Source organism: Cupriavidus sp. 05N40, from assembly GCF_056397305.1.
The window spans coordinates 1-56455 of record NZ_JBFTND010000033.1 but is presented as its reverse complement, the minus strand read 5'-3'; the positions used below and the strand labels follow the sequence as shown (position 1 = coordinate 56455).

Here is a 56455-nt window from a genome sequence, read left to right as displayed (position 1 = left end):
GCCCCGCGAGCCATGCCCGCACGCGTGGCGCATCGAGGAAATAGTGGCACAACTCCTCGCCGGCACCGGCGGGCACGCCGGTCATCAACACCGGCACCAGTTCGCCGAACCGTGCCTCGGTGGCGGCGTCGCCATCCACGTCCACCTCATGCAGGACAAAGGAAAAATCGCGCCGGAGCGGCTCCAGCGCGACCTTCATGTCCTCGCACAGATGGCAGTAGGTCCTGCCATACAGCGTGAGATCCGCCATCGGGGCGATGCCTAGCGCGAAGACACCGTGCTCGGGCGCAGCGTGAGCACCTGGGTGGCGTCGCCGCGCCTGACGAACACCGCGGCGATCTTGCCCTTGTCCAGGGCCTTGACCAGTTCGTTGAACTGGCGCGGGCTGGTCACGTCGCTGTCGCCCAGCCGCAGGATGATGTCGCCCGGGCGGATGCCGGCGCGCTGGGCCGGGCCATCGGCCTGCTCGACTTCCACCCCGGACTTGATCTTGAGCTCCTTGAGCTTGGTGTCGGGAATCTCGTTGACGATCAGGCCCAGCGCATTGGGCTTGGCCACCGGCGCATTGCTCTCGTCGCGCGGCGCATTGCCGCCGCGCGTCTTGACCTTGTTGTCGGCGTCCAGCTCGGCCACGGTGATGCTGACCTCGCGCGTCGCGCCCTTGCGCCACAACTGCAGCGGCACGCGCGTGCCCGGCTTGATATCGCCGACCATGCGCGGCAGGTCCGAAGCCTTCTCGATATCGCGGCCGTTGAACTTCAGGATGATGTCGCCGGCTTCGATCCCCGCCTTCTCGGCCGGGCCGCCGGGCTCCACGCTGCCCACCAGCGCGCCCCGGGCACGGCCCAGGCCGAGCGAGTCGGCGACTTCCTTGGTCACGCCCCCGATCGCCACCGCGATGCGCCCGCGCGTGACTTTGCCGTTCGCCTTGAGCTGCTCGGTCACGCGCATCGCTTCGTCGATGGGAATCGCGAAGGAAATGCCCATGTAGCCACCGCTGCGGCTGTAGATCTGCGAATTGATGCCGATCACTTCACCACGCAGGTTGATCAGCGGGCCGCCAGAATTGCCCGGATTGACCGCGACATCCGTCTGGATGAACGGCAGGTAATCCCCCGTATCGCGGCCCTTGGCGGAGACGATGCCGGCGGTCACGCTGTTGTCCAGGCCGAACGGCGAACCGATCGCCAGCACCCATTCACCCGCGCGCACCTTGTCGGAATCGCCCAGCATCAGCTTGGGCAGGCCGGTGGCATCCACCTTCAGCAACGCCACATCGGTGCGCTTGTCCGAGCCGATCAGCTTGGCCTTGAACTCGCGCTTGTCGGGCAGGGTGACGTAGATGGTTTCCGCATCCGCCACCACGTGGGCGTTGGTCATCACATAGCCGTCCTGGCTGATGACGAAGCCGGACCMCACCCCGCGGCTCTGCTCCTCGCCCTGGGGCGGCTGGCTGCGGCGCGGCGTGCCCGGCGGCGTGGGCGTGCCGGGCATCGGCACGCCGAAGAAGCGGCGGAAGAACTCCGCCATCTCGTCGTCCTCGGGGCTGGAGTTGTTGCCACGCGCGCGCACCCGCTCCGTGGTGCGGATATTGACGACGGCCGGACCCGCCTTTTCGACCAGGTCGGTGAAATCGGGCAGGCCATAGGATGGCGCGGCGGCCTGGGCGTGGCTCAGTTCTGCGACCAGCGGCACAAAGGCGAGAATGGCAGCCATGAGCACGGTCCGAGCCAAGGCTGGAGATCTTGGTGACATCATCGACTCCCGGAAATCAGCGAAAAGGAAGGAAGCAAGGCATTGGAGGGGCCAGATCGCGGCGCGCCAGCGACGAGCAAACGCCGCTGGTGCCTTGTTCGCAAACCGGCTCAGTGCGCCTTCGGCGGTTTATATTCTACTGCCGAGGCAAACTGGCGGACTGTGGCGGGGGGGACCTCGCCCACCACGGTAATCCAGAAATCGGCAACCCGGCGCACCACCACCTGGGTGGCGCCGAGCGAGGCGACGCCTTCGCGGCGTACGCGCTGCTCGGAAACGGGCTCGATGAAGACCGACAAACCGGTCAGCCCGTCGCTGTAGACGATCTGGAGCACCTCGAAAACCTGGCCGCGCGGGTTCGCCTGCGGCGAGCGCAGCTCGCCGAGCGGGCGACGGACCTCGCGGATCTTCAGGAAGCCCTTGACCGGAATCCCAATGGTCCAGCCTTCGTCGGCAATATTGGCCGGCTGGTTGGTGACTTCGTAATGATTCCAGGCCCCGGAATTCTTGATGGCGGTGAGGATGCGCTGCTTCTCGGAGGGCACGCCKATCTCGACCTGCGAGAACGCAACCTGCTCCAGCACCTTGCCGCCCTCTCCCACGGTCTGGGCGCGCATCAGCAGGCCGGAGTTTTTCTCCGCCCACAAGCGTACGCCGTAGCGCGCGGAATCGTGCGGATCGAGCGAGAACACTTCGCACTCGACGCCAGCCACGCGCTCGCCGGGAAGCTTGCGCATCTCGTAGATATCGAGAACGTCGCTTTTATTGGTGGCGAGCAAGGCCGGGAAGCGATCCTTCGCCTCCTGCTTCTCCACCACCACCAGCTTGGCTTCGGGGATCAGGCTGTGGACGACATCGTTCTGGCGCAGCACTTCGCGCGGCTTGCCATCGAGCGTTTCCAGCCGTTCGTACTCGTTGTTCACGAGATCGCTGTAGTGCTGGATGCGCGAGGCATGCATCACGCTGCCGCGCTGATAGATCAGCGTACCGACATAGTTCTCGCGCTGGGCGGCGCGGTGGATCTTGTTGAGCCAGGCCGTCGCATCGCGGCGGGCCAGCGTATTGTCCGGCGGCTGCGCGCTTGCCGCGGCCGCAGTCAGACACAAGGCCAGAAAAAAGGACCTGCGAAGGGCCCTTATTCTGTGTGCGCCCGCTACATTGGCGGGCGACCATCCTTTATGCATGTCCGGCATTATTCCTGCGAGTTGTCCTGAGAAAAGTTTGCGCTGTTGGCAACAGTGCGCATGGTCGGCACGACTGCGTCGGTGGCGACCGATACCCGATGGGCACGCAGGTACTCGTCGAGGCGCGGATCGCGGATCATCTGCGCACTGTCGGCGGCAACCGTCACGATACCGCCAGTCTTGGGCACTGCAGGCTGCTCGACGCGCGCGACCACGGCGTCCGGCGTGCCGAGATCGGTGACACCGCGCATCTGCGGCACCACCACCCAGCTCACGGCAGCCACCGCGGCGGCGATGGCCGTACCCGGCATCACCCTGCGAACCCAGGACGGCTTGAACAGCATGCGGTGCGCCGACGCCTGCGCCACCGCCGGCACCAGCACATGCGGTTCGCTATCGAGGCGCGCGGAAAAACGGGCGAGAAAATCTTCGGTGGAGCCGGCATGCGTCAGTTCTTCCGAACGCAGCGCGTCGCCGATCAGCTGATATGTCGTCCAGCTCGCCATGCCCGGCTCGCTCTTGGCGAGATCCAGTACGGCATTGATTTCGTGCGGCGCCAGCTCGCCATCCATCAGCACGGAGATCTGCTCCGCTGCTTCCACTACATGAACCGACTGCTTATGAGCCTGACCCATTTCCCGCCCCTAGAAAAACCATTGAACACCGACAATCCCGTCTACTGCTTTGTCGTTTATCGATGCAGGAATAGGCTGCAACGCTGGCCGCACGACATTTCTTGCTACTTTTTCTTGCTACTTACCACTTACCACCGCTTGCCCTCTGCCGTTCCCAGCAGCGGACGCAATTTCTCGGCAATCGCCTCACGTGCCCGGAAGATGCGCGAGCGGACGGTTCCGATCGGGCATCCCATGGCTTCGGAGATCTCCTCGTAACTGAGGCCCTCGATTTCACGAAGAGTGATGGCAGTGCGCAATTCCTCCGGTAGTGCCTCCATGGCCCGGTTGACCGTTTCTGCGACCTGGCGGGTATGGAGCATCGACTCCGGCGTATTGATATCTCTTAGTTGCTCGCCGTCCGCAAAAGTTTCAGCCTCTTCGGCATCGATATCGCTGGAGGCTTCGGGCCGGCGTCCCTGGGTGGCCAGGTAGTTCTTCGCCGTGTTCACCGCAATCCGGTACAACCAGGTGTAGAACGCCGACTCGCCACGGAACTGCGGCAAGGCACGATACGCCTTGATGAAAGCGTCTTGTGCCACATCCTCCACTTCCGCCGAATCCCGGACCAAACGCGAAATGAGCCTGATGATCTTGCGGTGGTATTTGGCCACCAACAATTCAAAGGCTCGCTTGTCGCCCTTCTGGACGCGTTCAACGAGGAGCTGATCGGCTTCGCGTTCGCTCACGAATGGGTCACCTGCAGTGTATCTCTTGGTATCGTCTTCACGACAAACGTTGTATTTTACCTACGTTGCCCACTGCACAGTCAGTGCGGTGCAACGCATTTTGTGAAGAATGCCCGCGGCCATTGCCCATCAGGCGACGCCACCGGCCGCGGCCTGCTCGCGCCGGGCGACGCCCAGGGCACGTTTCAGCGCTCTCAATGAGGAGGGTGCCGCCGAACCCCGGCTGATGACGAGGATCCCGGGCGGCTTGCCGCTGACAGGCTCCATGGCCAGCAAAAGAGCCAGTCTGCCCAGCTCCCAGCTGGAGCGCACGCGCGCCACCGCGTGGGCGCCATCCGGCAGGCGAACCAGAATGGCCGCGCGGCCGGTGGCGTCGCGGCCTTGCACCAGTCCCGCATAGGTACAAGCCGCGCCGCGCCACAGCGCGGGCCAGTGGCTCAGCATCCACGCGCAGGACGCCGCCAGTGTGGACACCGACAGCCATTGCGCCAGATTCCAGCCATGTGCCGAGCGGCCAAAGCCCCATATCGCCTCGCGCGCAAGCAGCGCAAGGGCCGCCATCTCGCAAGACAGGAACAGCGCCAAGACCCACCGCAAGCGATGGGTCCTGAGCGAAGTCCGGAGGAGCGATAACCGGCAGCCGCCGGATTCAGGCGCGACGGAAGACAAGCGTGCCGTTAGTGCCGCCGAAACCGAAATTGTTCTTCACCGCCACATCGATCTTCAGGTCGCGTGCCGTGTTGGCCACGTAGTCCAGGTCGCACTCGGGATCCTGGTTGAAGATATTGATGGTCGGAGGCGAGACCTGATGGTGTAGAGCCAGCACCGTGAACACGGATTCGAGGCCGCCGGCGCCGCCCAGCAAGTGGCCGGTCATCGACTTGGTGGAATTGACGGCCAGCTTGTAGGCATGGTCGCCAAAAGCCAGCTTGATGGCTTCGCTTTCGTTCTTGTCGCCCAGCGGCGTCGAGGTGCCGTGCGCGTTCAGGTAGCCGACTTCGTCGGCGTTGACGCCGGCGTTCTTCAGCGCGCTGACCATGCAGCGGCGCGGACCATCCATATTCGGGGCGGTCATATGGAACGCGGGACGCGGCAGCGGGATCGTCGTTGCGGGTCGACAGCGCGCGCGCGGCGGCGAAACCGCCAATGCCGAGCGGCGAAACCGTAGATTCCGCACCGCCGGCCAGCATGGCGTCCGCGTCGCCGGCCTGGATCAGGCGGGCGGCCAGGCCGATGCTGTGCAGGCCGGTGGTGCAGGCCGTCACGGCGGCCAGGTTCGGGCCCTTGAGTCCATGGTAGATGGACAGGTGACCCGCGATCATATTGATGATCGAGCCCGGCACGAAGAACGGCGAGATCCGGCGAGGACCCCGATTGGTCAGCTCGGCGTGGGTATCCTCGATCATCGGCAACCCGCCGATGCCCGAACCGACCAGCACACCGATGCGCTCGGCATTGTCCTCGGTCACTTCGTAGCCGCTGTCCTTCAGCGCCTGCGAACCCGCCGCGATGCCATAGTGGATGAACGTATCCATGTGGCGGGCTTCCTTGGCAGGGATGTAGTCCTCTGCCTTGAAACCCTTCACCTCGCCGGCGAAATGCACGGCAAGCGCGGAATGATCGAATTTGGTGATGGTGGCGATGCCAGACTGACCTGCAACCAGGTTGGCCCAGCCTTCGGCAACCGTGTTTCCGACCGGAGACACAAGGCCAAGCCCAGTGACGACGACGCGACGACGGCTCACTATGATTTCCTACGGGTACGTGAAGCAGAACCGGAACGATTGCCGGGGCTGGCCATGGGCCGGCGCCGGGCCACGCCGATCGCGGCGCGGACTATCCGATTGTGCTTCTTCGAACAGACGAAAGCCACAGAAAACAGCGCGGACGACCCAACGGCCCGTCCGCCTGCCTTCTGTGGCTCGGAATCCAGATACGACAGGCTTAGGCCTTGACGTGTGCGGTGGCGTAATCGATAGCCTGTTGCACGGTCGTGATCTTTTCGGCTTCCTCATCGGGAATTTCCATGCCGAATTCATCTTCCAACGCCATCACCAGCTCAACCGTGTCGAGCGAATCCGCACCAAGGTCGTTCACGAACGAGGATTCGTTCTTGATGTCTGCCTCGGCCACGCCGAGTTGCTCTGCCACGATTTTCTTGACGCGTTGTTCGATATTGTCCATGTAACCCTCCAGGGAAGTTCGACAAAAAGTGGGCGCATTTTAGCAGGTTTGGGCCATAAAAATCCCACCCGCCTTCTATTGCAAGAACGGCGCCCGTTTAGTTCAAAAAACAACCACTTCACGCGGCTTCTGCCGGCTTCTCCCTCGAAACCGGCCGCCGCGAAAGGTGATCAATTCATGTACATGCCACCATTTACATGGAGCGTCGTACCGGTGATGTAGGCCGCCTGGGGACCGGCCAGAAAAGCCACCGCGTGTGCGATGTCCTCCGGCTGGCCCAGCCGACCCAGCGGAATCTGGGTCTTCAGTGCTGCGTGCTGCTCATCCGACAGGACCTTGGTCATGTCGGTGTCGATGAAACCGGGCGCCACGCAATTCACGGTCACGTTGCGGCTGCCGATCTCGCGGGCCAGCGCCCGGCTCATGCCTTCCACGCCGGCCTTGGCGGCGGCGTAGTTCATCTGGCCGGGATTGCCGGTGGAGCCGACCACCGACGTGATATTGATGATACGGCCACCGCGCGCTTTCATCATCGGGCGCAGCACCGCGCGCGACAGGCGGAACACCGCGGTCATATTGGTCTCGACCACCGCGCCCCAGTCCTCGTCCTTCATGCGCATGGCAAGCTGGTCCTGCGTGATGCCGGCGTTGTTGACCAGGATGCCGAGGCCGCCATGGGCCTTGACCAGCTCGTCGATGAGCGCCTCGGATGCCGCGGCATCGTTGACGTTGAGCACGGCGCCGCGGCCCTTGCCGCCGGCCGCCGCCAGGTATTCGCTGATGGCAGCCGCACCCGCTTCGCTGGTGGCGGTGCCGACTACCGTGGCGCCCTGCGCGGCCAGCTCGAGGGCGATGGCCCGGCCGATGCCGCGCGATGCGCCGGTTACCAGTGCGACCTGGTTTTCCAGAAATTTCGTCATTGCGTGGGTCCTAGTCTTACTTCAGCAGCGCCAGCGTGTCCTGCAGCGAGGCCGGATCGAAGATCGCGGCGCCGGTCAGGTTGCCGTCGATGCGCTTGGTCATGCCCGCCAGCACCTTGCCGGGGCCGCATTCGATCACATGGGTGACGCCCTCGGCAGCCATCTTCTGCACGCACTCCACCCAGCGCACGGGCGCCGCCGCCTGGCGTACCAGCGCATCCTTGATCGACTGCGGATCGCTGACGATGGCCACGTCCACATTGTTGACCAGCGGAATGGCCGGCGCGGCGAAGGTCATGCCCGCCATGCGCTCGCGCAGGCGGTCCGACGCCGGCTTGAGCAGCGAGGAATGGAACGGGGCCGACACCGGCAGCGGCAGCGCGCGCTTGGCGCCGCGCGCCTTGGCCATTTCGCAGGCCTTCTCGACCGCCGCCTTGTGGCCGGCGATCACCACCTGCGACGGCGCATTGAAGTTCACGGCTTCCACCACGCCGGCGCCCGCGGCCACAGCCTCGGCGCACGCGGCGCGCACATCGTCGTCGGACAGCCCGAGGATCGCCGCCATGCCGCCCTCGCCCACCGGAACGGCTTCCTGCATGGCTTGCGCACGGAAGCGCACCAGCGGCACCGCTTCGGCGAACGGAATCACCCCGGCCGCCACCAGGGCGGAATACTCGCCGAGGCTGTGGCCCGCGACCATGGCAGGCGCCGCGCCGCCGGCATCGATCCAGGCGCGGTAGACCGCTACCGCGGCGGTCAGCATCACCGGCTGGGTATTGGTGGTGAGGTTCAGTTCCTCGGCCGGGCCTTCGGCGATCAGGCGGCCCAGGTCTTGCCCGAGCGCGGCGGAAGCTTCGTCCAGCGTGGCACGGACCACGGCGTTGTCGGCGAAGGCGTTGAGCATGCCGACGGCCTGCGAGCCCTGGCCCGGGAATACAAAGGAAAATTTCATCGCAATCGAATCTAGAAGATGAATACGCAAAACCGACGCGGCGTGCGGGACGGCATGCCGCCCCGCACGCCCGGATGTCACATGCGCGCCAGCACCGCACCCCAGGTGAAGCCACCGCCCACGCCTTCCATCAGCACGTGGTGACCGGCGCGGATACGGCCGTCGCGCACCGCGACGTCCAGGGCCAGCGGGATCGAGGCAGCCGACGTGTTGCCGTGCTCGTGTACGGTCGCCACCATGCGCTCGGCAGTCAGGCCGAGTTTCTTCGCCGTGCTCWGCATGATGCGGATATTGGCCTGGTGCGGCACCAGCCAGTCGACCTTCTCGGCCGGGAACTGCGCGCCGGCAAGTGCCTCGCGCGCAACCCTGTCCAGCACGGTCACCGCCAGCTTGAAAACGGCCTGGCCGTCCATGTGCAGGAACGCGTTGCCGGTGATATTGCCGCCGGCGACATTGCCCGGCACGCACAGGATCTCGACGTGGCTGCCGTCCGAGTGCATCGCCGAAGACAGGATGCCGGGTTCCTCGGACGCCGACAGCACCACCGCGCCGGCGCCGTCGCCGAACAGCACGCAGGTAGTGCGGTCATTGAAATCGAGGATACGCGAGAACACTTCCGAGCCAATCACCAGCACATTGCGATGCGAGCCGCTACGGATGAACTTCTCGGCCGTGGCCAGCGCGTAGACGAAACCGGAACACACGGCCTGCATGTCGAATGCGGCACAGTGATTGGTAATGCCGAGTTTCTGCTGCACCAGGCAGGCGGCGCTCGGAAAGACGAAATCGGGAGTCGACGTGGCGACGATGATCAGGTCGATGCTCTGGCGGTCGATGCCGGCCGCTTCCAGCGCGCGCTCCGCGGCCTTCACCGCCAGGTCGCTGCAGGTGACATCCGGCTCGGCCCAGTGGCGCGCCGAGATGCCGCTGCGCGAGAAGATCCACTCGTCGCTGGTCTCGATGCCCTTCTCAGCCAGTTGCGCCGCAAGCTCCTGATTGGTGACACGCCGGGGAGGCAGATAGCTCCCGGTCCCGATGATTTTTGCGTAGCTGGTCATGTAATGTCGGATCGATCGTGTGGCCACGGGTCGTCGCCCGCGGCATCTGCATCAGAACCTCAGGCGGCGTGCGGGCTTGGACTGGGATCCTGGGCGCCTGACTGCGGGCCGGAAGCCGGGGTGCCGGTACCTGACTTGTTGGCGAAAGCCTGAATGGTGCGAGCGATCACACCATTACTGGCCGCATCATACCCGCGTTTGATAGCCCACTCAAAAGCGTGCGCGTCGGCCGAACCGTGACTCTTGATCACGAGCCCGCGCAGGCCCAGCAGCGATGCGCCGTTGTAGCGCGCGGGGTCGAGGCGACGGGACAGGCGCTTGAGCACAGGCATGGCCAGCCCCGCCAGGAGCTTGGTGAACCACGAGCGCGTAAACTCTTCCTTGATCATGTTGCCGATCATCTTGGCCAGGCCTTCGCTGCTCTTGAGCGCGACGTTGCCGACGAAACCGTCGCAAACGACGATGTCGGTGGTGCCCTTGAAGATATCGTTGCCTTCCACGTTGCCGTAGAAGTTGAGCTCGGATGCGCGCAGGAGCTCGCCGGCCCGCTTGACCACGTCGTTGCCCTTGATCACTTCCTCGCCGATATTCAGCAGGCCGACGCTGGGGCGGTCCTTGTGGTCCACCACGGCGACCATGGCTTCGGCCATGCGCGCGAATTGCAGCAGATGTTCGGGCTCGCAATCAGCATTGGCGCCGAGGTCGAGCACGGTGGTGCCCCAGCCCTGTTCGTTGGGGATGGAAGTGGCGATCGCCGGGCGCTCGATCCCGTCGAGCGTCTTGAGCACGTAGCGCGACACTGCCATCAGCGCGCCGGTGTTGCCCGCCGAGATACAGGCATCGGCCAGCCCCTCTTTCACCTGGGTCACCGCCACGCGCATCGAAGAATCCTTCTTCCTGCGCAGCGCCACCTCGACCGGATCGTCCATGGTAATGACTTCGGTCGCGGCCACGACGCGCACGCGCGGATGATCGAGCGCGTGCAGCTTCCTCAGCTGCGCCTCGATGCTGTCGCGCAAGCCGACCAGCACCACTTCGGCGTCGTTATGGCTGGAGAGAAAACTGATCGCCGCAGGGATTGTCACGGAGACACCGTGATCGCCACCCATGCAGTCGATAGCTAGTTTGATCGTCATTGTTTCCTGGTGCAGAAGCGCATGTCGGCATGACTTATGGCCGGAAGCCTGCACTACGGTTGCGCGGCGAGCGCGCAACAAAAAAGCGGCAACGATTTTGCCGCTTTCTTGTTTTTGACCTACCAACGTGCGCGTACGAGACGCAAAGTCACGCCGAACGATCTGTCAGTCGTTCTTGGTCTTGATGACCTTGCGGCCACGATAGTAGCCGTTCGGGCTCACGTGGTGACGCAGGTGGGTCTCGCCCGTGGTCGGTTCGACTGCCAGCGGCGCTGCCGACAGGTGATCGTGCGAACGGTGCATGCCGCGCTTGGACGGCGACTTCTTGTTCTGTTGAACTGCCATGATGACTCCTTCGAGAATTTTTCAATGGTAACACACGCATCCCGCACGAGGCGTAGCCGGGCCCGGCCGGATGCTGATCCTGGTGCCTTGCGGACGTTGCCTGAAACCGGTGAACCGGCCTCAGTGCTTCGTCTTCAGGCCGGCCAGCGCCGCAAAGGGCGAAGGCCGTTTTTCTTCTTCCGGCGGTTCCTCTGCTTCGGGTTCCACCAGCCCGTCGGCCCCGGTCACGAGGCTTTCGTGCACCTCCGGGCAAACGTCATGCTTGGGCGCCACCGGCAAGGCCAGCAGCACTTCATCTTCAATCAGCGACAGCAGGTCGAAGCGCTTGGAGCCGACGATCACGTCGACCTCATCGTCGTCCATGGCCGCCGCATCGGCCTCTTCCTCGCTGGCCATCACCTCGAAGCACATGTCCGTGGCAATGGTCTCGGCAAAAACGCGCAGGCAGCGCTGGCAGTCCAGCCACACTCGCCCGTTCACGGTCAGATCGACGAACTGGCGCTGCGTCGCCGGCGCGCCGGGTTCGCCCTCTTCTTCCTCGACAAAGCCGGAAAGCACATAGGCGAACACTTCGTCGGGCGCCGATGCTGGCGCTTGCGCGGCGGTCTCGGCTATGATGCGCGGCAAATCGCGCACCGGAACTTCGCCGGCAGCATGGCCACCGGCGCGGCAAAATGCGAAGAGATCGAGCGCGCGCAGATCAATCGGCTGAATCGGCTGGGTCATGTCTTCTCGTGCCGTCTGTCGTGCCTTGCCGGAAGCACCCCGCTGGCCGGTTTCATCGCCAGGGCGACCCGAAACGTGGCCCGGGAGCCGCAAACGCCGGTATACACACAGCAATGCGCCGGACTTGCTTGGCTAAACAGACGATTATACGTCTATTTTTCTACTGCGGTCAAAATTTTGGATGACGACCATAGGTCGCTTTCCCTTTCCACTCAATTACTTATGTCGCAATCATCCCGTCCCGTGCTGATCCTCGGCTCCAGCTCGCCCTACCGCCGCGAATTGCTGGAGCGCCTGCGCATCCCGTTCGAGGTGGCAGTGCCGGATATCGACGAAACCCCGCTGGCGGGCGAAAGCCCGGAAGCCACCGCGCTGCGGCTGTCCCGCGCCAAGGCGCAGGCGATTGCAGACCGCCACCCGGGCACCCTGGTGATCGGCTCGGACCAGGTCGCCACGCTGGACGGCAGGCAGATCGGCAAGCCGGGCACCCATGAAAAGGCCCTCGCGCAACTGCAATGGATGCGTGGGCGTACCGTCACTTTCCACTCTGCCCTGTGCCTGTTCGACGGCCGCACCGGCGCGGCGCAACTGGCCGATGTACAGACACGCGCGACCTTCCGCGAACTGTCCGATCAGGAGCTGGAAGCCTACCTGCGCATCGAACGCCCCTACGACGTGGCGGGCAGCGCCAAATCGGAAGGCCTCGGCATCGCCCTGCTGTCGCACATGGAGTCCGACGACCCCACCGCCCTGGTGGGCCTGCCGCTGATCGCGCTGACCACCATGCTGCGCCACGCCGGCTACCCGCTCTTCCAGGCCTGAGCGCGCCGGCAAGGACAGCACCGATAACACTGACAGGAAACAAGCATGAGCGGCATCCTTTACCTGATCCCCAACACCCTGGGCAAGCGCGACGAGACCGACCCGCTGCCGGACGTCATCCCGGCTGGCGTGCAGCAGATCGCCGCCGGGCTGGATTACCTGGTGGCGGAGAATGCCAAGACCGCACGGGCCTTCCTGAAGAAGCTCGGCGAGACCTGCCCACTGGCCAGGCCGGTCCAGCAGATCGAAATCCGCGAACTCAACGTCAACACGCGCGACGATGCCCTCGCCGCCCTGCTCGCCCCGATCCGCGAAGGCCGCGACGGCGGCCTGCTGTCCGAAGCCGGCGTGCCGGCCGTGGCCGACCCCGGCGCCAACCTGGTGCGCCTGGCACATGCCAGGGGCGTGCGGGTGCGCCCGCTGGTCGGGCCCAGCTCCATCCTGCTGGCGGTCATGGGGTCCGGCCTGAATGGCCAGAGCTTTGCCTTCAACGGCTATCTGCCGGTCGATGCGGGCGAGCGCGCCCAGCGCCTGCGAGAGCTGGAGCAATTGTCGCGCAAGGCGCACCAGACCCAGGTCTGGATCGAGACGCCCTATCGCAATGGCCAACTGCTCGATGCCCTGCGCCAGCACTGCGCAGGCAATACCATGCTGTCCATCGCGGTGGACCTGACCTTGCCGAGCGAGACCATCGTGACGCTGCCCGTTTCCGAGTGGCGTCCCGAGCGGCTTGCGCTGCATAAACGCCCGGCCATCTTTTCACTGCTGGCCACCTGAACCGGCTCCCGCATAGCCCGGGAGCGAAAACGAAAAAACGGGGCGCTTGCGCCCCGTTCTGCATTTCCGCGCGTCAGCGCCCGGCTCAGTGGATTGCCTGCAGCCGCGTACCGAACAACATGGTCTTCATCGCCGCTGTACCCATCGCCGCGCCGAAGCGCTTGGCAACCCGCTCCGCGATGTTTTCCTTCACCGTGTAGTCGACGATGTCCTCGGCCTTGAACAGGTCGCGCGCGACATAGTCCGCATTGCCCAGCCCGTCGGCCAGGCCCAGCTCCACGCTGCGCTGGCCGGACCAGAACAGGCCGGAGAACAGGTCCGGATCGTCCTTGAGGCGGTCGCCACGGCCTTCCTTGACCACGTCGATGAACTGCTGGTGGATCTGCTTGAGCATGGTTTCCGCGTACTGCTTCTGCCGCGGTACCTGCGGCGAGAACGGATCGAGCATGCCCTTGTTGGCGCCCGAGGTATAGAGCCGGCGCTCCACGCCGAGCTTGTCCATCAGCCCGGTGAAGCCGAAACCATCCATCAGCACGCCGATGGAGCCGACGATGCTGGCCTTGTCGACGTAGATCTTGTCGGCGGCCGCCGCCACATAGTACCCACCCGAGGCGCAGATCTCCTCCACCACCACGTAGAACGGCTTGTTCGGGTACAGCGTGCGCAGGCGGTGGATCTCATCGTTGATCATGCCGGCCTGGACGGGCGAACCGCCGGGCGAATTGATCTTGAGGATGATGCCGGCGGCGCTGGAATCGGCGAACGCGGCCTGCAGTGCCGCGTTGATCGATTCGGCGCTGGCCGGCGTACCGGCCGCAATCTCGCCGTCGAGCGACACCATTGCCGTGTGCCGGCCGGACGTCGTGATGCCGCCGTCGCCCTTGAAATCGAAGATGGCGAAGAAGATCAAGGCAAGCAGGGCCAGCCCGGCGAAACGGAAGAAGATGCGCCAGCGGCGCGCGGCGCGCTGCTCGCGCAGGGTCGCCATCAGCACTTTTTCCAGCACATCGCGCTCCCAGCCAGCTCCGGTTGGCACCGGCCCGGCACCGCTGCCGGCCAGGCGCGCCTTGCGCTCGCTGGCTTCGCGCTGCGCGGCGGCGTCGCCCGCCCGCAGGTCCTGCTCCAGCGGAAAATCGGCGGCGGCGGCGGTTTCCAACCGGTCGTCCGATGCGGCGGACACCCCGGTGCTGGCAGGAGTGGCCGGATCCTTCGGCTTGCCAGTTTCGTCCTGGGGCGGTTTTTGCTCTTCAGTCATGCAGTTGGCTCTTGGTTCGCTCTTGGTTATCGACGGGCGCGCTCGACGGGAATGCGGGGCCGGGGCTAGGCCGGCTGGGCCGCGGGCGCCTCGTACGGGCTTTCCGGCATCCAGTACACGCTGCCGCCGCGCTCTTCCACGCGCAGCCTGGACAGCGAAGCGCCCCGACACGGACCGCCCACGCACAACCCGCTATCTGGCGCATAAATCGCGCCATGTGTCGCGCACATCAAGTATAGGCCCGAGGACTCGAAAAACTGGCCTTCTTGCCAGTCGAGCTCCATCGGCACATGGGCGCACTGGTTCAGGTAGCCGTGCACCGCCCCCTCGAAGCGCACCACGAACGCACCCACCTGACGCCCGCCGATCTCGACCACGAAACGCACACCAGCGCCGCCCTCCGCCAGGTCATCGGCGGCGCACAGGCGCCGGCCGTCCGGCGGGCCGGAGACCGCACTCTCGCTCGTCTCAGGCATGCGTCAGCAACCAGTCTTTCAGGTCGGCGATCGACGCCGCGCAGTGCACCGGCGCCATCGCGCGCAAGGCATCGGCGGGATGGGCGCCGTAGCCCACGCCAATGCCGGCGGCGCCCGCGTTGGCAGCCATCTGCAGGTCATGGGTGGTATCGCCGATCATCACCGTACGCTCCATTTCCTGGCCCAGCTCCCGCGTCAGTTCATGCAGCATGGCCGGGTGCGGCTTGGAGAAGGTTTCGTCGGCGCAGCGGGTGCCGTCGAACAGGGGTCCGAGCCCCGTCGCTTCCAGCGCCCGCTGCAGCCCTGCGCGCGTCTTCCCGGTCGCCACGCCGAGGAAGTAATGCTGGGCATGCAGTGCCTCCAGCATCTCACGCGCGCCGTCGAACAGCACCAGTTCCGCGTCGCGGGTGAGGAAATGGAAGCGGTAGCGCTCTGCCAGCTTGGGATAGTCGGCCGGGTCCAGCGTTGGCACGGCATAGGACAGCGCATCCTTGAGGCCTAGCCCGATCACGTGGCTGGCCGCACTGTCATCCGGCACCGGCAGGCCGAGATCGCGGCTCGCCAGTTGTATGCACTTGGCAATGGTCGGGGTGGAATCCATCAAGGTGCCATCCCAGTCGAACACGATCAGGTCGAAACGTTGCCTGGCCATTGATATCCTTGTCGGCGCCTCAGTCGTGGGCGCGCTGGTTACGGGCTTGCTGCAGGAAGGCTTCGCATTCCGGCGGCATGGGAGCAGCGACCGTGACGCTTTCGCCACTGGCCGGATGCGTGAAGGTCAGGCTGTGCGCATGCAAGAACATGCGCTTGAGGCCAGGGTTGGCGCCGCTGCGGGCCAGCGCCTTGTTCAGGCCGTAGTCGCCATATTTCTCGTCGCCGAGGATCGGGAAGCCCGAATGCGCCAGGTGGACGCGGATCTGGTGGGTGCGGCCGGTCTTCAGTTCGGCCTCGAGCAAGGTAAATCCATGCAGCACTTCCAGCCGGTTGAAGACGGTGTGCGAGGGCAAGCCGTCTTCCTGGACCCGCACCCGGCGCTCGCCGTCCGCCGTGGTGTACTTATATAGAGGCAGCTTGACGTGCTGGCGGGCATTCTCGAACTGGCCGGCCACGCAGGCAAAGTATCGCTTGTCCAGTGCGTTGCCGCGGATCTGCTCATGCAGGTTGACCAAGGCAGTGCGCTTCTTCGCCAGCATCAGCAGCCCCGAGGTTTCGCGGTCCAGCCGGTGCACCAGCTCGAGGAACCTGGCCTGCGGCCGCGCGCGGCGCAACTGCTCGATGACGCCGAAGGCCACGCCCGAGCCGCCATGCACGGCCACGCCGGCAGGCTTGTCGATCACCAGCAGGTGATCGTCTTCGAACACCACGGGAAAACTCGCCGCCGGCACGAAACGGGCGTTATCGGACGCTTTCTCCGCCACGCGCATGGGCGGAATGCGTACCACGTCGCCCACCTTCAGGCGGTAGGTGGCGTCGATCCTGCCCTTGTTGACGCGCACTTCCCCCGACCGCAGGATGCGGTACACATGGCTCTTGGGCACCCCTTTCGACAGCTTCAGCAGGAAGTTGTCGATGCGCTGCCCTTCGGCCTCTTCGCCAATTGTTACGTACGCCACCTGGGGCGTGGCCGCGGCGGGCCGCACCTCTTTTTCAATTTGATGGCGTAACTCATTCATTTTCAATATAATTTCCTCGCTGTCCCGGCCAAAGACCGGCAGCGCAAGTCAGGTGTAGGCGATTCGTCGTATTTTACACTTTGGGTTGCCGCCAGCCCTGCCAGCCTCCCGCTTCTTTGCGTACCCCGCGAGCCCGCGGCTGGTGAATGGCAGCAAAAACGCAGCACGCACGGTATCGCCCGCGCAGGAAGTCGCCCAAAGGCAACTTCGGCGCTGACGGCGGTCACGTGGGAAGAGTGTTCAGGTAGAACAGAATTTGATCGCGGATGCCCTGTTGGCATCCGCTCTGGTGAGAGAAGTCCCGCCCGCACCGGGAAACGGTGCCGCCGGCATGCTTCAGACGCCACCTGACTGGTTTATACCGGCGCCCGGTCGCAGAACTCCAAGAAGTAGTAGGTGCGCCCGCCAGGAGATGTCAGGTAGCGAAGCAGCATTGCCGTGACGACAAACTTGCTCTTTGACGCGTCTAGGCCTTCCGCGGCCGGCCGCGATGCGACCGGCGCCTTTTGCGCCCGCATCGCCGCCAATGCCAGTCGGAAACCCGCCGGAAACGCTGCGCAGAGCAGCACACCGGCGTTCTCTCTGACCATGCGGACGGCGCTTCGACGTCGTTACCTCTCTTTCACCCGCGCCCAGCCGGGCCGCGCCTGCCGGCGCGCCGGCGCTTTCGGCAATTCTCGCGCCCTCACTCGCTCCCTCGCGTGCTCCACGGAACGCCGCGGGCACCGCATGCCGGTGCAATCCACGGCATTGGAGTGAGGTAATGCGATGAAACGCATGTTGTTCAACGCGACGCAGCAGGAAGAATTGCGCGTCGCCATTGTCGACGGTCAGAAACTGATCGACATCGACATCGAAGCTGCCGGTCGCGAACAGCGCAAGGGCAATATCTACAAGGGCGTCATCACCCGCATCGAGCCGTCGCTGGAGGCCTGCTTCGTCAACTACGGCGAAGAGCGCCACGGCTTCCTGCCGTTCAAGGAAGTGGCGCGCGCCTTCTTCAAGGAAGGCGTGGACGTGCGCAACGCGCGCATCCAGGACGCGCTGCACGAAGGCCAGGAACTGATCGTCCAGGTCGAAAAGGAAGAGCGCGGCAACAAGGGCGCCGCGCTGACCACCTTTATCTCGCTGGCCGGCCGCTACCTGGTGCTGATGCCCAACAACCCGCGCGGCGGCGGCGTGTCGCGCCGCATCGAGGGCGAGGACCGCCAGGAACTGCGCGAAACCATGGGCCAGCTGACCGTGCCCGATGGCATGAGCATCATCGCCCGCACCGCCGGCATYGGCCGCTCGGCGGAAGAACTGCAGTGGGACCTGAACTACCTGCTGCAACTGTGGAAGGCCATCGACGGCGCCGCCGGCGACAACAAGGCCCCGCTGCTGATCTATCTCGAATCCAGCCTGGTGATCCGCGCCATCCGCGATTACTTCCAGCCGGACATCGGCGAGATCCTGATCGACACCGACGAAATCTACGAGCAGGCGCGCGCCTTCATGAGCGTGGTCATGCCCGACAACATGAACCGCGTGAAGAAGTACCGGGACGACGTCCCCCTCTTCTCGCGTTTCCAGATCGAACACCAGATCGAATCGGCCTACTCGCGCATGGTGATGTTGCCCTCGGGCGGCGCCATCGTGATCGACCACACCGAGGCCCTGGTCTCGGTGGACGTGAACTCGGCCCGCGCCACCAAGGGCGCCGACATCGAGGAAACGGCGCTGCGCACCAACCTCGAAGCCGCCGACGAGATCGCCCGCCAGCTGCGCCTGCGCGACCTGGGCGGCCTGATCGTGATCGACTTCATCGACATGGAAGCCAGCAAGGCCCAGAAGGACGTGGAAACGCGCCTGAAGGACGCCCTGCGCCATGACCGCGCCCGCGTGCAGATGGGCAAGATCAGCCGCTTCGGCCTGATGGAGCTGTCGCGCCAGCGCCTGCGCCCGTCGCTGTCGGAAGGCTCGCACATCACCTGCCCGCGCTGCAACGGCACCGGCCATATCCGCGATACCGAATCCTCCGCCCTGCAGGTCCTGCGCATCATCCAGGAAGAAGGGATGAAGGAAAACACGGCCGCCATCCACTGCCAGGTGCCGGTGGAAGTGGCCGCGTTCCTGCTCAACGAGAAGCGCCAGGACATCAACCTGATCGAGATGCGCTTCAAGGTCAACGTCCTGCTGATCCCGAACAAGCACCTCGAGACCCCGCACTACAAGCTCGAGCGCCTGCGCCACGACGATCCGCGCCTGGAAGACAGCACCGCCAGCTACAAGATGGCCGAGGCTGCCGCCAAGGAACTGGAAGCCGACACCAGCTACAGCAGCCGCAAGAAGGAAGACGCCAAGCCGCGCCAGGAAGCCGCCGTCAAGGGCATCACGCCGGAACAGCCGGCGCCCGTGTCGGTGCCGCGCGCCGAACGCACCCCGCGCCCCGAAGCGCCGGTTGCCCGCCCGGTGCCGGCCACCCAGCCGGTCGCCAGCGGTGGCTTCATCGGCTGGCTCAAGAGCCTGTTCGGCGCCAAGCCGGCGGCACCTGCCATCGAGCCGGCCAAGCCGGCTGAGGCGGAACAGCGCAACGGCGAAAACCGCCGGGAACGCGGCCAGCGCGGCGAACGCGGCGAAGGCCGTGGCCAGCGTACCGAGCGTGGCGAACGCGGTGAACGTGGCGACCGCCAGGGCCGCGGCCAGCGCGGCGAGCGCGCGCCGCAGGAGCGTGGCGAACGTGCTGAACGTGCCGAGCGCGGTGAACGCGTCGAGGCCCGTGGCGAACGTGGCGAGCGCACCGAGCGTGGCGAACGCACGGAACGCGGCGAGCGCGGTGAGCGCAATGGCCGCGCCCCGCGCCAGGCCGCGCTGGAAGCCCAGCCGGCCCGCCAGCCGGAAGGTGCGGCAGCCGAGCGCACCGAGGGCCGCGGGGAAGGCCGCCGCGACCGCAACCAGGAGCGCCGCGAGCGCCAGCGCGAACGCCAGCGCGGCGACGCGCCGCGTGAAGACGAAGCCGGCGAAGGCCTGGCTGCTGAAGCCGCTGGCGTCGCCATCGTGGCCGCAAGCGCGGTTTCCGTGGCTGCACCTGCCGCAGCCGCGCCGGTAGCCCAGCGCGACGAAGCTGACAACGCACGCACGGATCTGCCGGAAGCGCCGGAAGGTGCCGAGAACGGCGAAGGCGAAGAACGCCGTCGCCGCAACCGCCGCGGCCGCAACCGCTATCGCCGCGAACGCGACGATGGCGTGCAGGCCGGCGAAGGCACCGAAGGCGCCGAGGGCGCGGACGGCGAGCAGGCAGTGGAAGCGCGTGAAGTGGCAGCCGATGCCGCCGCGCCCGTTGCCGCAGTCCAGACCGTCGAGGCTGTCGAGACCGTCGAAGCCGTGGTGACCGAGTCGGTCGCCGCCGTGATCGCCGAGCCCGCGGCCAGCGTCCCGGCCTATCAGCCGGCCGAAGCCGCCGTGGCAGCGCCCGCGCCGACGGTACTGCCAGCCGAAACGCTGGCCGCACCGGCAGCCGAGCCCGTCGAGGCAGTCCCGGCAGCGCAAGCCCCGGTGGCAGAGGCCCCGGTAGCACAAGCCCCGGTGACGCAAGCCGTCATCGCCAGCCCCGCCGCCTATGCGCCGGCGCCCGCCCCCGTCGTGGAAGCCGCTGTGCAGGCTCCCGCGCCGGTGGAAGCGCCCGTGGCAGCACCTGCGACCGTGACCCCGGCGGCTCCTGCGCCGGTGGGAAAGGGACGGCGATGCCGTCCCTTTTTTCATATCTGCACGCCGCGTTCGCACCCGTGCGGCCTGGCAGCGACGGTACAGGCACAGGCTCGGCTAGAATGACAGCATGATGGCGCCCCGATAAGGTGCCCGAGGACAGCCCCCGGAACGGGCCCTGCCTGCCCGTCACAGATTCGCCCCCCAACCCCAGGCCATGACCGAATCCGTCATTCCCATCTTCGACCTGCGCGACCACCGCTACCGCTCGATGACGCCCGTCATCCCGGACTTGCTCGCCCCGCCGTCGGGACTGGTTGCCGACAGGCGCGGCAGGCCGCTGCATGACCTGCGCATCTCGGTCACGGACCGCTGCAACTTCCGCTGCGTGTATTGCATGCCCAAGGAGGTGTTCGACAAGGACTACACCTTCCTGCCCCATTCCGAATTGCTCAGCTTCGAGGAAATCGAGCGCGCCGCCCGCCTCTTCGTCGCGCACGGCGTGGAGAAGATCCGCCTGACCGGCGGCGAGCCGCTGCTGCGCAAGAACATCGAGAAGCTGGTGGAAATGCTGGCCCGCATCGAGACGCCCGCGGGCAAGCCGCTCGACCTGACGCTCACCACCAATGCTTCGCTGCTGGCGCGCAAGGCGCGCTCCCTGCGCGATGCGGGCCTGACGCGCGTGAGCGTGAGCCTGGATGCCATCGACGACGACACCTTCCGCCGCATGAACGATGTCGATTTCGCGGTGGCCGACGTGCTGGACGGCATCGAGACCGCCCAGGCGGTGGGCCTGGCGCCGATCAAGGTCAATATGGTGGTCAAGCGCGGCACCAACGATGCCGAGATCGTGCCGATGGCGACGCATTTTCGCGGCAGCGGCATCATCGTGCGCTTCATCGAGTTCATGGACGTGGGCGCCAGCAACCACTGGCAAATGGACGAGGTGCTGCCCTCCGCCGATGTGGTGCAAYGCATCCACGAAGTGTTTGCGCTCGAAGCCATCGCCGCCAACTACAGCGGCGAGACCGCCGAACGCTGGCGCTACCGCGACGGTGCCGGCGAGATCGGCGTGATCTCCAGCGTGACCCACGCCTTCTGCGGCGACTGCAGCCGCATCCGCCTCTCGACCGAAGGCCGCCTCTACCTCTGCCTGTTCGCCACCGAGGGCTACGACCTGCGCGCGCTGCTGCGCGGCCCGCACAGCGACCTGGAAATCGCCAACGCCATCGCGCAGGTCTGGCAGGCCCGCACCGATCGTTACTCCGAACAGCGCAGTGATCCGGCGGTGCGGCAGGCGCGCGCCGAAAGCAAGATAGAGATGTCCTACATCGGCGGCTGAGGGCGCACCTTCGCACTGCGTTCCGCAACCTTTCCGCACCTTTCCGCACCTTCCCGGACCTTCCGTCAACGTGCCGCCCGCGCCGCAACCCAACTTCCACCCGATGATTTCACGCGACGACATTACCGGCCTGATCCTCGCCGGCGGCAGGGGCAGCCGCATGGGCGGGACCGACAAGGGCCTGCAGCCATTCCGGGGCGCCCCCATGGCCATGCATACGCTGATGCGCCTGGCGCCCCAGACCGGCGGCTTGCTGATCAATGCCAACCGCAACCTGGCGGCCTATGAGTCGTTCGGGGTACCCGTGGCGACCGACTCGGTGCCCGATTTCGCCGGGCCGCTGGCCGGCATGCTCGCCGGGCTCGAACAGTGCCAGACCGCCTGGCTGCTCACCGCGCCCTGCGACTCGCCGTTCCTGCCGCCCGACCTGGCCTCGCGCCTGGCGGCCGCGATCGAGGCGGAAGGCGCCGAGATGGCCATCCCCGTCACCGTCGATGCCCAGGGCCGACGGCAAACCCAGCCCGTGTTCTGCCTGATGCCGGTGACGGCACGCGACAGCCTGGTGGCATTCCTCGATGCCGGCGGCCGCAAGATCGAGACCTGGGCCGCGTCCCACCGCCTTGCCGAAGTGCCGTTCGACGACGCCGGCGCCTTTGCCAATATCAATACGCTGGACGAGTTGCGCTCGCTGGAAGCGCGCTGACAAACCAGGCCACTGCCTCTCCGGGACCGCTCCATGCCTTCTCTGCAATCCGTCATTTCCTGCCTGTCCGACTACGATCCCGGCGCCTTGCCGGTGGCGCAGGCCAGCCAGATCATCCGCGAAGTGATCGAACCGGTCCGCGGCACCGAACAGCTCGCCATCCGCACCGCGCTGGGCCGCGTGCTGGCCGAGGACGTCATCTCCACGCTGGACGTGCCGGCGCACGACAACGCCGCCATGGACGGCTACGCCTTCGCCGGCGACGAACTGGCCGGCGGCGGCGAAGTCACCCTGGTGGTCGCCGGCAGCGCCTTCGCCGGCGGTGCGGGTAGCCAGCGCGCAGGGCGTGGCCAGGCGGTGCGCATCATGACGGGCGCGATCATGCCGGCCGGCTGCGACACCGTGATCCCACAGGAGTTCGTGGAGGTACACGGAGAGCAGATCCGCTTCGACGCCGCTTCGGTGCGCGCCGGGGACAACCGCCGCCTGCGCGGCGAGGATCTCGCGCTAGGCCAGGCGGCGCTCGCCGCGGGCCGCATCCTGCGCCCGGCCGACCTGGGCCTGCTCGCATCGCTCGGCGTGGCCGAGATCAAGGTCCGGCGCCGCCTGCGCGTCGCCTTCTTCTCCACCGGCGACGAACTGCGCTCGATCGGCGAGCCGCTCGATCCGGGCTGCGTCTACGACTCCAACCGCTATACGCTGCACGGCATGCTGCGCCGGCTGGACGTGGACCTGGTCGACATGGRCGTGGTGCGCGACGACCCCGAGGCGCTCGAAGCCGCGTTCCGCAGCGCCTGCGAGAATGCCGATGCCGTCATCACCTCGGGCGGCGTGTCGGTCGGGGAAGCCGACTACACCAAGCAGATCATGGCGCAGCTGGGTGACGTCACGTTCTGGAAGATCGCCATGCGCCCGGGGCGGCCCATGGCCTTCGGCCGCATCGTCTCCCATGGCCGCGAAGCGCTGCTGTTCGGGCTGCCGGGCAACCCGGTGGCGGTGATGGTGACCTTCTATCACTTCGTGCGGGCCGCCTTGCACCGGCAGATGGGTGCCAATGTGCCGCCGCTGCCGCTGATGCGCGTGCGCAGCGTGCAGCCGATCCGCAAGAAGCCGGGCCGCACCGAATACCAGCGCGGCATCCTGACGCAGGCGGAGGACGGACGCTGGCAGGTAGGCGTGACCGGCCAGCAGGGATCGGGCGTGTTGCGCTCGATGAGCGAGGCCAACTGCTTTATCGTCCTCGGGCACGATCAAGGGCGGGTGGAGGCCGGCGACGAAGTCGAGGTGATGCTGTTCGACGGGCTGATGTAGGCTGCGCCACGGTGTCGTTTTTGTGCCGCAGTTTTTTGACCTTTAGCCGACGTTTAGCCGCCAGATCGGCCGTTTTCCGTACCCTGCGGGTGGCGGACTATGCGCCGCTGCACCCATTCGATACACTTGCGCAACATTACTCTGCCTATGCCCCAAGCTGTCATGAATCAGGAGATTGCGTACCTCCACCCGGTCAAAACCGCCCGCGCGCTGGTGCTCGTGTACCTGTGCTTTTCGGTACCGATCGTCTCGCTGGGACTGTTCGTGGCCTTTATCCGCTACGGTGACCTCCCGGGCATCACGGTGTTCACGGCACTGATCCTCAATGCGCTGATCGGCTTCGGCCTGTTGTGGCTGGCCTGCAAGGCCTACAACTGGGTCGCGGCGCGCTTCGGTGGCATCGAGGTCACGATCCGCGACCTGCCCTGAAGCCCCGGCCGCCCGGCCAGCCTCAAAAAAGAAAAGCGCATCGGTTCGATGCGCTTTTTTCGTCATGGACACCCTCGCCCCGGGGCTCCCTCGCCAGGGGCTTGCTTCAGCCGCCCTCGCCTTCGCCTTCCTCGCCCTGCGCCTGCTCCACGGCACCCAGGCCCAGCAGTTCCTGCGCAGCCTCGCCGGGCATCGCCTCCACCGCGCGCAGCTTGCGCTCCATCTGCCGCGTGCGTACTTCGGCCAGCTCGATATTGCGCGCCGCCCGTTCCAGCGTGTCGCGGGTCTTGGACAGCACCACGCCGAACTTGCCGAACTCGGTCTTGACCGCGCCCAGCACGCTCCATACCTCGCTCGAGCGCCGCTCCAGCGCCAGCGTGCGGAATCCCATCTGCAGGCTGTTGAGCAAGGCCATCAGCGTGGTCGGCCCGGCCACGGTGATGCGATGGTCCCGCTGCAGCAGGTCGACCAGGCCGGGCCGGCGCAACACCTCGGCGTACAGGCCTTCGGTCGGCAGGAACAGGATGGCGAAATCGGTGGTGGCCGGCGGCGAGACGTATTTTTCCGAGATGGTCTGCGCCTCGCGCCGGATCGCCACTTCCAGTTCGCGCCCGAAGGTGGCCACGCCATCCACATCGCCCCGCTCCTGCGCATCGAGCAGCCGCTCGTACTGCTCCTTCGGGAACTTGGCATCGATCGGCAGCCAGACTTCCCCGCCCGACGGATCCTTGCCCGGCAGGCGGATGGCGAACTCCACCCGCGCGCCAGAATTGCGCACGGTCTCGACGTTCTTGGCGTATTGCTCGGTGGTCAGCACCTGTTCGAGCAGCATTTCCAGTTGCACCTCGCCCCATGTGCCGCGCGACTTCACATTGGTCAGCACCCGCTTGAGGTCGCCCACGCCCTGCGCCAGCGCCTGCATCTCGCCCAGCCCGCGGTGCACCTGCTCGAGCCGCTCCGACACCAGCTTGAACGATTCGCCGAGACGCTGCTCCAGCGTGGCGTGCAGCTTCTCGTCGACGGTGCGGCGCATCTCCTCGAGCTTGGTGGCGTTGTTGGCCTCGATCTCCTTGAGCTTCTGCTCGAGCGTGGCACGCACCTCGCCCAGGCGGCGCTCGTTGCCTTCGGAGATCTGCCCGAGCTGCTGCTGCAGCACGTCGCCGAAACGGCGCAGCGCCAGGCCTTGCTCCTCGCGCGCGTGCTGGCCCTGCTGCAGCAGGTTTTGCCTGACCTGGTCGAGCTGCTGGGCATTGGACTCGGTCAGCTTGGCAAGCTGCTGCGCGAACATGTCGATCTGGTTGTTCTGCAGCGTGGCGATGCTGGTCAGCTGCGACGACAGCGTCTGCTGGAAGCGCATCATCTGCTGGCCGGCTTCTCCCCGGCCGACGCTCGCGCTCTGCGCAATCTCGGTGCGCAACTCGCGCTCCAGCCGCTCGGTGCCACGCGCGCCTTCGGCACGCAGCTCGGCGAGCAGGCGCAGCAGTTCCGGGCTGGCGTCAGCCGGCGCGCCGCGCTGGCGCAGCAGCAAGACCACCAGCAACAGCACCGCGGCGGCGGCCAGCGCGAGCGTCAAAAGAGAAATCAGGTTCATGTATGTCGGGAGTGATCGAAGGCGCCGTGGCAACCAGGATGCATCAGCGGCGGCGTRCCATCACTTCGGGATTGATCACCGAAGGCGGATGGCCCGCCTGCGGGCCTGCGTCCAGCGCGGCGATCAGGTTGTCGGCGGCTAGATCGGCCATGGCGCGCCGGGTCTTTTCGGAGGCGCTGGCGATGTGCGGGGTCAGCACGACATTGGGCACCGCCAGCAAGCCGGGATGGACGCTCGGCTCGCCCTCGAACACATCGAGCCCGGCGGCGAAGATACGGCGCTCGCGCAGCGCCTCGGCCAGCGCGGCGTCGTCCACGACACCGCCGCGCGCAAGGTTGACCAGCGTGGCCGACGGCTTCATCTGCGCCAGCTCGGCGGCGCCGATGCTGTGATGGCTCTGCGCGCCATAGGGCAGCACCAGCAGCAGGTGATCGGATTGCGCCAGCAGTTCGGCCTTGCTGACATAGCGCGCATTGAGCGCGCGCTCGGTTTCCTCGGGCAGGCGGCTGCGGTTGTGATAGATCACGGGCATGCCGAAGCCTGCCCCGCGCCGCGCCAGCGCCTGCCCGATGCGGCCCATGCCGAGGATGCCGAGCGTGCTGCCGTGCAGGTCCACGCCGAGGAACATGTCGAAGCTCCAGCGCTGCCAATTGCCCGCGCGCAGCCAGTGCTCGGACTCGGTCACGCGGCGCGCGGTGGCCATCAGCAGGGCCCAGCCGAAGTCGGCCGTGGTTTCCGTCAGCACGTCGGGCGTGTTGGTCGCCACGATGCCGGCCGCGCTCAGCGCGGGCACGTCGAGGTTGTTGTAGCCCACCGCCATGTTGCAGACCGCGCGCAAGGCCGGCAGGCCTGTCAGCAGCTCGCCGTCGATGCGATCCGCGGCATTGGCCAGCACGCCGGCCTTGCCCGCCAGGCGCGCCTTCAGCGCGGCGGCGTCGAGCGCCTCGTCCTGCTGGTTGCTGTCGACATCGAAATATTGCGCGAGCCGGTCGATCACTTCGGGAAAGATGGCGCGGGTCACGAGGACGGAGGGCTTGCTCATGGTTGCGTGCTCACACGTGGAAAAAGATAAAAGTCATCATCAGGAACAGCGGCACCAGCACGCACGCCGACCACAACATATAGCCGAAGAAGCTGGGCATGCGCACGCCGCGGCTCTCGGCAATCGCCTTGACCATCAGGTTGGGCGCGTTGCCGATATAGGTATTGGCGCCCATGAACACGGCGCCGGCCGAGATCGCCGCCAGCGTCGACGCATCCCGCGTCATCAGCGTCACGGGGTCGCCGCCGGCGGTGTTGAAGAACACCAGGTAGGTCGGCGCGTTGTCGAGGAACGAGGACAGGATGCCGGTGGCCCAGAAGTACATGCTGTCGAYGGGCCGGCCGCCCGCATCGCTGACCAGGCGGATCACGCCGGCAAAGGCGCCATCGGTGCCGGCCTTGAGCATGGCGATCACCGGGATGATGGTGAGGAAGATGCCGGCGAACAGCTTGCCCACTTCCAGGATCGGCTCCCAGGTGAACTCGTTGCCGCTGCGCGCCGTGGCCGGCGTGATCCACAACGACAGCAGCGCTACCGCCACCAGCAGGACATCGCGCGTGGCCATCTGCAGGCCGACCACCGTGCCCATCACGTCGAACTCGATGCCGGGCTTCCACAGCCCGCTCATCAGCACCAGGGCAACCACCGCCAGCAGCAGGATGAAATTGCGCTTGCCTTCGATGCGGATGCCTGCCGAATCGGGCGTGGGATCGGCGGCCGCCGGCAGCTCTTCCTCACGGCGCAGATAGTAGTGCCGGTCGACGAAATAGAAGATCACCAGCAGCGCGCTGCAGATGAACAAGGTCTCGGGCAGGATATTGCGCAGCGTCCAGAAGAAATCCACGCCCTTGAGGAAACCGAGGAACAGCGGCGGATCGCCCAGCGGCGTCAGCGCGCCACCGGCATTGGCAGCCAGGAAGATGAAGAACACCACCACATGCGCCACATGGCGCCGGTTATCGTTGGCGCGCAGCAGCGGCCGGATCAGCAGCATGGCCGCGCCCGTGGTGCCCATCAGGCTGGCCAGCACCGTGCCGAGCGCGAGCAGCCCGGTATTCAGCCGCGGCGTGCCGTGCAGATTGCCACGCACGCAGATGCCGCCGGCCACGACGTACAGCGCGGCGATCAGCGCGATGAACGGGATGTACTCGGAGAGCAGCGCATGCACGGCGCCTGCGGCCGCGGCATGCCCGCCAAAGGCCTGCGCGAACGGGACCAGGAACACCAGCGCCCAGGCCGCGACGATCTTGCCGTAGTGGTGATGCCAGAAACGTGGCGCGATCAGCGGCAACAGCGCGATCGAGAGCAGCGTGCCGGCAAACGGCAAGGCCCACAGCGGCGACAGCGTGGCGCCGTCGAGCTCCGCGGCACGGGCCAGTCCGGGCGTCGATGCAAGCAACGGTAAAAGCAATGCGAGGGCACGACGCATCGGCCGGGATCTCCTTGTTCTGGATTGCGGCACCCGCGCCGGGCGGCGGCAGGCGGAGACCGCGCGCGCGCCGGTCTGCTCAGCGCAGGTCAGCTCAGGACAGGACAGGACAGGCGCGACGGGCCACCGGCGTGCTGCCAAGCCCTCAAGTGTAAAGCAATCGCGCGGGCATTCCGGCCACGCGGCGAAGCATGTCGATGCGCGGGATTCAGTCCCGCTCGACCAGGATCACGTGCACGCGATACGGTCCGTGCGCGCCGAGCACGATGGTCTGCTCGATGTCGCCGGTGCGCGAGGGACCGCTGATGATATTGGTCGCGCGCGGCAGCTCGCCGCGCTCCCTGCGCATCAGCGCGAAAGCATCTTCCATCCCGTCGACGATGCGCGAAACCGGCACCACCGCGATATGCGTCTCCGGCAGCAGCGCGGCCGAGGCGAAGGTCTGCGGGCCGGACAGCAGCATCAGCGAACCGGTCTCGGCAATGGCGCAGAAGCAGCCCGTGATGCCGACCATGTCGCCATGGTCGTGGTCGGCCTGCGCGTCGCGCACCGGTGGCCGGCACTCCACCGTCAGGCCCTGCGCCTGCCAGTCGAGCACGCCGAAGCTGTCCCAGGCAACGGCCCTGCGCACCAGGCCCAGGCTGTCCAGGTAACGCGCGGCGGCGGCCGGCACGTCTGCCATGGTCGCCACGCGCTCCACCGTGGAAGCCAGCTTCACTGCCTGCTCCTGGAAGGTGGCGACCCGGTCCGCCGGTGCCGGCGGGCGCGGGCCGGCGGGATGGCGCGCAAGGTAGTCGGCCACAGCGGCGCGTTCGCCGTTGCTGACGCCGGCGGCGCGGCCCYGGGCCCCGCGGATGCGGGCAAAGATGCGGTCGCGGGCGGAAGTGGTGTTCATGGCATGGGTTCCGAAAAAGGGTACTGGGATAGCTGGCGGGATCTTGGTGCGCGTCGCTTCAGGCCGGTGCCTGGATGCCGAACACCTGCCGCAGGTACGTCATGTATGCCGGGTCGTCGCACATGGTCTTCTCGGGCGTGTCCGACAGCTTGGCCACCGGCTGCCCGTTGCAGCGGGTCATCTTGATGACGATCTGCAGCGGCGTGTAGCCGAGGTCGTTGGTCAGGTTGGTGCCCACGCCGAACGCCAGGCGGCAGCGTCCGCCGAAGCGCTCGTACAGCTCGATCACACGCGGGATGTCGAGGCTGTCGCTGAAGATCAGCGTCTTGCCCTGCGGGTCGACGCGGCCCGCCGCGTAGTGGGCCAGCATGCGCTCGCCCCAGGCGAAGGGATCGCCCGAATCGTGGCGCACGCCGTCGAACAGCTTGCAGAAATAAAGGTCGAAATCGCGCAGGAAGGCATCGAATCCGTAGGTGTCGGACAGGGCGATGCCGAGATCCCCGCGGTATTCCTTGGCCCATACCTCGAGCGCGAACACCTGCGAATCGCGCAGCCGCGGGCCCAGCGCCTGGCAGGCCTGCAGGTATTCGTGCGCCATGGTGCCGAGCGGGATCAGGTTATGCAGCCGCGCGAAATGCACGTTGCTGGTGCCGGCCAGCTGGGGCCCAAGCACGCGGCGCATGGTCTGCAACACTTCTTCCTGCCAGTCGCGCGAGAAGCGGCGCCGCGAGCCGTAGTCGGCGATCACGCAATCGGCGTGGCCGGGCATCTTCAGCAGGGCCAGCTTGTCCTCGAGGCGGCGGCGCCCTTCGCTCCAGTCCGGCTTCGGCTGGGTATTGCGGAAGTAGACTTCGTTGACGATGGCCAGCAGCGGCACTTCGAACAGGATGGTGTGCAGCCACGGCCCGCGGATGGTGATCTCGATCTCGCCGCTGCCCGGCGCGACAGGCGCGACCGTGACGTATTTCTCGTTGAGGTGGAACAGGCCGAGGAAATCGACGAAGTCGCTCTTGATGAAGCGCAGGCCGCGCAGGTAGTCCAGCTCCTCCTGCGTGAAGCGCACCTGGCAGAGCTGGGTGATCTCGTCGCGGATCTCGTCGACATAGGGCGTCAGGTCGACGCCCGCGTTGCGGCACTTGAAGCGGTACTCGACCTGCGCCGCCGGGAAATGATGCAGCACGACCTGCATCATGGTGAACTTGTACAGGTCGGTGTCGAGCAGGGAGGCAATGATCATGTCGGGCCAGACGGCAAAGCCGAGTCAGTGCGACATGCTAACCGAAAGTGCGGCTGGCGGCCCGGGATTGCGATCCGGGATTGCGACCCGGCCGGCGACCGTCCGTGGCGCCTGTCTCACGCACCATCGAGGAAGCGGTCGGGCTGGCGGCCGCGGGCGCTGCCACGCAAGCACCATAGCTGCTCGCCCTTGTAGCCGGGGCAGACCACCAGCATGGCCTGCGCGCGCGGCACGGCGTCCGGCAGCGGTTCGGCGAAGGCGGCGGAGCGGACCGTGATGCGCTCCCAGTAGACCCGCGTAGCCGCGCGGCGGAACACCAGCACCTGCACCGGCGCGCCGCGCGCCGGTTGCAGGCCTGCGTCGCAGGGCATGAAGCCGGCCTGGCCGCAGTTGGCCATGGCCTCGCCGGCCGGCTCGACCACCACGCCGAAGTCGTCCCACTCGAAGCGCGTCAGTGCCTCCAGGGGTACCGGCCGGTCGGTCTCCATGCGCCATGCCATCAGGCGCGCCACCACGCTCTCGGGCGGCAGCCCGGCCTGCGCGAGCGTCTGCGCATGGGCAAGGGGCGCGGCCACCGCAAGCAGCAGCGCCAGCCGGGCAAGCAGACCAGCCGCAGGGAAACGCCGGGCGCCGCTGGCTGGCGGCTTGCAGACGGGTACAGGCATGGCGCTCTCCTCGGGTGGACGCGCGGCAGCACCGCGCGGGCAGGCTCAGGCAGCATACAACGGCGCCGCGCCATGGGCCAGCGAAGCACATTCGCGCCAGGCCGCGGCACTGCGTTGGATCAAATGCGCATAAAGAAATAAGAAAACTATCTGATCCGGCTATATAGGAGGATTACCCTAGGTTTGTGGCTCGGCTACAATATCGGTCTTTGAAAGGCCACGGCCTGCGCTCGCGTCGCGTACGGTGAATGGATGGTGACCCCAAGGGAATTCCCATCCCGCCCGCATGGCGGCGTGACCCGCAACGCACAACAAGCCTGTTCCCCCATCGAAGCCGATCCCGTTTTTCTGGAACCGAAATGACTCACGTTGTCACCGAATCCTGCATCCGCTGCAAATACACCGACTGCGTCGATGTGTGTCCGGTTGATTGCTTCCGCGAAGGTCCGAACTTTCTCACCATTGACCCGGACGAGTGCATCGATTGCGCGGTGTGCGTGGCGGAATGCCCGGTGAATGCGATCTATGCAGAAGAAGACGTGCCTGGCGACCAGCAGCCGTACATCGACCTGAACGCCGAACTCGCGCGCAACTGGCCGTCCATCACCAAGACCAAGTCGCCGCTGGCGGACGCGGACCAATGGAAGGACGTGAGCGAGAAGCTGCAATACCTCGAGCGCTGATCGACACGCCGGCCAGGGCACAAGACCAAAAGCAGGCCAGAAAGCCGTCCCCACACGCGAGCTTTCCCGTAATGCCGGGCACGCCCGTGCCCACAACGTATCAGGACGAATATGGACTTGAGCATCCCTAACCCCGTCGCCGACGCCGGCCACAACGTCGCCGCCGGCAACGCCGCTGGCGGCCAGCCGCTGGAAATCGACGCGCTGATCGTCGGCGCGGGACCGGTCGGACTCTTCCAGGTCTTCGAACTGGGCCTGCTTGAAATCAAGGCGCACGTGATCGACTCGCTGAAAGTCGTGGGCGGCCAGTGCGTCGAACTCTATCCGGACAAGCYGATCTACGACATCCCGGCGGTGCCCATCTGCACCGGCCAGGAGCTGACCGACAACCTGCTCAAGCAGATCGAGCCGTTCGAGCCGACCTTCCACCTGGGGCAGGAAGTTGCCGTGGTGGAGCGCCGTGAAGACGGCCGCTTCTTCGTCGAGACCTCGCTCGGAACGCGCCTCATCACCAAGACGATCTTTATCGCCGCCGGCGTGGGCTCGTTCCAGCCGCGCACGGTAAAGGTCGAAGGCATCGACAAGTTCGACGGCAAGCAGCTGTTCTACCGTGTCAAGGATCCGAGCCGCTTCCACGGCCGCAACCTCGTCATCGTCGGCGGCGGCGACTCCGCCCTTGACTGGGCGCTGGACCTGGTCGGCAAGGCCGAGTCGGTGGTGATGATCCATCGCCGCGACGGCTTCCGCGCCGCGCCGGCATCGGTCGCCAAGATGAAGGAACTGTGCGAGCAGATGGAGATGCAGTTCCTGGTCGGCCAGATCGGCGGCTACGAAGAAAAGGACGGCCTGCTCACGGGAATCAAGGTGACCGGTGCCGATGGCGTGACCCGCCGCCTGCCGCTCGATGACCTGCTGGTGTTCTTCGGCCTCTCGCCCAAGCTCGGTCCCATCGCAGAGTGGGGCCTGGACCTGGAGCGCAAGCAGATCAAGGTGGACACGGAGAAGTTCGAGACCAATATCCCCGGCATCTTCGCGGTGGGCGATATCAACACCTACCCCGGCAAGAAGAAGCTGATCCTCTCGGGCTTCCACGAAGCCGCGCTGGCCGCCTTCGGTGCCGCGCCGTATATCTTCCCCGCGAAGAAGATCCACATGCAGTACACCACGACCTCGCCGAARCTGCACAAGATCCTCGGCGTCGATTCGCCGGTGTTCGACTGAGCCAGGGGCGCCCTGCTCGCCGGCCCCGTCCGGCAATCGGGCGCAACATAAAAAAACCGTCCTCCGGGGCGGTTTTTTTATGGCAAAAAATAAAAAGCTCTCCTATAATCTGGCCCTCGCCACCGGACACCGGCAGCGCAGGCCAGATCATCGGCCAGGCGCGTGGGTCGTTCAGGCGGAACCAGAAGTTTCGCAGCACCGGCAGCAAAAGCAGCAAAAAGTTGTCGCCAGGGTGTTGACGAATAAAAGAGAAACTGGTTATAATCCTTTTCTCAGCTGTTCCCTGATAGCTCAGTTGGTAGAGCGACGGACTGTTAATCCGCAGGTCGCTGGTTCGAGCCCAGCTCGGGGAGCCAAAGAACGTGAAAGGCCCGCAAGAAATTGCGGGCCTTTTTCACATGGCGCTTCGCTTTCCAAGCTCTCCTGGCGCATTGCTACGCCGAAGCACTCCGCGCGGGCTGCCCATACAGCCCACATTCCAGATCGCTCTCCAGTTCCTCTATCCACTCCAGCCCGGGGGCTGCCTCATAGGCGCTTTGCGCACTGTTGGAGAGCCGCCTCACGCTGAGCCGGCGCGGATCGCCGGCGACGACCGGTTCCTGCTGGATCTCGAAATCGTTGGGCACGAAGCCCAGCCGCTCGCACAAGACCTGGACCTCGTGCTGTTCATCGGCGGGCAAGTGGGGATATAGCTGCTCGGCCATCGCACTCTCCTTTCGAGTCAATGCGGCGCCGCGCGGCACGCAAGCCGCGCGATGCCCTCGCCCTGCCGCTCAGGGCACGCTAGCGCGTCTGCCGGCTATTGATGACGGCCTCCGCCACATTTGCCGGTGCTTCCGTGTAATGCTTGAATTCCATCGTGTAGGTGGCACGCCCCTGGGTCAGCGAGCGCAGCGAGGTCGAGTAGCCGAACATCGTGGCCAGTGGCACTTCGGCGCGCACCAGCTTGCCACCGCCGCCCGCGATGTCCTCCATGCCGTGCACGATGCCGCGGCGCGATGACAGGTCACCCATCACGTTGCCGGTGAATTCCTCGGGCGTCTCCACTTCCACCGCCATCATCGGCTCGAGCAGGATCGGCTTGGCACGGCGCATCCCCTCCTTGAACGCCATCGAGCCGGCCATGCGGAACGCGTTTTCGTTCGAGTCGACATCGTGGTAGGAGCCGAACACCAGCGTGGCCTTGACGTCCACCACCGGGTAGCCGGCCAGCACGCCGGTTTCCAGTGTCTCGCGGATGCCCTTGTCCACGGCAGGAATGAATTCGCGCGGCACCACGCCACCCTTGATCGCATCSACGAATTCATAGCCCTTGCCGGCCGGCTGCGGATCCAGGTCGATCACCACATGGCCATACTGGCCGCGCCCGCCGGACTGCTTGACGAACTTGCCCTCGACATCCTTCGCGCCCTGCTTGATGGTCTCGCGGTACGCCACCTGCGGCTTGCCGACGGAGGCCTCCACATTGAACTCGCGCCGCATGCGGTCGACCAGGATTTCCAGGTGCAGCTCGCCCATGCCGGAGATGATGGTCTGGCCCGATTCCTCGTCCGTATGCACGCGGAACGACGGATCTTCCTGCGCCAGGCGGTTCAGGGCCAGGCCCATCTTTTCCTGGTCGGCCTTGGTCTTGGGCTCGACGGCCTGCGAGATCACCGGCTCCGGGAAACTCATGCGCTCGAGGATGATCACGTTGGTCGGATCGCACAGCGTGTCCCCGGTGGTCGCCTCCTTGAGGCCGACCGCGGCGGCGATGTCGCCGGCGCGCACCTCCTTGATCTCGCTGCGCACATTGGCGTGCATCTGCAGGATGCGCCCGAGCCGCTCCTTCTTGTCCTTGACCGGGTTGTACACGGTGTCGCCGGAATTCACCACGCCGGAATAGACGCGGAAGAAGATCAGCTGCCCGACGAAGGGATCGGTCATGATCTTGAAGGCCAGCGCGGAGAACGGCTCGTCGTCGCTGGGATGGCGCTCCGCCTCCTTGTCGTCCACGGTATGGCCCAGGATGGCGGGCACATCCACCGGCGACGGCAGGTAGTCGATGACGGCATCGAGCAGCGTCTGCACGCCCTTGTTCTTGAACGCGCTGCCGCATAGCATCGGCACGATCTCGTTGGCGACGGTGCGCTTGCGCAGGGCCGCCTTGATCTCTTCCTCGCTCAGCGCCTCGCCGCCCAGGTACTTGTGAAGCAGTTCGTCACTGGCTTCGGCTGCGGCCTCCACCATTTTCTCGCGCCATTCGGTCGCCAGCGCCAGCAGCTCGGGGGGGACGTCGCGATACTCGAAGTGCAGGCCCTGGCTGGTGTCGTCCCATACCGTGGCCTTCATCTTGACCAGGTCGATCACGCCCTGGAAACCGTCCTCGGCGCCGATCGGAATCTGCACCGGCACCGGGTTGCCCTTGAGGCGCTCGCCGATCTGCGCGCGCACGCGGAAGAAATCCGCACCGACGCGGTCCATCTTGTTGACGAAGGCGATGCGCGGCACCTTGTATTTGTTGGCCTGGCGCCAGACGGTCTCCGACTGCGGCTGCACGCCGCCTACCGCGTCGTAGACCATGCACGCGCCGTCGAGCACGCGCATGGAGCGTTCCACCTCGATGGTGAAGTCCACGTGGCCCGGGGTGTCGATGATGTTGATGCGGTGCTCGGGATAGTTGCCGGCCATGCCCTTCCAGAAGGCGGTGGTCGCAGCCGAGGTGATGGTGATGCCACGCTCCTGCTCCTGCTCCATCCAGTCCATGGTGGCCGCGCCGTCATGCACCTCGCCGATCTTGTGATTGACCCCGGTGTAGAACAGGATGCGCTCGGTGGTGGTGGTCTTGCCGGCGTCGATGTGCGCGCTGATACCGATGTTCCGGTAGCGCTCGATGGGGGTTTTGCGGCTCACGGCGATCTCCTGGTAGGTATCGCTCAAAAGAGTATCACTTTCGCGGGCGGCGTACTGAACGGCCCGCGGGACGGGGCCTGGCGGGCAGCACGGACATGCCGCTTCGCGCCGTGATGCCGGCGCCGGGCAATTTTTCCATCACATTCGCGACGCGGGTCGCACGGCCCGCCGCAAGCCCGCGCAAAAGCAGCGCGCGGCGGTCGCAAAAAACAGAAAAGCCCACCGATAAGGGGYGGGCTTTTTAGTAGAATACGGTCTGGTTGCGGGAGCAGGACTCGAACCTGCGACCTTCGGGTTATGAGCCCGACGAGCTGCCAACTGCTCCACCCCGCGTCAGAGGGGCGTACTATACGCCACTGAAGCGGATATGTGAAGCGTTTTCGGCATCTTTCCTTGACAGTGTTTACGTAAACCTGTAAAAGCAAGTGGGCGCATTTTTTGCGCTCAAAAGAGGAATCTTCATGGAAACTGGTACCGTCAAGTTCTTCAACGCCCAGAAGGGTTTTGGCTTCATTACCCCCGACGCCGGTGGCAAGGACTTGTTCGTCCACATCTCTCAGGTTCGCGGGGGTGCTCCGCTGCAAGACAACCAGCGAGTGCAATACCAGTCGCAACAGGGCAAGAAAGGCCCTGAAGCGGCCAATGTTTCCCCCGTTTGAACCCRCCGCTTTGCGGCAATGCTAAAGGACAGAATTGACTAAGATCGTCTTGAAACCCGGTGAGCCCGTTGAAGTTGCAATGCGGCGTTTCCGTAGGGCCATCCTCCAGACCGGCCTGATCGTTGAACTCAAGAGCCGTACCGCTTACGAGAAGCCCACGACCGAGCGCAAGCGCAAGAAGAAGGCAGCGGAATCGCGCCTTCGCAAACGTCTGCGCATGCAAATGCTGCCGAAGAAGATGTACTGATTCTGGCATTGCAAGCGGCGAGCGTGCTTCAGCGCGATTTGCCGCAGGCCGCGTGGGCCGTATGAATCCGCCAATCGTCACCTGGCGGATTTTCGTATTGGCGCGGCGCGGCCGGTAGTCCGGCCCTTCGGGGCCAGGCTTCCGCCACCCGCCCGACTCTTCCTGCGCTTCACCCTGCCCGTCGTTCCAGCGGAACCGAATGCGGCTGGTGTGTTGTATGCGCTCGCCTGTCCGGCGTGCCGCACATTCTCCCCGCCCCGCGCATTCCCCCCTGCTTCCCCGCCTGTTTCCCCGCTTTGATTCGCCCCGGCAACCGCCACGCCAGGGTATTGTGCCGCCTGTCGCTCGCGCAAGGCAGACCGCCCCGGCGGCCCGCCTGCACCGCCGGCTGCCGCGTCAGCTGCGCGCGGCGATCAGCGCGCCGGCGCCGATCAGCGTGATGCCGCCTGCCCGCTGCACGTTGGCCTGCGCGCGCCGCGTGGTCAGGCGGGTCGCCAGCGCACGCGCCAGCATGGCGTAGATCGCGGCGTTGGCCGTGGCCATCACGACGAAGGTGGGAATCAGCACCACTGCCTGCGGCCAGAATGCCTGGCGGGCATCGAGGAACTGCGGCACGAAGGCCACGAAGAAAACGATGCTCTTGGGGTTGAGCGCCGTCACCAGCCAGGCTTTGCCAAAGCGCTGCGATGATCAGCACCACGATGCTTGTCAGCACGAATGCCAGCCAGTGTTCGAAAGACATTGCGGCTCCTCTGGGGATACTGGAATATCCGGCGCGCCGTTCAGGCGGCCGGCATCGGGAAGACAAGGCAGGTCGTGGTCGCGTAGGCGTACAGCTTGCCTTGCGTATCGATGATACGACCCTCGGCGATGCCGATCTGCGTGCTCAGGTTGATCACCTTGCCTTCCGCGCGGATCGGCCCCGTGCGGGTGGTCAGCGGCCGCACGTAGTTCACCTTGAGTTCCAGCGTAGTGTAGCCCTTGCCCGCCGGCAGCATGGTGTGCACGGCGCAGCCCACGCAGGAATCGAGCAGCGTTGCGGCATAGCCGCCGTGCACGGTGCCGATGGGATTGTAGTGCTGCGGCCCGGGCGTGCCCTGGAAGACAAAGCGCCCGGACCCGAATTCCACCGGCACGAAATCCATCAATTGCGCGATGGGTGCGCCGGGCACATTGCCCGCCATCATGTCCTCGAAGAACTGCAGGCCGGTCCGTTCGGCCAGCTGCGCCATCGTCGCCACGCCGGGCTCGCCCAGCCTTGCACGTGCCCGGCGTTCATCCTCCTGCCACTGGGCCAGTACGTCCTCTGCACTCATTGGTCGGTCTCCTTTTCGTCCTTGTGGCCTGAATATTCTGTCCGGCGCCCGGCTGCAGGGCACAGGCTGCCAGCCAGCAAGATAACTGCTTCCGGCATTCCTTGCTGCGGCGCGCCACAAAACATCCCTCCCACTGCCTGCATAATGGTGGATATTGCGCCAGCGGCGCGCATTCTTTCCCGGTCCTGCCTTGACTGCCATTCTCGAACTACGCAACGTAAGCAAGCAATACGGCGACACCATGGTGGTGAACGACCTGAGCCTGCGCGTGCAGCGCGGCCAGTGCTTCGGCCTGCTGGGGCCCAATGGCGCCGGCAAGACCACCACGCTGCGGCTGCTGCTCGGCCTGACCACGCCGGCTTCCGGCACGCTCACACTGTGCGGCGAGCCGATCCCGCAGCGCGCGCCGCAGGCGCGCATGCGGGTGGGCGTGGTGCCGCAGTTCGACAACCTGGATCCGGATTTCACGGTGGTCGAGAACCTGCGCATCTTTGGCCGCTACTTCGGCCTGGAGCGCGCCGAGATCGAGCGCCGCGTACCGGCACTGCTGGAGTTCGCCCGGCTCGAGAGCCGCGCCGGCGCGCAGGTGCGTGATCTTTCGGGCGGCATGCGCCGGCGCCTGACGGTCGCGCGCGCGCTGATCAACGACCCCGACCTGCTGGTCATGGACGAACCCACCACCGGCCTGGACCCGCAGGCACGCCACCTGATCTGGGAGCGCCTGAAATCGCTGCTGGCCAGCGGCAAGACCATCCTGCTGACCACGCACTTCATGGAAGAGGCAGAGCGCCTGTGCAACTACCTGTGCGTGATCGACGGTGGCAGCAAGATCGCGCAAGGCAAGCCGCACGAACTGATCGACAGCCAGATCGGCTGCGATGTGGTGGAGGTCTACGGCGACAACCTGGCGCCGCTGCGTGGCGAGTTGCAGCCACTGGCCATACGCACCGAGATGAGCGGCGAGACGCTGTTCTGCTATGTGAAGGAGCCGGCCCCGCTGCTGGCGGCGTTGCATGGCCGCGCCGGCGTGCGCTACCTGCACCGGCCGGCCAACCTGGAGGACGTCTTCCTCAAGCTGACCGGGCGCGAGATGCGCGACTGAAGCGCGCCTCGCCAAGGCGAGGCCGACCAAACGGATCGAACGATTGAACATGAGCGAACAAGACCCCCGCCCGAGCGGTACGCCAGCGGCCACCGCGCCGCCGCGCATGCCCGCGCCGCCGCAGCACTACCCGCAGCCGCTGCTGCCCTTGAACGCGCGCAACTGGACCATGGTCTGGTATCGCAACTTCATGGTGTGGAAGAAGCTGGCGATCCCCTCCATGATCGGCAACCTGGCCGATCCGATGATCTACCTGTTCGGCCTGGGCCTCGGGCTGGGCCTGCTGGTCGGCCAGGTCAACGGCGTGTCCTATATCGCCTTCCTCGCCGCCGGCACCACCGCATCCAGCGTGATGATGTCGGCCAGCTTCGAGTCGATGTATTCGGCCTTCTCGCGCATGCACGTGCAGCGCACCTGGGAGGCCATCATGCATGCGCCCCTGACCCTGGGCGATGTCGTGCTGGGCGAGATCATGTGGGCCGCCAGCAAGGCGGTGCTGTCGGGCCTGGCGATCATGCTGGTGGCTGGCGCGCTGGGTTATGCGCAGATGCCCGGCGCGCTGCTGGCGCTGCCGGTGATCGTGCTGGCCGGCATTGCCTTCGCCAGCCTGGCCATGATCGTCACGGCGCTGGCGCCGAGCTATGACTTCTTCATGTTCTACCAGACGCTGGTGATGACGCCGATGCTGCTGCTGTCCGGCGTATTCTTCCCGCTCGAGCAATTGCCCGCCGGAGCGCGGGCCGCCACGCAGCTGCTGCCGCTGGCGCACACGGTTGCGCTGATCCGCCCCATCATGCTGGGGCGCCCGATCGACAACCTGGCGCTGCATCTTGGGGTGCTGTGCGCCTATGCGGCGGTGGCCCTGGTAGTGGCGCTGATGCTGCTGCGCCGCAGGCTGTTGCGATGAGCCGCCAGATGCAAGGAAGCGGCCGTAGCACCAKCATCGTCGCCAGCCACGCCGCCCTGCTCGCGGCGCTCACGACATGTACGCTGCTGGGCGCCTGCAGCGTGGTCGGCGCCACCGTGGCCGTGGGCAGTGCCGTGGTGTCCACCGCGGCCACCGTGGGCTCCGCTGCCGTCAGCGTGACCACCACCGCCGTCGAAACCACGTATGGCGTCACCAAGGCCGGCGTGCAGGCAGTGGCCGGCAGCAGCGACTAGCGGCTGCTGCCGGCCACTGCCAGCGGCCTCAGCCCTGCAGTCCGCGCAGCAGGTCGGCCTTCAGGTCTTCCACCGACTCCAGGCCCACCGCCATGCGGATCAGCCCCTCGCCGATGCCGGCCGCGGCCTTGGCTTCCGGGCTGACACGCGCATGCGTGGTGGTGTACGGGTGCGTCACGGTGGTGCGTGTGTCGCCCAGGTTGCCGGTGATCGAGCACACGCGGGTGTTGTCGATCACGCGCCAGGCATTGGCACGCTGTTGCTCCGGCGTATCGCCCTTGAGCTCGAACGACACGATGGCGCCGCCCCCGCTCTGCTGGCGCCGGGCCACTTCGTACTGCGGGTGCGATTTCAGTGCGGGGTGGTAGACGCGCGCGACCGCGGGATGCGACTCCAGGAATTCCGCCAGCACCAGCGCGCTCGCGCTGTGGCGCTCCATGCGGATCGCCAGCGTCTCCATCCCCTTGAGCAACACCCACGCATTGAAGGCGGACAGCGTCGGACCGGCCGTGCGCACGAAGGGGAATACCTTGCCCATGATGAAGTCGTGCGAACCGACCACGGCGCCGCCGAGCACGCGGCCCTGGCCGTCGATATGCTTGGTGGCCGAGTGCACGACGATGTCGGCGCCGAACTTCATCGGCTGCTGCAGCGCCGGCGAACAGAAGCAGTTATCCACCACCAGCAGCGCACCGGCATTGTGGGCGATGTCCGCAACCGCGGCGATGTCGGCCACTTCGGTAAGCGGGTTGGACGGCGTCTCCAGGAAGAACAGCTTGGTGTTGGGCTTGACCGCCGCGCGCCAGGCGCCGAGGTCGGTGCCGTCGACGAAGGTGGTCTCCACGCCGAACTTGGCGAAGATATTGGAGAACAGCGTCATGGTCGAGCCGAAGATGGCCCGCGAGCTGACCAGGTGATCGCCCGCCTGCGTCGATGACATCACGATCGACATGATCGCGCTCATGCCCGATGCCGTGGCCATGCAGGCCTCGGCGCCTTCCAGCGCGGCCAGGCGCGTCTGGAACATCGCCACGGTGGGGTTGGTGAAGCGCGAATAGGTGAAGCCCGTCTCCGAATTGGCAAAGCGTTCCGCGGCTTCGGCGGCGCTGTTGAAGCAGAAGCTGGAGGTCAGGTACATCGCCTCCGAGTGCTCCATGAACTCGCTGCGCATGGTGCCGGCGCGCACGCCGAGCGTATCGATGCCGAGGGAGTCGAGGGGAAGCGGTTCGTTCATGATGGACAGGCGGTGATACCCGCGCGGTTATAGGTAAAAGCGGTGCAAACGTCGGATGCGCTGAACACGTTGCGCCGGCCACCGGGTCGTACGGGTGCGGCCGGCAACAAAAAGCCCGTGCGATCCATTGGCCTGGCTGGCCGAATCGACGGGCTGCTTGTGTCTGGGAGGATAGGCTCCGCGCTGCGGCGGGATGCAGGCTTGCCTTCGTGCCTTCGGTGCGCACGACCGGGAAGCCGGCCTTCCGCTTTAGCTGTTTCGGGCATTTCCCTGTGACGGGTCATTTCCTGTTCCGGCAATCACGCTCCGGCAGGACCCGCGTCCGCAAGCTGACAATCAAATCGACGCCCGGCCATGTTACGGCCGGGCCCGGTCTGCGTCAACTCCACGGCGCGCGCCGGCGCGGCTGCCCGGACTTACTCGTTGCTGCCCGAGCGCTGCAGGTGCAGCTGCGAGCGCTCTGCATCGCCGCCGGTGCCGTCGCGGTCGGCCTGGCTGCGCGCCGTTTCCAGGCGTTCGAGGTAGGCCTCGTCGATATCGCCGGTGACGTAGCGGCCATCGAAGCACGAGGCGTCGAAGTCGTTCAGCTTGGGGTTGATATCGCGCACGGCCTGCTTCATCGCATCGACATCCTGGTAGACCAGCTTGTCCGCGCCGATGATCTTTGCGATCTCTTCATGGCTGCGGCCGTGGGCGACCAGTTCGCTGCGGGTCGGCATGTCGATGCCGTAGACGTTGGGGAACTTCACCGGCGGCGCGGCCGAAGCGAAGATGACCTTGTTGGCGCCGGCGTCGCGCGCCATCTGCACGATCTCGAACGAGGTGGTGCCGCGCACGATGGAGTCGTCCACGATCAGCACGTTCTTGCCCTTGAACTCCACGCCCATGGCATTGAGCTTCTGGCGCACGGACTTCTTGCGCACCGCCTGGCCCGGCATGATGAAGGTACGGCCCACGTAGCGGTTCTTGAAGAACCCTTCGCGATAGCCGACGCCCAGCTTGTTGGCCACCTGCATGGCCGCGGGGCGGCTGGAATCGGGAATCGGCATCACCACGTCGATGTCGCCGGCGGAGATTTCGCTGCGGATCTTCTCGGCCAGGTAGTCGCCCATGCGCAGGCGCGCGTCGTACACGGGCACGCCATCGATGCACGAGTCCGGGCGCGCCAGGTAGACGTACTCGAAGATGCAGGGCGTGAGCACCGGATTGTCGGCGCACTGCTGCGTGTAGAGCTTGCCGTCGAGGTCGATGAAGATGGCCTCGCCGGGCGCAACGTCGCGCTCGAGCTTGTAGCCGATGCCTTCGAGCGCCACCGATTCGGAAGCAACCATCCACTCCTTGCCGGTCGGCGTTTCGACGCTGCCCAGGCACAGCGGACGGATGCCGAACGGGTCGCGCACGGCCAGCATGCCGTAGCCGGCGATCTGCGCGGCGATGGCGTACGAGCCGCGCACGCGGCGGTGCATGCCGGCCACGGCCCTGAAGATGGTGGCCGGGTCCAGCGCGAGGCCRCTGCTGGCGCGCTGCAGTTCGTCGGCCAGCACGTTGAGCAGCACTTCGGTGTCGGAGTGCGTGTTGATGTGGCGACGGTCGCGGCTGAACAGCTCCTCGTGCAACTGCTTCCAGTTGGTCAGGTTGCCGTTGTGGGCCAGGATCACGCCGTAGGGCGCATTGACGTAGAACGGCTGGGCTTCTTCCTCGCTCGAAGCCGAACCGGCGGTGGGGTAACGCACCTGGCCGATGCCGGCGGCACCGGGCAGGCCGCGCATATTGCGSGTGCGRAACACGTCGCGCACSAGGCCGTTGGCCTTGTGCATGTGGAAGGTGCTGCCATTCGCGGTAGCGATGCCGGCCGCATCCTGTCCACGATGTTGCAACAGCAGCAGGCTGTCGTAAATCAATTGGTTAACGGGCGTGGAGGAAACCACACCGACGATACCGCACATGCCAAGCTCCCAGGAAAAGCGTTTGAATCGGGGCGCGGCCCTGCCCTTGTAGGACGGGGCCCGCGTACTACCGGCCGGGGGATCTGCCCGGCCTCATGTCTTGACGTACTTGGCGACTTCCGGCGGCAACCACGGCCGCAGCGACTCCATCGCCTGCATCACGTAGGGCCGGGACAGCGCATCGCGCCAGAACGCCTCTTCAGGCAGTTTGGTGAGCCCGGCCAGGGTCACCACGAACATCACCACCAGCACGCCGCGCAGCAGGCCGAACACCAGCCCCAGGCCGCGGTCTGCGGGCTTGAGCCCGGTTTTTTCCAGCAACTGGCCCAGCACGGCGCCGGCCAGCCCCGCGGCGATCACCGTGCCGATGAACAGCACGCCGAACCCGAGCGCGCCACGCGCCAGCTCGCCGCCCGGCACCGACTCCGGAATCCAGCGCGCCGCCGTGCCGGCGAAGTGATAGGCCACCAGGAACGCCACCACCCAGCCGATCAGCGCAAGCACTTCGCGCACCAGGCCGCGCAGCACGCCGATCAGGCTGGAAGCAATCAGGATAAAGGCGACGCTGTAATCGAAGAAAGTCGGATGCATGCAAATACGGTGTCACGAGGCGGCTGCCGGACGGATCCGGGGCCGCCACCGCTTCATTGTTCGATCACCTTGGCGGTCAGGCCCGCGGCGCGTACCCGCTTTTCGGCCGCATCGGCCGCTTCGCGGTCGGAAAACGGGCCAGCCCGCAGCAGGACGCGCTCGCCATCGGCCAGCACCTTCTTCTCGATATAGGCCGGCACCTTGCTGGCCTTGAGCTTGGCCAGCCATCCCTTGGCCTTGTCTTCCGAGGAGAAGGCCCCGACCAGCACCAGGAACTTGCCGCTGCCGGTCTTGGCCTCGGCGCGCGCTGCGGGCTTGTCGGCAGGCTTGTCGGACTTATCGGACTTATCGGACTTGTCGGACTTGTCGCTGGCGACAGGCGCCGCGGCGGCGGGCTTGCCGTCGCCGGTATCGGCCACCAGTTCCTCGCCGGCGTCCAGCCCCTGGGTATCCGCCTTGGATTGCGGCGTCGGCGGCAGCGGATCCGCCTTGCGGGTATCGGCCTTGGCCTTGGCCCCGCCCTGGCCGCCGTCGACCCGCACGGAGATATTCTCGACGAGCGGGCGCGGCTGGGTCTCGAAGACGATCGGCAGCACGATGACCGCCGCGACCATCAGCACCACGGCCCCGATCAGGCGCCGGCGCGCCCGCTGCTTCTGCGGGAATTCCGGGTCGAGCGTGTCGTCCGCGTACTCCTCGGCCAGGCGTCGCGACGAGGCGATGCCCGCACCCGGGTCCGAACGCGAGCGGCGCCCGCGCTCCGGTGCCGGGGCATTGCCCTTGCGGGAAGAAAACAGCGAAAGCAGGCCCATAGATTGGTTCGGTGCTCCGGCCGGAAACCCGGCCGTTGAAAATGTCGCTCAGTCTGCGCGGCGGTTGGCTCCGGCGTCAGCCCCGGAAGCACGCCTGGCGGCCGCGCACCTCAATTTGCCTGCGTGGCGCGATACGCCATCACCCCCGCCACGGTGTAGAACGATCCGAAGACCAGAATTCTATCATTCTCGGTCGCCCTGCCGAGGGCATCCCGGTAAGCCGCCTCGGGGCTGGGAAAACAGGCCGCGGTGGCATCCGGGCCGGGCTGGAAACCGCCCTCTTCCAGCCTTGCGAGCAAATCCGCCGCGCTGGCCGCGCGAGGCGTGGGCAGGTCGCACAGGCACCAGTGATCCACCTTGTCGGCCAACTGACGCAGCACGCCCGCTATGTCCTTGTCTTCCATTGCGCCGAACACGGCATAGGTGTAACGGAAGAAGCCCATATTCTCGAGATTCTGGCCCAGCGTAGCCGCCGCATGCGGGTTGTGCGCCACATCGAGAATCACCGCGGGACGCCCCGGCATGACCTGGAAGCGGCCCGGCAGCTCCACGAAGGCCAGCCCGTTGCGCACCTCCTGCGCGCTCACCGGCAGGCGCGACCGCATGGCCTGCAGCGCCGCCAGTGCCGCCGAGGCGTTGAGCAACTGGTTGGCACCGCGCAGCGCCGGATAGCCCAGGCCGTTGAGCTTGCGCTCGCGCCCGCTCCACTCCCACTGCTGGCGCTCCTGGCCCTTGGAGGCCTGGCTGCGAAAATCGCGGCCCACCAGCCACAGGTCCGCGCCGATGGCCTGCGCATGGTCGATGACAGACTGCGGCGGCACCGGATCGCCCACGATGGCGGGCACACCGGGGCGGAAGATGCCGGCCTTCTCGTAGCCGATCTTCTCGCGCGTATCGCCCAGGTAGTGCGTGTGGTCGATATCCACGCTGGTCAGCACGGCGCAATCGGTGTCGATCACATTGACCGCGTCCAGCCGGCCGCCCAGTCCCACTTCCAGGACCATGGCGTCGAGCCCCGCCGCGGCGAAGGCTTGGATGATGGCCAGCGTGGTGAACTCGAAATAGGTCAGGCTGACCGGATCGGCAAAGCTGGTGCGCGCACGCTCGACCGCCTCGAAGTGCGGCAGCAACTGCGCATCGGTGGCGAACTCGCCATTGATGCGCGCGCGCTCATTGAACGAGATCAGGTGCGGCGAGGTATGGCAGCCCACCTTGTAGCCCGCCTCGAGCAGGATGCGCTCCAGCATGGCGCACGTGGAGCCCTTGCCGTTGGTGCCGCCCACCGTGAACACCACCGCATCGATGCGCAGCCCCAGGGCTTCCTTGACGCGGGTGATGCGCGCCAGGCCCATGTCGATGCCGACCGGATGGGCGGTTTCGAGATGGTTGAGCCATTCGGGGAGGGAAGTGAAGATCGGCATGATGGGCGTGGTCTTGTACGGGATGTTGCTGTGGAGCGTTGGGGGCCGAGCGCGGCCCGGGATGCTGGATCTGCCTATAGCTTAGACGCCGGCTGCGGCAATGAGGACGCCAGCGCGAGGAAGGGATATTGGGGCACCTGGGCTAAACTCAACGACCAGGCCGGCATGAGCGCCGCCCCTGCCGAAAGCCGCCCACAAACGAAAAAGCGCGAACGAGCGTCCGCGCTTTCCCTCTCACCGGATCCGGCTGGCGTCCTTACGCTACCGCATCCGCCGGCTGCTTCTGCAGCAGCGCCAGCAACTGCGCGATCTCGTCGCGCATCTTGCGGCGGTCGACGATCATGTCGATCGCGCCCTTCTRCAGCAGGAATTCGGCTCGCTGGAAGCCTTCCGGCAGTTTTTCGCGCACGGTCTGCTCGATCACGCGCGGGCCGGCAAAACCGATCAGCGCCTTGGGCTCGGCGATCACCACGTCGCCGAGGAAGGCGAAGCTGGCGGAGACGCCACCCATGGTGGGGTCGGTCAGCACGCTGATGAACGGCAGCTTGGCAGCCGACAACTGGTTCAGCATCGAGGTCGTCTTGGCCATCTGCAGCAGCGACAGCAGGCTTTCCTGCATGCGCGCGCCGCCGGTGGCGGTGATGCAGATGAACGGCACTTTCTGTTCCAGCGCGGCCTGGGCCCCGCGCACGAAGCGCTCGCCCACCACGGAGCCCATCGAGCCGCCCATGAACTCGAACTCGAAGCAGCTCACCACCACCGGGATCGTATGGATCGCGCCGCCGATGACGACCATGGCATCGGTCTCGCCGGTGTCATCCATGGCGGCCTTGATGCGGTCCGGATATTTCTTGGTGTCCTTGAACTTGAGCGCGTCGACCGGGACAATCTCCTGGCCGATCTCATAGCGGCCTTCGGCGTCCAGCAGCCCGTCCAGGCGCTCGCGCGCGCGGATGCGCATATGGTGGTCGCACTTCGGGCAGACGTGCAGATTGGCCTCGACGTCGGTGCGGTACAGAACCGACTCGCACGACGGGCACTTGACCCACAGCCCTTCCGGAATGCCCTTGCGGGTGGAGGGGTCGGTCTGTTGAATCTTGGGAGGGAGGAGTTTATCCAACCAGCTCATGAAAGGCTCCTTTCGGCACATGCGCGGAACATGTCAGGCCGCGAATTTACCACGCCTGCCGTTCGCAGTCCCCGTTCCGCCGGGTCAATGCGCACGTTGCGGCACTTAACCGCCAAATTCAATGTTGTCGCCGCCGCACCGCCCGCACAAGGCATGCGCGGCGGTGCCGCCCGAATCACCTTCAGGCGTCGAGCGCCTGGCGGATCTCCGCGATAAAGGCCCGCAGCGATTCCACTGCCTGGCCGCGCGGCGCATCTTCGAGCAACTGCACCAGGCGGCTGCCGATCACCACCGCGTCGGCCACGCTGCCGATCGCGCGGGCGGTCTGCGCGTCGCGGATGCCGAAGCCCACGCCCACCGGCAGGTTGGCGTGACGCTTGATCAGCGGAATGCGCGCGGCCACGCTGTCGAGATCCAGCGTAGCCGAGCCGGTCACGCCCTTGAGCGATACATAGTAAAGATAGCCGCTGGCGACCTTGGCCACCGCCTCGATGCGGTCATCGGTGGAGGTCGGSGCSAGCAGGAAGATCGGATCCATSTCRYTGGCGCGCATCAGSGCGGCRAAGGMCTCGCACTCCTCGGGCGGATAGTCCACCACCAGCACGCCATCCACGCCGGCCGCGCGCGCGGCGCGGGCGAAGGTTTCCTCCCCCATGCGCTCGATCGGGTTGGCGTAGCCCATCAGCACCACCGGCGTGGCGTTGTCGGTCTGGCGGAACTCGGCCACCCAGGCCAGCACCTGGGTCAGCGACACGCCCTGCGCCAGCGCGCGCTCGGAGGCGCGCTGGATCACCGGGCCGTCGGCCATCGGATCGGAGAACGGCACGCCGAGCTCGATCACGTCGGCGCCGCCCGCCACCAGCGCATGCATCAGCGCGACGGTCAGGCCGGGCTCGGGATCGCCGGCGGTGATGAACGGAATCAGGCCCTTCTTGTTCTGCGCGGCCAGCGCCGCGAAAGTCGATTGGATTCGGGACATGGTCATTTGGCAAAGTTGGGCAGCGGCGTGGACGAGGCAGCCTGCATGGGCTCGTCGTTCGCTGCGGCGATGATCAGGGCGGCGGGCTCGGCCTGCGGCGCGATGATGCACTTGGCGACGCGCTCGCGCGCCACGCTGGCGTACTCGGGATTCATCTCGAACCCGACGAAACGCCGTCCGTGCTGCGCGCAGGCCACCGCGGTGGTGCCGCTGCCGGTGAAGGGATCGAGCACCAGCCCGCCGGGCGGGCAGCTGGCCAGCACCATGCGCTGCACGATGTCGAGCGGCTTCTGGGTCGGGTGGGCGGCGCGCTCCGGGTCCTGGCGGTGAATGCGCGGCACGCTCCACAGGTCCTTCGGGTTGTAGCCCACCTCCAGCCACTTCTTGCCCTCGAAGCGCGGGCGGCTGCGTGCCTTCTTGGTCTCGGCGTCGTACGGCACGCGCACCGGGTCGAGGTCGAAGTAGTAGTCGCGCGCCCGCGCGAAAAAGCCGATGTTGTCGTGCACCGAGGAAAACTTGCGCGTGGTGCCGCCCATGCTCGGCACGCGCCGGTCCCAGATGATCTCGTTGATCATGGTCAGGCGCTGCTTGAGCATCACGAACAGCTCGGGCGAGTACTGCCAGGTGCAGAACAGGTAGAGCGAGCCGCGCGGCGCCAGCTTGGGCACCACGGCGTCGATCCACGCGGCCGACCACTCCAGGTAGGCCGGCCCCGAGAGGCGGTCGGAATCGTTGCCGTAGTCCTTGCCCAGGCCGTAGGGCGGATCGGCCACGATCAGGTCGATCGACTCGTCGGCAAGGCGCTTGATGCCCTCCAGCATGTCTTCCTGGTACAGCAGCAGCTGCGGCGCCGCGCTCGGCGCGGTTGCGGTGCCACCCTCGGTGGCGCCTGGCGTGAACAGATCGCGCATCAGAGCTTCAGCCCCGAACGCTCGGCCACGGTGTGCATGTCCTTGTCGCCGCGCCCGGACAGGTTCACCAGCAGCAGCTGGTCCTTGGGCAAGGTCGGCGCCAGCTTGCAGGCGTAGGCGATGGCGTGGCTCGATTCCAGCGCGGGAATGATGCCCTCGATGCGGCAACAGTCATGGAAGGCCTTGAGCGCTTCCTCGTCGGTGATGGGCACGTATTCGGCGCGGCCGATGTCCTTGAGCCAGGCATGCTCGGGGCCGACGCCCGGGTAGTCCAGGCCCGCCGAGATCGAATGGGTCTCGATGATCTGGCCGTTGGCGTCCTGCAGCAGGTAGGTACGATTGCCGTGCAGCACGCCCGGCGAGCCGCCGATCAGCGCGGCCGCGTGACGGCCGGTGTCGAGCCCGTCGCCGGCGGCTTCGACGCCGATCAGGCGCACGTCCTTGTGCTCGATGTACGGGTAGAAGATGCCCATGGCATTGGAGCCGCCGCCCACGCAGGCGATCACGGCATCAGGCTGGCGGCCGGTCAGCTCGGGCATCTGCACCTTGGATTCTTCGCCGATCACGCACTGGAAGTCGCGCACCATCATCGGGTAGGGATGCGGCCCGGCCACGGTACCGATGATGTAGAAGGTGTTCTCGACGTTGGTGACCCAGTCGCGCATGGCTTCGTTGAGCGCGTCCTTCAGGGTCTTGGAGCCGCTTTCCACCGGCACCACGGTAGCGCCCAGCAGCTTCATGCGGTAGACGTTGGCAGCCTGGCGCTTGACGTCTTCCGAACCCATGTAGACCACGCACTCCATGCCGAAGCGCGCGGCGATGGTGGCCGTGGCCACGCCGTGCTGTCCGGCGCCGGTCTCGGCGATCACGCGGGGCTTGCCCATGCGCTTGGCCAGCAGGGCCTGGCCGATCACGTTGTTGATCTTGTGGGCGCCGGTGTGGTTCAGGTCCTCGCGCTTGAAATAGATCTGCGCGCCGCCGAGCGTCTCGCTCCAGCGCTGCGCATGATAGATCGGCGAGGGGCGGCCGACGAAGTGCTTGAGCTCGCGACGGTATTCCGCATCGAACTCGGGGTCCTTCTGGTAGTGAGCGTAGGCTTCGCGCAGTTCGTCCAGTGCATGCACCAGCGTCTCGGAAACGAAGGAACCACCATAGGGGCCGAAATGGCCACGGGAATCGGGCAGGTCGTACATGTGTCAGCTCGTCTGATCAGGACCCCTGGCCGGTCTGGCAGGAATCCGATGAAATGGGGTCGTGCGCCTGGCAGGCGCGGGGCATGCGGAAAACCGGAAAGCGGCAGATGGGAAGCGCCCGCCTCACCCGGCATCCGCGCTGCGCACTGCGCGCACGAACGCGGCAATCCTGGCGTGATCTTTCACGCCCTTGGCAGCCTCCACGCCGCTGCTTACATCGACAGCGTAAGGCCGCACGCGCTCAATCGCGCCAGCGACGTTTTGCGCGTTCAACCCACCACTCAAAACGATCCGAGGAGCGGCGCTTGCGGGCGGGTTGTGGATAGGCGGAAGCCATGCGGGGGGTATCAGGGTCCAGTCGAAGACGTGGCCGCCACCGCCGTAGCCTTCGACGAAGGCATCGAGCAGCAAGGCAGCGGCATCGCGGTGCAGATTCGCGAATTCTACCAAATCGAGGGCCGGCTGGACGCGTGCCGCACGCAGAAATGGCAACTGGCAACGCCGCGCGATCAGTGCGCAGTCCTCCGGCGTCTCGTCGCCATGGAGCTGCAGTAGCGTAAGCGGCACCCGCTCAGCCACATGCGCGATCTCCTCGGCATCCGCGTTGACGAACAGGCCGACCACGGAGACGAACGGCCCGGCCGCCTCCGCCAGCGCGGCCGCCTGCGCCACCTCGACGTAGCGGGGGCTGCCCGGATAGAACACCAGGCCGATCGCGTCGGCGCCGGCATCGACGGCGGCGCGCACGTCCTCTTCGCGCGTGAGGCCGCAGATCTTGATGCGCGTGCGGCGCGGCGCGGCGGCGGCCGGTTCAGGCAACGGGTTCATCGGCAAACACTCCATGGAACAGGCTGCCGGTCGCGTCGGCGGCGGGCAGGCGGTAGGGCTCAGGATACTTCACGCCGGCCAGGTAGAGGCCATCCGGCATAAAGGTGGGCGCGGCCTTGGCACGGTCGCGCCCGGCCAGGATCTGCGCCAGCCATGACGGCGGGTAACGCCCGCGTCCGACCGCCACCAGGCATCCCATCAGGTTGCGCACCATATGGTGCAGGAAGGCACTGGCGCGAAAGCGCACGAAGAGCCAGTTGCCGTCGGCCTTGAGGCTGACGTCGTACATGGTCTTGACGGGCGACTTGGCCTGGCATTCGGCCGCGCGGAAGGCGGAGAAGTCGTGCTCGCCCAGCAGGCAGCCGGCGGCCTCGCGCATGGCATCCGCATTCAGCCCCTGCCCCGGCGGCAGCATCAGGTAGCCCGCCCTGCCGTGCACCAGCGGTACCCGGTGGGGCCCCACGTAGAGCGCGTAGTAGTACATGCGTTCGAAGGCCAGGAAGCGGGCGTGGAAGCCTTCGTCGACCGGCTGCGCCCACTGCAGCGAGATCGATGGCGGCAGGAAGGCATTGATGCCGCGTACCCACGAGAACGGTTCGCGCGAAAGCTCGGTATCGAGATGAATGACCTGGCCCAGCGCATGCACGCCGCTATCGGTGCGCCCGGCCACCGTGGTGAGCATGCGCGTGCCGGCAAAGCGCTCGATCGCATCCTCGAGCCGGTCCTGCACCGTATTGCGGTGCGGTTGCGACTGCCAGCCTGAGAAGCTGGCACCGTCGTAGTGGAGGCCTAGGGCGATGCGGGTCATGTAACGAAAAGCGGGTGGCGGACGAGGAACAGGAAACCGAACAGCGAGCGAACAGGGAGCGAACGGGAAGCGGCCGGCGCGTGCCGCGGCAACCCCAAAAACAAATGCGCCGGAAGCCACGCTCCCGGCGCATCCGCGGCGGGCCGGCGCATCCGCGCCCAGCCCGCCATCATACAGGCTCGCCTGTCAGGCCACCTCGCGCAGCAGGGAACGGGCCTCGGTCTGCAGCGGTTCCTGCGACTGGTCGACCACTTCCTGCAGCAGCTCCCGCGCGCCCTCCCTGTCGCCGATCTCGATGTAGGCGCGCGCCAGATCGAACTTGATCTGCATGTCGCGGCCGCCATCGGCGGGATCGGCCGACAAGGTGCTCGGCGAAATGCCGTGCACCGTGTCGAACGCGCTTTCGGCACTGACCCGCGCCAGGTCGATCGGCTCGGACAGCTTGCCATCGCGCAGCATGGTGGGTGCCGGCAACGACACGCCCGCATCCCGCAAAGGCTCGTCGAACGCGGCGGACAGGTGATCAGCGTTGGCGCTGGCCGGGCCCGACGCATTCAGGTCCAGTGAGATGCCGGACATATCGAAGTCCATCGGGCGGCTGCGCGTGGGGGCGTCGAGCGGCGGTACGTCGTTGCCGCCAAGGCTGTGCGCGCCGGCCGGCGCGGGCAGGTCGAGGTCGAGACCGTCGTCCAGGCGCGTGGCCAGCGCCGAGGGCGCCTCGGCATGGCCGAACGCCAGCGCGGCGGACTCCGGCGCCGTGATCGGCGTGCCGGCCGCCGGCGCGGGAAAGCCGTCCAGCGGCATGGCCAGGTCGGCCAGGTCAGACATGGCCGTCTCGCGCGGCGGTGCGGCCGGATCCTGCGAGGGATCGTGGGTACGCCACTGATCGCCCGGCAGGGTCGTGGTGTCGCTCGCGATATCGGGCGCCACGCTCAGGTACAAGGCATTGCCCGGGTCCAGGCGGCGTCCCATCTCGATCGCCTGTGCCCACTCCGCCCCCTGCCCGCCCGTCTGGGCGAACATTTCTTCTGCAATCACGCGAAAACCTTCCACATCCTGACGATTGTTGTAGATCTCCAAGAGCTTGAGGCGAATCGCCTGGCGCTCAGGATTTTGCTCCAGGGCTTCGCGCAGGATCTCTTCGGCCTGCACATCGCGCCCATAGGCGATATAGACATCCGCCTCGGCGATCGGATCGACCTCGTTGGCTTCCGCGGTGTTGTTGCCGATGCGGAAATCCGCGCCGAACACACTGTGCTGCGAGGTGTCGACGCTCTGCCCGCCGGCCGCGCCGAACAGCGAGTGGCCGCCGGCCATGACGGTGCTTTCCTGCGACAGGATGCTGTCCTGGAAGGCGGCGTTCTCGCTGGCCTTCTGCTGCTGCCGGCGGCGATAGATCGCATAGCCGCCCAGCAAGGCGATCAGCAAGCCGCCACCGGGCAGCAGCATCGGGTTGGCCAGCACGCCATCGAGGAAGGACGGCTGCGCCACCGGCTGAGGCTGCGTCACCACGGGCGGACGCGTGGCCGCCGGTGCGGAAGCGGCGGCAGGCTTGGCGGCGGCTGCCACCTCGGCGCCGGCGCCGCTGGCACCGGCCGCGGCGGCCGTGGCTTGCGGTGCCGGGGTCGCCGGTGCGGACGCGCTTGCCGCCGCTGCCGCGGCTGCCGCTGTCGCCGCGGCGGCGCTGGCTGCCGGAGCGGCTGCGGAGTCGGCCTTGGCGGCATCGGCCGGCACTACCGTCGGCGCGGCCGCCGGCGCCGGGGCTTCCTTGTCCGCGCTCTTGGCGGCCTGGGCCTGGCCCAGCTTGGCGATCTCGGCGTTCTTCAGCTCGACCAGCCGCTGCATGTCGGTGACGTTCTTCTCGAGCTGCGCGAGGCGTGTCTCGGCTTCCTTKAGCTGGCGTTCCTTGGCGATATCGGCTTCGGCCGCGGCGGTGGCGGCAGCCTGGCTGCCCCGCTCCGGCTTGCTGAGCTTGAGTTCGTCGCGCGGGCCGGCAGCCGGCGCGGCTTGCTCCTGCACGCGGGCGGTGACATTGCCCGATTGCGAGCGGCCGCTCCCGGCCTCCACCGAGCGCGCGGCCGCGGCCGTGGCCAGCCGGCTGCGGTAGGCATCGAAGCCCTGCGTGCGCGCCACCACCTCGCGGCGGGCCGTGCGCGGCGCGACCGACTGCGCCTCCTGCTGGCTCGGCACCTTGAGCACCGCCCCCGCCTTGAGGCGATTCATATTGCCGCCGACGAAGGCATTGGGGTTGTTGCGATAGAGCGCGACCAGCATCTGGTCGAGCGAGACGCCGTCCTGGCCCTGCATGGCATCGCCGGCAATCGAGGAGAGATTGTCGCCACGCTGCACCGTGTAGGAACCCGAGGCCGCCGTGGCCACCGCCGGCGCTTCGCGGCGCGGCCGCGGCGCGGGTGCCCTGGCTTGCGGGCGGGCGGGCGGAGCCGTCTCGGCCGGCGCCGCCGTCAAGGGAACAGGCGCGGCGGCCGGGGCCGGCACGCTGGCACCGCCCGACTCGTCAGGCGTGCCTGCCTGCACCACCGTGGTGGGCGAGAATGTCTGGTTGGTCGGCTTGGCGCCGGCCGGGTCGAGCAGGAATGTGTAGGCGCGCGAGACCTTGCCGCTCGCCCAGGTCATGTCGACGAGGATATCGACAAAGGGCTCGCTGATCGGCTGGTTGGAACGCACCCGCGCCACGTAGCTGCCGTTGGGACGGCGCTCGACCTGCAAGCGCAGGCTGCTGACGGCTGGCAGGTAGGTCAGGCCGGCCCTGGCATAAGCGTCCGGCGCGGCAAGCTTGACGGAAAGACCGTCCGCTTCCTCGGCGCTGACACCACTGATATCGATTTCCGCCTGTAGCGGCTGACCCAGATTCGACTGTACCCGTAATTGCCCGAATCCCGCGGCATAGGCAGCCGGCTGCGCGAGCAGCAGACCCAGTGCCGTGAAGGCCAGCGTTGACCAGCGCTGACGGGCGATAGGCGCATCTTTCCGGCGATGTTGGCTCACACTCACCTTGTGCTCCGTTGTGTTTTAGTAGTGAAATTAACTTAACATCAATGGTTTAGCGCAGCAAGTTAGCGTCCCGACTGAGCCCCGCGCCAACTCGTACGGGCGTGCGGCAAACCGCCTCCACAGCCCGACATATGCCGGCTGTATTGTGGCCCAACGCACGGAAAAATAGGCAGCCGATCGCGACAACGCCGCGCACAGGCGCGGCGTTATCCTCAAAGCGGGGGTTTCTGTTGCCTGCCAGCAACGAAACCCCGGAGTGCCGGGTCCGCCGCAAGGCGCCATGTTTCGAGACATGGCTTCTCCGGCGGCCCGGGCGGCAAACCCCGTCAGGCTTCGATCAGGATGCGCAGCATGCGGCGCAGCGGCTCGGCGGCGCCCCACAGCAGCTGGTCGCCGACGGTGAAGGCCGACAGGTACTCGCCACCCATCTGCATCTTGCGCAGGCGGCCGACCGGGATGGTCAGCGTGCCGGTGACGGCAGCCGGCGTGAGGTCGGTCACGCTGGCCTCGCGCGTGTTCGGCACGACCTTGGCCCACTGGTTGTTGTCGGCCAGCATGCCTTCGATCTCATCGAGCGGCACGTCGCGGCGCAGCTTGATGGTCAGCGCCTGCGAGTGGCAGCGCATGGCGCCGATACGCACGCACAGGCCATCGACGGCGATCGGCGAGGCGCCGGTCGCACCGACGAAACCTTCGCCGCGACCCAGGATCTTGTTGGTCTCGGCGCCGCCCTTCCACTCTTCCTTCGACACGCCGTTGCCCAGGTCCTTGTCGATCCAGGGGATCAGGTTGCCGGCCAGGGGGACGCCGAACTGCTTGGTTTCGTCTGCCGACAGGCCATGCTGGGTCGCCAGGATGGTGCGGTCGATCTCCAGGATCGCCGAGGCCGGATTGTCCAGCAGCGGCTTGACCGAGGCGTTGAGCGTGCCGAACTGGGTCAGCAGTTCGCGCATGTGCTGCGCGCCGCCGCCCGAGGCCGCCTGGTAGGTCATGGAGGTCATCCACTCGATCAGGTCGTGCTGGAACAGGCCGCCCAGGCCCATCATCATGCAGCTGACCGTGCAGTTRCCGCCGACGAAGTTCTTCACGCCCTTGGACAGCGCATCCTTGATCACGCCGAGGTTGACCGGGTCGAGCACGATGATGGCATCGTCCTTCATGCGCAGCGAAGACGCCGCGTCGATCCAGTAGCCCTTCCAGCCAGCCGCCCGCAACTGCGGGAAGACTTCGTTGGTGTAGTCGCCGCCCTGGGCGGTGAGGACGACATCGCACTTGCGCAGTGCATCGATATCGTTGGCGTCTTTCAGCGTGGTTTCGTTCTTGGCCATGGCCGGGGCTTGGCCGCCGGCGTTGGAC

General features: G+C 66.4%; 54 protein-coding genes, 2 tRNA genes and 2 pseudogenes (1 of these 58 cut by a window edge). 15 read left to right on the top strand and 43 right to left on the bottom strand.

Annotated elements, in window-relative coordinates:
- The 14 genes and pseudogenes from AC1DO7_RS10220 to AC1DO7_RS10155 form a co-directional block, all read right to left on the bottom strand.
- On the bottom strand, positions 1-250 hold the 5' portion of the coding sequence (locus AC1DO7_RS10220) for a glutaredoxin family protein (RefSeq protein ID WP_441619407.1). Its footprint begins 11 nt before the window's first position; only the first 250 of its 261 coding nucleotides appear in the window; it begins with the start codon at positions 248-250; its stop codon lies beyond the left edge, outside the window.
- A gap of 11 nt (positions 251-261) precedes the next feature.
- Positions 262-1716, bottom strand: coding sequence for a DegQ family serine endoprotease (locus tag AC1DO7_RS10215; protein WP_477116066.1), 1455 nt, complete (start codon positions 1714-1716; stop codon positions 262-264).
- Between the two features lie 149 nt (positions 1717-1865).
- Positions 1866-2939 carry a MucB/RseB C-terminal domain-containing protein gene (locus AC1DO7_RS10210; RefSeq protein ID WP_441619403.1) on the bottom strand — a complete coding sequence of 358 codons (1074 nt, stop codon included), beginning with the start codon at positions 2937-2939 and terminating at the stop codon, positions 1866-1868.
- Between the two features lie 8 nt (positions 2940-2947).
- Positions 2948-3574, bottom strand: coding sequence for a sigma-E factor negative regulatory protein (locus tag AC1DO7_RS10205; RefSeq protein WP_441619401.1), 627 nt, complete (start codon positions 3572-3574; stop codon positions 2948-2950).
- 128 nt (positions 3575-3702) lie between these two features.
- Positions 3703-4302: an RNA polymerase sigma factor RpoE gene (gene rpoE / locus AC1DO7_RS10200; RefSeq protein ID WP_441619399.1), complete on the bottom strand. Its 600-nt coding sequence runs from the start codon at positions 4300-4302 to the stop codon at positions 3703-3705.
- A 129-nt stretch (positions 4303-4431) separates the two neighbouring features.
- Complete coding sequence (locus AC1DO7_RS10195) at positions 4432-4887, bottom strand: hypothetical protein (RefSeq protein ID WP_441619397.1); 456 nt, start codon at positions 4885-4887, stop codon at positions 4432-4434.
- Between the two features lie 64 nt (positions 4888-4951).
- Positions 4952-6047 (bottom strand): annotated as a pseudogene (fabF, locus tag AC1DO7_RS10190) (beta-ketoacyl-ACP synthase II).
- A gap of 199 nt (positions 6048-6246) precedes the next feature.
- Positions 6247-6486 carry an acyl carrier protein gene (acpP, locus tag AC1DO7_RS10185; protein ID WP_008644813.1) on the bottom strand — a complete coding sequence of 80 codons (240 nt, stop codon included), beginning with the start codon at positions 6484-6486 and terminating at the stop codon, positions 6247-6249.
- A 170-nt stretch (positions 6487-6656) separates the two neighbouring features.
- Positions 6657-7406 (bottom strand): 3-oxoacyl-ACP reductase FabG, encoded by a 750-nt coding sequence (gene fabG, locus AC1DO7_RS10180; RefSeq protein WP_441619394.1) that lies wholly within the window; start codon positions 7404-7406, stop codon positions 6657-6659.
- 16 nt (positions 7407-7422) lie between these two features.
- The gene (gene fabD, locus AC1DO7_RS10175) at positions 7423-8358 is read right to left on the bottom strand and encodes an ACP S-malonyltransferase (protein WP_441619393.1); all 936 of its coding nucleotides are present in this window, start codon (positions 8356-8358) and stop codon (positions 7423-7425) included.
- Between the two features lie 77 nt (positions 8359-8435).
- Positions 8436-9416 carry a beta-ketoacyl-ACP synthase III gene (locus AC1DO7_RS10170; RefSeq protein WP_477116065.1) on the bottom strand — a complete coding sequence of 327 codons (981 nt, stop codon included), beginning with the start codon at positions 9414-9416 and terminating at the stop codon, positions 8436-8438.
- A 59-nt stretch (positions 9417-9475) separates the two neighbouring features.
- Positions 9476-10552: a phosphate acyltransferase PlsX gene (gene plsX, locus AC1DO7_RS10165; RefSeq protein ID WP_441619479.1), complete on the bottom strand. Its 1077-nt coding sequence runs from the start codon at positions 10550-10552 to the stop codon at positions 9476-9478.
- A 165-nt stretch (positions 10553-10717) separates the two neighbouring features.
- Positions 10718-10897, bottom strand: coding sequence for a 50S ribosomal protein L32 (gene rpmF / locus AC1DO7_RS10160; RefSeq protein ID WP_010814675.1), 180 nt, complete (start codon positions 10895-10897; stop codon positions 10718-10720).
- Between the two features lie 120 nt (positions 10898-11017).
- A complete protein-coding gene (locus tag AC1DO7_RS10155; RefSeq protein ID WP_441619390.1) occupies positions 11018-11623 on the bottom strand; it encodes a YceD family protein in 606 nt (201 codons plus the stop codon).
- Between the two features lie 222 nt (positions 11624-11845).
- On the opposite strand from AC1DO7_RS10155, the gene AC1DO7_RS10150 reads away from it, so the two are divergent.
- Together AC1DO7_RS10150 and AC1DO7_RS10145 are read left to right on the top strand one after the other, a co-directional pair.
- The gene (locus AC1DO7_RS10150; protein WP_441619388.1) at positions 11846-12445 is read left to right on the top strand and encodes a Maf-like protein; all 600 of its coding nucleotides are present in this window, start codon (positions 11846-11848) and stop codon (positions 12443-12445) included.
- Between the two features lie 45 nt (positions 12446-12490).
- Positions 12491-13222: an SAM-dependent methyltransferase gene (locus tag AC1DO7_RS10145; RefSeq protein ID WP_441619386.1), complete on the top strand. Its 732-nt coding sequence runs from the start codon at positions 12491-12493 to the stop codon at positions 13220-13222.
- An 85-nt stretch (positions 13223-13307) separates the two neighbouring features.
- Here AC1DO7_RS10145 and AC1DO7_RS10140 read toward each other — a convergent pair whose 3' ends face one another.
- The 5 genes from AC1DO7_RS10140 to AC1DO7_RS10120 all read right to left on the bottom strand — a co-directional run bounded on the left by AC1DO7_RS10140 (position 13308) and on the right by AC1DO7_RS10120 (position 17216).
- A complete protein-coding gene (locus AC1DO7_RS10140; RefSeq protein WP_441643399.1) occupies positions 13308-14477 on the bottom strand; it encodes a S49 family peptidase in 1170 nt (389 codons plus the stop codon).
- 65 nt (positions 14478-14542) lie between these two features.
- Complete coding sequence (locus AC1DO7_RS10135; protein WP_441619382.1) at positions 14543-14953, bottom strand: Rieske (2Fe-2S) protein; 411 nt, start codon at positions 14951-14953, stop codon at positions 14543-14545.
- Positions 14946-15605 carry an HAD-IA family hydrolase gene (locus tag AC1DO7_RS10130; RefSeq protein WP_441619380.1) on the bottom strand — a complete coding sequence of 220 codons (660 nt, stop codon included), beginning with the start codon at positions 15603-15605 and terminating at the stop codon, positions 14946-14948. The genes AC1DO7_RS10135 and AC1DO7_RS10130 overlap by 8 nt, the downstream gene beginning before the upstream one ends.
- 19 nt (positions 15606-15624) lie before the next feature.
- The gene (locus AC1DO7_RS10125; RefSeq protein WP_441619378.1) at positions 15625-16626 is read right to left on the bottom strand and encodes an RluA family pseudouridine synthase; all 1002 of its coding nucleotides are present in this window, start codon (positions 16624-16626) and stop codon (positions 15625-15627) included.
- Between the two features lie 356 nt (positions 16627-16982).
- Positions 16983-17216, bottom strand: a complete 234-nt coding sequence (locus AC1DO7_RS10120; protein ID WP_441619376.1) for a hypothetical protein — start codon at positions 17214-17216, stop codon at positions 16983-16985.
- Positions 17217-17394: 178 nt separating this feature from the next.
- Between AC1DO7_RS10120 and AC1DO7_RS10115 the strand changes: the two genes are divergently transcribed.
- The 5 genes from AC1DO7_RS10115 (at position 17395) to AC1DO7_RS10095 (ending at position 24095) form a co-directional block, all read left to right on the top strand.
- The gene (locus tag AC1DO7_RS10115) at positions 17395-20436 is read left to right on the top strand and encodes an Rne/Rng family ribonuclease (RefSeq protein WP_477116064.1); all 3042 of its coding nucleotides are present in this window, start codon (positions 17395-17397) and stop codon (positions 20434-20436) included.
- 91 nt (positions 20437-20527) lie between these two features.
- A complete protein-coding gene (gene moaA / locus AC1DO7_RS10110; RefSeq protein ID WP_477116063.1) occupies positions 20528-21652 on the top strand; it encodes a GTP 3',8-cyclase MoaA in 1125 nt (374 codons plus the stop codon).
- A gap of 103 nt (positions 21653-21755) precedes the next feature.
- Positions 21756-22355, top strand: a complete 600-nt coding sequence (gene mobA, locus AC1DO7_RS10105; RefSeq protein WP_441619370.1) for a molybdenum cofactor guanylyltransferase MobA — start codon at positions 21756-21758, stop codon at positions 22353-22355.
- A 33-nt stretch (positions 22356-22388) separates the two neighbouring features.
- Positions 22389-23666 carry a molybdopterin molybdotransferase MoeA gene (moeA, locus tag AC1DO7_RS10100; RefSeq protein WP_477116062.1) on the top strand — a complete coding sequence of 426 codons (1278 nt, stop codon included), beginning with the start codon at positions 22389-22391 and terminating at the stop codon, positions 23664-23666.
- A 162-nt stretch (positions 23667-23828) separates the two neighbouring features.
- Complete coding sequence (locus AC1DO7_RS10095; RefSeq protein WP_043347933.1) at positions 23829-24095, top strand: hypothetical protein; 267 nt, start codon at positions 23829-23831, stop codon at positions 24093-24095.
- Positions 24096-24201: 106 nt separating this feature from the next.
- Here the strand turns inward: AC1DO7_RS10095 and AC1DO7_RS10090 are convergent, their stop codons facing one another.
- From AC1DO7_RS10090 to AC1DO7_RS10065, 6 genes are all read right to left on the bottom strand, one after another.
- Positions 24202-25686, bottom strand: a complete 1485-nt coding sequence (locus AC1DO7_RS10090) for a DNA recombination protein RmuC (protein ID WP_441619366.1) — start codon at positions 25684-25686, stop codon at positions 24202-24204.
- Positions 25687-25729: 43 nt separating this feature from the next.
- Positions 25730-26728 (bottom strand): 2-hydroxyacid dehydrogenase, encoded by a 999-nt coding sequence (locus AC1DO7_RS10085; protein WP_477116061.1) that lies wholly within the window; start codon positions 26726-26728, stop codon positions 25730-25732.
- Between the two features lie 10 nt (positions 26729-26738).
- Positions 26739-28157: a sodium:proton antiporter gene (locus AC1DO7_RS10080; protein ID WP_477116060.1), complete on the bottom strand. Its 1419-nt coding sequence runs from the start codon at positions 28155-28157 to the stop codon at positions 26739-26741.
- Positions 28158-28365: 208 nt separating this feature from the next.
- Positions 28366-29052, bottom strand: a complete 687-nt coding sequence (locus tag AC1DO7_RS10075) for a LutC/YkgG family protein (protein ID WP_477116059.1) — start codon at positions 29050-29052, stop codon at positions 28366-28368.
- A gap of 58 nt (positions 29053-29110) precedes the next feature.
- Complete coding sequence (pncB, locus tag AC1DO7_RS10070) at positions 29111-30289, bottom strand: nicotinate phosphoribosyltransferase (protein WP_441619358.1); 1179 nt, start codon at positions 30287-30289, stop codon at positions 29111-29113.
- A 116-nt stretch (positions 30290-30405) separates the two neighbouring features.
- Entirely contained in the window at positions 30406-30954 is a 549-nt protein-coding gene (locus AC1DO7_RS10065; protein WP_441619356.1) for a hypothetical protein, read from the bottom strand.
- Between the two features lie 359 nt (positions 30955-31313).
- Between AC1DO7_RS10065 and fdxA the strand changes: the two genes are divergently transcribed.
- From fdxA to AC1DO7_RS10050, 3 genes are all read left to right on the top strand, one after another.
- A complete protein-coding gene (gene fdxA, locus AC1DO7_RS10060; protein WP_441619354.1) occupies positions 31314-31637 on the top strand; it encodes a ferredoxin FdxA in 324 nt (107 codons plus the stop codon).
- Positions 31638-31748: 111 nt separating this feature from the next.
- Positions 31749-32858: an NAD(P)/FAD-dependent oxidoreductase gene (locus AC1DO7_RS10055; RefSeq protein ID WP_477116058.1), complete on the top strand. Its 1110-nt coding sequence runs from the start codon at positions 31749-31751 to the stop codon at positions 32856-32858.
- A gap of 280 nt (positions 32859-33138) precedes the next feature.
- Positions 33139-33214, top strand: a tRNA-Asn gene (locus AC1DO7_RS10050).
- 78 nt (positions 33215-33292) lie between these two features.
- On the opposite strand, the gene AC1DO7_RS10045 is transcribed toward AC1DO7_RS10050, so the two are convergent.
- From AC1DO7_RS10045 to AC1DO7_RS10035, 3 genes are all read right to left on the bottom strand, one after another.
- Positions 33293-33562, bottom strand: coding sequence for a hypothetical protein (locus tag AC1DO7_RS10045; RefSeq protein ID WP_441619350.1), 270 nt, complete (start codon positions 33560-33562; stop codon positions 33293-33295).
- A gap of 79 nt (positions 33563-33641) precedes the next feature.
- Entirely contained in the window at positions 33642-35750 is a 2109-nt protein-coding gene (fusA, locus tag AC1DO7_RS10040; RefSeq protein ID WP_441619348.1) for an elongation factor G, read from the bottom strand.
- 257 nt (positions 35751-36007) lie between these two features.
- A tRNA-Met gene (locus AC1DO7_RS10035) sits at positions 36008-36083 on the bottom strand.
- A gap of 128 nt (positions 36084-36211) precedes the next feature.
- On the opposite strand from AC1DO7_RS10035, the gene AC1DO7_RS10030 reads away from it, so the two are divergent.
- Both AC1DO7_RS10030 and rpsU read left to right on the top strand, forming a co-directional pair.
- Positions 36212-36409: a cold-shock protein gene (locus AC1DO7_RS10030; protein ID WP_006158572.1), complete on the top strand. Its 198-nt coding sequence runs from the start codon at positions 36212-36214 to the stop codon at positions 36407-36409.
- Positions 36410-36443: 34 nt separating this feature from the next.
- Positions 36444-36656: a 30S ribosomal protein S21 gene (gene rpsU / locus AC1DO7_RS10025; RefSeq protein WP_006158571.1), complete on the top strand. Its 213-nt coding sequence runs from the start codon at positions 36444-36446 to the stop codon at positions 36654-36656.
- Positions 36657-37052: 396 nt separating this feature from the next.
- Here rpsU and AC1DO7_RS10020 read toward each other — a convergent pair.
- Both AC1DO7_RS10020 and AC1DO7_RS10015 read right to left on the bottom strand, forming a co-directional pair.
- Positions 37053-37328, bottom strand: a pseudogene (locus AC1DO7_RS10020) (LysE family translocator); the annotation flags it as partial.
- A 110-nt stretch (positions 37329-37438) separates the two neighbouring features.
- On the bottom strand, positions 37439-37972 hold the full coding sequence (locus tag AC1DO7_RS10015; protein WP_441619343.1) for a PaaI family thioesterase: 534 nt from the start codon (positions 37970-37972) through the stop codon (positions 37439-37441).
- A 190-nt stretch (positions 37973-38162) separates the two neighbouring features.
- Here AC1DO7_RS10015 and nodI point away from each other — a divergent pair, with 190 nt between their 5' ends.
- From nodI to AC1DO7_RS10000, 3 genes are read left to right on the top strand one after another with little or no spacing between them, the layout of a single operon-like run.
- Positions 38163-39074 carry a nodulation factor ABC transporter ATP-binding protein NodI gene (gene nodI, locus AC1DO7_RS10010; protein ID WP_441619341.1) on the top strand — a complete coding sequence of 304 codons (912 nt, stop codon included), beginning with the start codon at positions 38163-38165 and terminating at the stop codon, positions 39072-39074.
- A gap of 49 nt (positions 39075-39123) precedes the next feature.
- Positions 39124-39981, top strand: a complete 858-nt coding sequence (locus AC1DO7_RS10005; protein WP_441619339.1) for an ABC transporter permease — start codon at positions 39124-39126, stop codon at positions 39979-39981.
- 8 nt (positions 39982-39989) lie between these two features.
- On the top strand, positions 39990-40235 hold the full coding sequence (locus AC1DO7_RS10000; protein WP_477116057.1) for a hypothetical protein: 246 nt from the start codon (positions 39990-39992) through the stop codon (positions 40233-40235).
- A 28-nt stretch (positions 40236-40263) separates the two neighbouring features.
- On the opposite strand, the gene AC1DO7_RS09995 is transcribed toward AC1DO7_RS10000, so the two are convergent.
- The 13 genes from AC1DO7_RS09995 to asd form a co-directional block, all read right to left on the bottom strand.
- Positions 40264-41469: an O-succinylhomoserine sulfhydrylase gene (locus tag AC1DO7_RS09995; RefSeq protein ID WP_441619335.1), complete on the bottom strand. Its 1206-nt coding sequence runs from the start codon at positions 41467-41469 to the stop codon at positions 40264-40266.
- 416 nt (positions 41470-41885) lie between these two features.
- Positions 41886-43415, bottom strand: coding sequence for an amidophosphoribosyltransferase (gene purF / locus AC1DO7_RS09990; RefSeq protein WP_441619334.1), 1530 nt, complete (start codon positions 43413-43415; stop codon positions 41886-41888).
- A gap of 93 nt (positions 43416-43508) precedes the next feature.
- Positions 43509-44006: a CvpA family protein gene (locus AC1DO7_RS09985; protein WP_441619332.1), complete on the bottom strand. Its 498-nt coding sequence runs from the start codon at positions 44004-44006 to the stop codon at positions 43509-43511.
- A 53-nt stretch (positions 44007-44059) separates the two neighbouring features.
- Positions 44060-44818 (bottom strand): SPOR domain-containing protein, encoded by a 759-nt coding sequence (locus tag AC1DO7_RS09980; RefSeq protein WP_441619330.1) that lies wholly within the window; start codon positions 44816-44818, stop codon positions 44060-44062.
- A gap of 110 nt (positions 44819-44928) precedes the next feature.
- Positions 44929-46239, bottom strand: coding sequence for a bifunctional tetrahydrofolate synthase/dihydrofolate synthase (gene folC, locus AC1DO7_RS09975; RefSeq protein ID WP_441619328.1), 1311 nt, complete (start codon positions 46237-46239; stop codon positions 44929-44931).
- A 256-nt stretch (positions 46240-46495) separates the two neighbouring features.
- On the bottom strand, positions 46496-47368 hold the full coding sequence (gene accD, locus AC1DO7_RS09970; protein WP_477116056.1) for an acetyl-CoA carboxylase, carboxyltransferase subunit beta: 873 nt from the start codon (positions 47366-47368) through the stop codon (positions 46496-46498).
- A gap of 181 nt (positions 47369-47549) precedes the next feature.
- Positions 47550-48347: a tryptophan synthase subunit alpha gene (trpA, locus tag AC1DO7_RS09965; RefSeq protein WP_477116055.1), complete on the bottom strand. Its 798-nt coding sequence runs from the start codon at positions 48345-48347 to the stop codon at positions 47550-47552.
- A gap of 2 nt (positions 48348-48349) precedes the next feature.
- On the bottom strand, positions 48350-49258 hold the full coding sequence (locus tag AC1DO7_RS09960) for a DNA-methyltransferase (RefSeq protein WP_441619322.1): 909 nt from the start codon (positions 49256-49258) through the stop codon (positions 48350-48352).
- Positions 49258-50451 carry a tryptophan synthase subunit beta gene (gene trpB / locus AC1DO7_RS09955; RefSeq protein ID WP_441619320.1) on the bottom strand — a complete coding sequence of 398 codons (1194 nt, stop codon included), beginning with the start codon at positions 50449-50451 and terminating at the stop codon, positions 49258-49260. The genes AC1DO7_RS09960 and trpB overlap by 1 nt, the downstream gene beginning before the upstream one ends.
- Positions 50452-50574: 123 nt before the next feature.
- Positions 50575-51279: a phosphoribosylanthranilate isomerase gene (locus AC1DO7_RS09950; RefSeq protein WP_441619318.1), complete on the bottom strand. Its 705-nt coding sequence runs from the start codon at positions 51277-51279 to the stop codon at positions 50575-50577.
- Positions 51263-52087: a tRNA pseudouridine(38-40) synthase TruA gene (gene truA, locus AC1DO7_RS09945; RefSeq protein WP_441619316.1), complete on the bottom strand. Its 825-nt coding sequence runs from the start codon at positions 52085-52087 to the stop codon at positions 51263-51265. Before truA ends, AC1DO7_RS09950 begins: the two co-directional genes overlap by 17 nt.
- A 186-nt stretch (positions 52088-52273) precedes the next feature.
- Positions 52274-55099: a motility hub landmark protein FimV gene (locus AC1DO7_RS09940; protein WP_441619314.1), complete on the bottom strand. Its 2826-nt coding sequence runs from the start codon at positions 55097-55099 to the stop codon at positions 52274-52276.
- A 326-nt stretch (positions 55100-55425) separates the two neighbouring features.
- A partial coding sequence (gene asd, locus AC1DO7_RS09935) for an aspartate-semialdehyde dehydrogenase (RefSeq protein WP_477116054.1) occupies positions 55426-56455 on the bottom strand: 1030 nt, incomplete at its 5' end.

What these genes read in the sequence shown, in the direction of transcription:
- AC1DO7_RS10205 (WP_441619401.1), bottom strand. Translation starts at nt 3,574, where the DNA reads ATGGGTCAGGCTCATAAGCAGTCGGTTCATGTAGTGGAAGCAGCGGAG.
- acpP (WP_008644813.1), bottom strand. Translation starts at nt 6,486, where the DNA reads ATGGACAATATCGAACAACGCGTCAAGAAAATCGTGGCAGAGCAACTC.
- fabG (WP_441619394.1), bottom strand. Translation starts at nt 7,406, where the DNA reads ATGACGAAATTTCTGGAAAACCAGGTCGCACTGGTAACCGGCGCATCG.
- fabD (WP_441619393.1), bottom strand. Translation starts at nt 8,358, where the DNA reads ATGAAATTTTCCTTTGTATTCCCGGGCCAGGGCTCGCAGGCCGTCGGC.
- plsX (WP_441619479.1), bottom strand. Translation starts at nt 10,552, where the DNA reads ATGACGATCAAACTAGCTATCGACTGCATGGGTGGCGATCACGGTGTC.
- rpmF (WP_010814675.1), bottom strand. Translation starts at nt 10,897, where the DNA reads ATGGCAGTTCAACAGAACAAGAAGTCGCCGTCCAAGCGCGGCATGCAC.
- AC1DO7_RS10155 (WP_441619390.1), bottom strand. Translation starts at nt 11,623, where the DNA reads ATGACCCAGCCGATTCAGCCGATTGATCTGCGCGCGCTCGATCTCTTC.
- AC1DO7_RS10150 (WP_441619388.1), top strand. Translation starts at nt 11,846, where the DNA reads ATGTCGCAATCATCCCGTCCCGTGCTGATCCTCGGCTCCAGCTCGCCC.
- AC1DO7_RS10145 (WP_441619386.1), top strand. Translation starts at nt 12,491, where the DNA reads ATGAGCGGCATCCTTTACCTGATCCCCAACACCCTGGGCAAGCGCGAC.
- AC1DO7_RS10140 (WP_441643399.1), bottom strand. Translation starts at nt 14,477, where the DNA reads ATGACTGAAGAGCAAAAACCGCCCCAGGACGAAACTGGCAAGCCGAAG.
- AC1DO7_RS10135 (WP_441619382.1), bottom strand. Translation starts at nt 14,953, where the DNA reads ATGCCTGAGACGAGCGAGAGTGCGGTCTCCGGCCCGCCGGACGGCCGG.
- AC1DO7_RS10130 (WP_441619380.1), bottom strand. Translation starts at nt 15,605, where the DNA reads ATGGCCAGGCAACGTTTCGACCTGATCGTGTTCGACTGGGATGGCACC.
- AC1DO7_RS10125 (WP_441619378.1), bottom strand. Translation starts at nt 16,626, where the DNA reads ATGAATGAGTTACGCCATCAAATTGAAAAAGAGGTGCGGCCCGCCGCG.
- AC1DO7_RS10120 (WP_441619376.1), bottom strand. Translation starts at nt 17,216, where the DNA reads ATGGTCAGAGAGAACGCCGGTGTGCTGCTCTGCGCAGCGTTTCCGGCG.
- mobA (WP_441619370.1), top strand. Translation starts at nt 21,756, where the DNA reads ATGATTTCACGCGACGACATTACCGGCCTGATCCTCGCCGGCGGCAGG.
- AC1DO7_RS10095 (WP_043347933.1), top strand. Translation starts at nt 23,829, where the DNA reads ATGAATCAGGAGATTGCGTACCTCCACCCGGTCAAAACCGCCCGCGCG.
- AC1DO7_RS10090 (WP_441619366.1), bottom strand. Translation starts at nt 25,686, where the DNA reads ATGAACCTGATTTCTCTTTTGACGCTCGCGCTGGCCGCCGCCGCGGTG.
- pncB (WP_441619358.1), bottom strand. Translation starts at nt 30,289, where the DNA reads ATGATCATTGCCTCCCTGCTCGACACCGACCTGTACAAGTTCACCATG.
- AC1DO7_RS10065 (WP_441619356.1), bottom strand. Translation starts at nt 30,954, where the DNA reads ATGCCTGTACCCGTCTGCAAGCCGCCAGCCAGCGGCGCCCGGCGTTTC.
- fdxA (WP_441619354.1), top strand. Translation starts at nt 31,314, where the DNA reads ATGACTCACGTTGTCACCGAATCCTGCATCCGCTGCAAATACACCGAC.
- AC1DO7_RS10045 (WP_441619350.1), bottom strand. Translation starts at nt 33,562, where the DNA reads ATGGCCGAGCAGCTATATCCCCACTTGCCCGCCGATGAACAGCACGAG.
- AC1DO7_RS10030 (WP_006158572.1), top strand. Translation starts at nt 36,212, where the DNA reads ATGGAAACTGGTACCGTCAAGTTCTTCAACGCCCAGAAGGGTTTTGGC.
- AC1DO7_RS10015 (WP_441619343.1), bottom strand. Translation starts at nt 37,972, where the DNA reads ATGAGTGCAGAGGACGTACTGGCCCAGTGGCAGGAGGATGAACGCCGG.
- AC1DO7_RS10005 (WP_441619339.1), top strand. Translation starts at nt 39,124, where the DNA reads ATGAGCGAACAAGACCCCCGCCCGAGCGGTACGCCAGCGGCCACCGCG.
- AC1DO7_RS09995 (WP_441619335.1), bottom strand. Translation starts at nt 41,469, where the DNA reads ATGAACGAACCGCTTCCCCTCGACTCCCTCGGCATCGATACGCTCGGC.
- AC1DO7_RS09985 (WP_441619332.1), bottom strand. Translation starts at nt 44,006, where the DNA reads ATGCATCCGACTTTCTTCGATTACAGCGTCGCCTTTATCCTGATTGCT.
- AC1DO7_RS09980 (WP_441619330.1), bottom strand. Translation starts at nt 44,818, where the DNA reads ATGGGCCTGCTTTCGCTGTTTTCTTCCCGCAAGGGCAATGCCCCGGCA.
- folC (WP_441619328.1), bottom strand. Translation starts at nt 46,239, where the DNA reads ATGCCGATCTTCACTTCCCTCCCCGAATGGCTCAACCATCTCGAAACC.
- AC1DO7_RS09960 (WP_441619322.1), bottom strand. Translation starts at nt 49,258, where the DNA reads ATGCGCGATCTGTTCACGCCAGGCGCCACCGAGGGTGGCACCGCAACC.
- trpB (WP_441619320.1), bottom strand. Translation starts at nt 50,451, where the DNA reads ATGTACGACCTGCCCGATTCCCGTGGCCATTTCGGCCCCTATGGTGGT.
- AC1DO7_RS09950 (WP_441619318.1), bottom strand. Translation starts at nt 51,279, where the DNA reads ATGAACCCGTTGCCTGAACCGGCCGCCGCCGCGCCGCGCCGCACGCGC.
- truA (WP_441619316.1), bottom strand. Translation starts at nt 52,087, where the DNA reads ATGACCCGCATCGCCCTAGGCCTCCACTACGACGGTGCCAGCTTCTCA.